57 protein-coding genes and 1 tRNA gene (1 of these 58 running past the window's edge) are annotated in these 57,671 nt (G+C 43.6%); 23 read left to right on the top strand and 35 right to left on the bottom strand.

Annotation, left to right across the window (positions count from 1 at the left end; genetic code table 11):
• From AB1401_09370 to AB1401_09355, 4 genes are all read left to right on the top strand, one after another.
• A protein-coding gene (locus AB1401_09370; protein ID MEW6615660.1) for a DUF4384 domain-containing protein crosses the window boundary here: on the top strand, positions 1-765 show its 3' portion. It extends 102 nt beyond the left edge of the window; the window shows 765 of its 867 coding nt (coding positions 103-867); the start codon falls outside the window, past its left edge; its stop codon occupies positions 763-765.
• Positions 766-804: 39 nt separating this feature from the next.
• Positions 805-3,711 (top strand): caspase family protein, encoded by a 2,907-nt coding sequence (locus AB1401_09365; protein ID MEW6615659.1) that lies wholly within the window; start codon positions 805-807, stop codon positions 3,709-3,711.
• Positions 3,712-3,748: 37 nt separating this feature from the next.
• A complete protein-coding gene (gene lsrF, locus AB1401_09360) occupies positions 3,749-4,543 on the top strand; it encodes a 3-hydroxy-5-phosphonooxypentane-2,4-dione thiolase (protein ID MEW6615658.1) in 795 nt (264 codons plus the stop codon).
• A gap of 174 nt (positions 4,544-4,717) precedes the next feature.
• Positions 4,718-5,743, top strand: a complete 1,026-nt coding sequence (locus tag AB1401_09355) for a zinc-dependent dehydrogenase (protein ID MEW6615657.1) — start codon at positions 4,718-4,720, stop codon at positions 5,741-5,743.
• Between the two features lie 29 nt (positions 5,744-5,772).
• On the opposite strand, the gene AB1401_09350 is transcribed toward AB1401_09355, so the two are convergent.
• The 9 genes from AB1401_09350 to AB1401_09310 all read right to left on the bottom strand — a co-directional run bounded on the left by AB1401_09350 (position 5,773) and on the right by AB1401_09310 (position 13,374).
• Positions 5,773-6,945: an aminotransferase class I/II-fold pyridoxal phosphate-dependent enzyme gene (locus AB1401_09350; protein ID MEW6615656.1), complete on the bottom strand. Its 1,173-nt coding sequence runs from the start codon at positions 6,943-6,945 to the stop codon at positions 5,773-5,775.
• 30 nt (positions 6,946-6,975) lie between these two features.
• Entirely contained in the window at positions 6,976-7,395 is a 420-nt protein-coding gene (locus tag AB1401_09345) for a hypothetical protein (GenBank protein ID MEW6615655.1), read from the bottom strand.
• 347 nt (positions 7,396-7,742) lie between these two features.
• Complete coding sequence (locus tag AB1401_09340) at positions 7,743-9,176, bottom strand: CoA-binding protein (protein MEW6615654.1); 1,434 nt, start codon at positions 9,174-9,176, stop codon at positions 7,743-7,745.
• A 197-nt stretch (positions 9,177-9,373) separates the two neighbouring features.
• A complete protein-coding gene (locus AB1401_09335; GenBank protein MEW6615653.1) occupies positions 9,374-9,712 on the bottom strand; it encodes a type II toxin-antitoxin system PemK/MazF family toxin in 339 nt (112 codons plus the stop codon).
• On the bottom strand, positions 9,697-9,939 hold the full coding sequence (locus AB1401_09330) for a ribbon-helix-helix domain-containing protein (GenBank protein ID MEW6615652.1): 243 nt from the start codon (positions 9,937-9,939) through the stop codon (positions 9,697-9,699). The genes AB1401_09335 and AB1401_09330 overlap by 16 nt, the downstream gene beginning before the upstream one ends.
• A gap of 176 nt (positions 9,940-10,115) precedes the next feature.
• The gene (gene ald / locus AB1401_09325) at positions 10,116-11,213 is read right to left on the bottom strand and encodes an alanine dehydrogenase (protein MEW6615651.1); all 1,098 of its coding nucleotides are present in this window, start codon (positions 11,211-11,213) and stop codon (positions 10,116-10,118) included.
• A gap of 47 nt (positions 11,214-11,260) precedes the next feature.
• Complete coding sequence (locus AB1401_09320; GenBank protein ID MEW6615650.1) at positions 11,261-11,878, bottom strand: cation transporter; 618 nt, start codon at positions 11,876-11,878, stop codon at positions 11,261-11,263.
• 74 nt (positions 11,879-11,952) lie between these two features.
• Entirely contained in the window at positions 11,953-12,366 is a 414-nt protein-coding gene (arfB, locus tag AB1401_09315) for an alternative ribosome rescue aminoacyl-tRNA hydrolase ArfB (GenBank protein ID MEW6615649.1), read from the bottom strand.
• A 444-nt stretch (positions 12,367-12,810) separates the two neighbouring features.
• Positions 12,811-13,374: a hypothetical protein gene (locus AB1401_09310; protein MEW6615648.1), complete on the bottom strand. Its 564-nt coding sequence runs from the start codon at positions 13,372-13,374 to the stop codon at positions 12,811-12,813.
• 393 nt (positions 13,375-13,767) lie between these two features.
• On the opposite strand from AB1401_09310, the gene AB1401_09305 reads away from it, so the two are divergent.
• From AB1401_09305 to AB1401_09260, 10 genes are all read left to right on the top strand, one after another.
• Positions 13,768-14,622, top strand: coding sequence for an NAD(+)/NADH kinase (locus AB1401_09305; protein MEW6615647.1), 855 nt, complete (start codon positions 13,768-13,770; stop codon positions 14,620-14,622).
• Between the two features lie 10 nt (positions 14,623-14,632).
• Positions 14,633-16,375, top strand: a complete 1,743-nt coding sequence (gene recN, locus AB1401_09300; protein ID MEW6615646.1) for a DNA repair protein RecN — start codon at positions 14,633-14,635, stop codon at positions 16,373-16,375.
• Positions 16,372-16,491, top strand: a complete 120-nt coding sequence (locus AB1401_09295; protein MEW6615645.1) for a VOC family protein — start codon at positions 16,372-16,374, stop codon at positions 16,489-16,491. The genes recN and AB1401_09295 overlap by 4 nt, the downstream gene beginning before the upstream one ends.
• Before the next feature lie 69 nt (positions 16,492-16,560).
• On the top strand, positions 16,561-17,712 hold the full coding sequence (locus tag AB1401_09290; protein MEW6615644.1) for an acyl-CoA dehydrogenase family protein: 1,152 nt from the start codon (positions 16,561-16,563) through the stop codon (positions 17,710-17,712).
• A 163-nt stretch (positions 17,713-17,875) separates the two neighbouring features.
• Complete coding sequence (locus tag AB1401_09285) at positions 17,876-18,340, top strand: MaoC/PaaZ C-terminal domain-containing protein (protein ID MEW6615643.1); 465 nt, start codon at positions 17,876-17,878, stop codon at positions 18,338-18,340.
• Between the two features lie 16 nt (positions 18,341-18,356).
• Positions 18,357-19,100: a glucose 1-dehydrogenase gene (locus AB1401_09280; GenBank protein ID MEW6615642.1), complete on the top strand. Its 744-nt coding sequence runs from the start codon at positions 18,357-18,359 to the stop codon at positions 19,098-19,100.
• A 20-nt stretch (positions 19,101-19,120) separates the two neighbouring features.
• On the top strand, positions 19,121-19,573 hold the full coding sequence (locus tag AB1401_09275; protein ID MEW6615641.1) for a Zn-ribbon domain-containing OB-fold protein: 453 nt from the start codon (positions 19,121-19,123) through the stop codon (positions 19,571-19,573).
• 19 nt (positions 19,574-19,592) lie between these two features.
• On the top strand, positions 19,593-20,765 hold the full coding sequence (locus AB1401_09270) for a thiolase family protein (GenBank protein MEW6615640.1): 1,173 nt from the start codon (positions 19,593-19,595) through the stop codon (positions 20,763-20,765).
• 7 nt (positions 20,766-20,772) lie between these two features.
• Positions 20,773-22,557, top strand: coding sequence for a CoA-transferase (locus AB1401_09265; protein ID MEW6615639.1), 1,785 nt, complete (start codon positions 20,773-20,775; stop codon positions 22,555-22,557).
• Between the two features lie 219 nt (positions 22,558-22,776).
• The gene (locus AB1401_09260; GenBank protein MEW6615638.1) at positions 22,777-24,309 is read left to right on the top strand and encodes a long-chain fatty acid--CoA ligase; all 1,533 of its coding nucleotides are present in this window, start codon (positions 22,777-22,779) and stop codon (positions 24,307-24,309) included.
• Positions 24,310-24,403: 94 nt separating this feature from the next.
• Here the strand turns inward: AB1401_09260 and AB1401_09255 are convergent, their stop codons facing one another.
• The 7 genes from AB1401_09255 to AB1401_09225 form a co-directional block, all read right to left on the bottom strand.
• Entirely contained in the window at positions 24,404-24,796 is a 393-nt protein-coding gene (locus AB1401_09255) for a cobalamin B12-binding domain-containing protein (GenBank protein MEW6615637.1), read from the bottom strand.
• A 37-nt stretch (positions 24,797-24,833) separates the two neighbouring features.
• Entirely contained in the window at positions 24,834-26,513 is a 1,680-nt protein-coding gene (locus AB1401_09250) for a methylmalonyl-CoA mutase family protein (GenBank protein MEW6615636.1), read from the bottom strand.
• A gap of 22 nt (positions 26,514-26,535) precedes the next feature.
• Positions 26,536-27,762 carry an MltA domain-containing protein gene (locus AB1401_09245; protein ID MEW6615635.1) on the bottom strand — a complete coding sequence of 409 codons (1,227 nt, stop codon included), beginning with the start codon at positions 27,760-27,762 and terminating at the stop codon, positions 26,536-26,538.
• Positions 27,763-28,296, bottom strand: a complete 534-nt coding sequence (locus tag AB1401_09240) for a YIP1 family protein (protein ID MEW6615634.1) — start codon at positions 28,294-28,296, stop codon at positions 27,763-27,765. It abuts the gene before it with no gap.
• A complete protein-coding gene (locus AB1401_09235) occupies positions 28,293-30,089 on the bottom strand; it encodes a M3 family oligoendopeptidase (GenBank protein MEW6615633.1) in 1,797 nt (598 codons plus the stop codon). Before AB1401_09235 ends, AB1401_09240 begins: the two co-directional genes overlap by 4 nt.
• Positions 30,090-30,154: 65 nt before the next feature.
• The gene (locus AB1401_09230; GenBank protein MEW6615632.1) at positions 30,155-30,865 is read right to left on the bottom strand and encodes a cytidylate kinase-like family protein; all 711 of its coding nucleotides are present in this window, start codon (positions 30,863-30,865) and stop codon (positions 30,155-30,157) included.
• Between the two features lie 65 nt (positions 30,866-30,930).
• Positions 30,931-32,082, bottom strand: a complete 1,152-nt coding sequence (locus AB1401_09225; GenBank protein MEW6615631.1) for an SAM-dependent methyltransferase — start codon at positions 32,080-32,082, stop codon at positions 30,931-30,933.
• 183 nt (positions 32,083-32,265) lie between these two features.
• Here AB1401_09225 and AB1401_09220 point away from each other — a divergent pair, with 183 nt between their 5' ends.
• Positions 32,266-33,423 carry an anhydro-N-acetylmuramic acid kinase gene (locus AB1401_09220; GenBank protein ID MEW6615630.1) on the top strand — a complete coding sequence of 386 codons (1,158 nt, stop codon included), beginning with the start codon at positions 32,266-32,268 and terminating at the stop codon, positions 33,421-33,423.
• Between the two features lie 33 nt (positions 33,424-33,456).
• On the top strand, positions 33,457-34,827 hold the full coding sequence (gene radA, locus AB1401_09215) for a DNA repair protein RadA (GenBank protein ID MEW6615629.1): 1,371 nt from the start codon (positions 33,457-33,459) through the stop codon (positions 34,825-34,827).
• A gap of 22 nt (positions 34,828-34,849) precedes the next feature.
• On the opposite strand, the gene AB1401_09210 is transcribed toward radA, so the two are convergent.
• The 15 genes from AB1401_09210 to AB1401_09140 all read right to left on the bottom strand — a co-directional run bounded on the left by AB1401_09210 (position 34,850) and on the right by AB1401_09140 (position 46,010).
• Positions 34,850-35,275 carry a DUF2784 domain-containing protein gene (locus tag AB1401_09210; GenBank protein ID MEW6615628.1) on the bottom strand — a complete coding sequence of 142 codons (426 nt, stop codon included), beginning with the start codon at positions 35,273-35,275 and terminating at the stop codon, positions 34,850-34,852.
• A gap of 157 nt (positions 35,276-35,432) precedes the next feature.
• Positions 35,433-35,837: a type II toxin-antitoxin system VapC family toxin gene (locus tag AB1401_09205; GenBank protein ID MEW6615627.1), complete on the bottom strand. Its 405-nt coding sequence runs from the start codon at positions 35,835-35,837 to the stop codon at positions 35,433-35,435.
• A complete protein-coding gene (locus tag AB1401_09200) occupies positions 35,834-36,076 on the bottom strand; it encodes a hypothetical protein (GenBank protein ID MEW6615626.1) in 243 nt (80 codons plus the stop codon). The genes AB1401_09205 and AB1401_09200 overlap by 4 nt, the downstream gene beginning before the upstream one ends.
• Positions 36,077-36,310: 234 nt before the next feature.
• Entirely contained in the window at positions 36,311-36,778 is a 468-nt protein-coding gene (locus AB1401_09195; protein MEW6615625.1) for a YaiI/YqxD family protein, read from the bottom strand.
• Positions 36,779-36,888: 110 nt separating this feature from the next.
• Positions 36,889-37,920 (bottom strand): recombinase RecA, encoded by a 1,032-nt coding sequence (gene recA / locus AB1401_09190; GenBank protein ID MEW6615624.1) that lies wholly within the window; start codon positions 37,918-37,920, stop codon positions 36,889-36,891.
• Positions 37,921-38,078: 158 nt separating this feature from the next.
• Positions 38,079-38,654 carry an RNA 2',3'-cyclic phosphodiesterase gene (gene thpR, locus AB1401_09185; protein MEW6615623.1) on the bottom strand — a complete coding sequence of 192 codons (576 nt, stop codon included), beginning with the start codon at positions 38,652-38,654 and terminating at the stop codon, positions 38,079-38,081.
• 151 nt (positions 38,655-38,805) lie between these two features.
• Positions 38,806-40,044 carry a competence/damage-inducible protein A gene (locus AB1401_09180; GenBank protein ID MEW6615622.1) on the bottom strand — a complete coding sequence of 413 codons (1,239 nt, stop codon included), beginning with the start codon at positions 40,042-40,044 and terminating at the stop codon, positions 38,806-38,808.
• 17 nt (positions 40,045-40,061) lie between these two features.
• Complete coding sequence (locus tag AB1401_09175) at positions 40,062-40,526, bottom strand: phosphatidylglycerophosphatase A (GenBank protein ID MEW6615621.1); 465 nt, start codon at positions 40,524-40,526, stop codon at positions 40,062-40,064.
• Between the two features lie 74 nt (positions 40,527-40,600).
• Positions 40,601-41,509: a SpoIID/LytB domain-containing protein gene (locus AB1401_09170; GenBank protein ID MEW6615620.1), complete on the bottom strand. Its 909-nt coding sequence runs from the start codon at positions 41,507-41,509 to the stop codon at positions 40,601-40,603.
• A gap of 159 nt (positions 41,510-41,668) precedes the next feature.
• The gene (locus AB1401_09165; GenBank protein ID MEW6615619.1) at positions 41,669-43,114 is read right to left on the bottom strand and encodes an HD domain-containing protein; all 1,446 of its coding nucleotides are present in this window, start codon (positions 43,112-43,114) and stop codon (positions 41,669-41,671) included.
• A 45-nt stretch (positions 43,115-43,159) separates the two neighbouring features.
• Positions 43,160-44,458 (bottom strand): histidinol dehydrogenase, encoded by a 1,299-nt coding sequence (gene hisD, locus AB1401_09160; protein MEW6615618.1) that lies wholly within the window; start codon positions 44,456-44,458, stop codon positions 43,160-43,162.
• Positions 44,459-44,632: 174 nt separating this feature from the next.
• On the bottom strand, positions 44,633-44,830 hold the full coding sequence (locus AB1401_09155) for a twin-arginine translocase TatA/TatE family subunit (GenBank protein ID MEW6615617.1): 198 nt from the start codon (positions 44,828-44,830) through the stop codon (positions 44,633-44,635).
• 153 nt (positions 44,831-44,983) lie between these two features.
• Positions 44,984-45,080, bottom strand: a tRNA-Sec gene (locus AB1401_09150).
• Positions 45,081-45,231: 151 nt separating this feature from the next.
• Positions 45,232-45,432, bottom strand: a complete 201-nt coding sequence (locus tag AB1401_09145; protein MEW6615616.1) for a cold-shock protein — start codon at positions 45,430-45,432, stop codon at positions 45,232-45,234.
• A 194-nt stretch (positions 45,433-45,626) separates the two neighbouring features.
• Positions 45,627-46,010: a YajD family HNH nuclease gene (locus AB1401_09140; GenBank protein MEW6615615.1), complete on the bottom strand. Its 384-nt coding sequence runs from the start codon at positions 46,008-46,010 to the stop codon at positions 45,627-45,629.
• A gap of 198 nt (positions 46,011-46,208) precedes the next feature.
• On the opposite strand from AB1401_09140, the gene AB1401_09135 reads away from it, so the two are divergent.
• The 5 genes from AB1401_09135 to AB1401_09115 all read left to right on the top strand — a co-directional run bounded on the left by AB1401_09135 (position 46,209) and on the right by AB1401_09115 (position 52,146).
• Positions 46,209-47,399, top strand: coding sequence for an HD domain-containing protein (locus AB1401_09135; protein ID MEW6615614.1), 1,191 nt, complete (start codon positions 46,209-46,211; stop codon positions 47,397-47,399).
• Positions 47,400-47,508: 109 nt separating this feature from the next.
• Positions 47,509-48,711, top strand: coding sequence for an ABC transporter substrate-binding protein (locus tag AB1401_09130; protein MEW6615613.1), 1,203 nt, complete (start codon positions 47,509-47,511; stop codon positions 48,709-48,711).
• Positions 48,712-48,738: 27 nt separating this feature from the next.
• Positions 48,739-49,269, top strand: coding sequence for an O-acetyl-ADP-ribose deacetylase (locus tag AB1401_09125; protein MEW6615612.1), 531 nt, complete (start codon positions 48,739-48,741; stop codon positions 49,267-49,269).
• Positions 49,270-49,302: 33 nt separating this feature from the next.
• Entirely contained in the window at positions 49,303-50,676 is a 1,374-nt protein-coding gene (locus AB1401_09120) for a CoA-binding protein (protein ID MEW6615611.1), read from the top strand.
• A 195-nt stretch (positions 50,677-50,871) separates the two neighbouring features.
• Positions 50,872-52,146 (top strand): hypothetical protein, encoded by a 1,275-nt coding sequence (locus tag AB1401_09115; protein MEW6615610.1) that lies wholly within the window; start codon positions 50,872-50,874, stop codon positions 52,144-52,146.
• On the opposite strand, the gene AB1401_09110 is transcribed toward AB1401_09115, so the two are convergent.
• Entirely contained in the window at positions 52,116-52,736 is a 621-nt protein-coding gene (locus tag AB1401_09110; GenBank protein MEW6615609.1) for a hypothetical protein, read from the bottom strand. The two genes, AB1401_09115 and AB1401_09110, sit on opposite strands and share 31 nt — an antisense overlap.
• A 165-nt stretch (positions 52,737-52,901) precedes the next feature.
• Between AB1401_09110 and AB1401_09105 the strand changes: the two genes are divergently transcribed.
• Both AB1401_09105 and AB1401_09100 read left to right on the top strand, forming a co-directional pair.
• Positions 52,902-53,759, top strand: coding sequence for a MoxR family ATPase (locus tag AB1401_09105; GenBank protein MEW6615608.1), 858 nt, complete (start codon positions 52,902-52,904; stop codon positions 53,757-53,759).
• A complete protein-coding gene (locus AB1401_09100; protein ID MEW6615607.1) occupies positions 53,710-54,936 on the top strand; it encodes a VWA domain-containing protein in 1,227 nt (408 codons plus the stop codon). The genes AB1401_09105 and AB1401_09100 overlap by 50 nt, the downstream gene beginning before the upstream one ends.
• Before the next feature lie 14 nt (positions 54,937-54,950).
• On the opposite strand, the gene AB1401_09095 is transcribed toward AB1401_09100, so the two are convergent.
• From AB1401_09095 to AB1401_09085, 3 genes are all read right to left on the bottom strand, one after another.
• Positions 54,951-55,418, bottom strand: a complete 468-nt coding sequence (locus AB1401_09095; GenBank protein ID MEW6615606.1) for a low molecular weight phosphotyrosine protein phosphatase — start codon at positions 55,416-55,418, stop codon at positions 54,951-54,953.
• The gene (locus AB1401_09090) at positions 55,415-56,203 is read right to left on the bottom strand and encodes an ABC transporter ATP-binding protein (protein MEW6615605.1); all 789 of its coding nucleotides are present in this window, start codon (positions 56,201-56,203) and stop codon (positions 55,415-55,417) included. The genes AB1401_09095 and AB1401_09090 overlap by 4 nt, the downstream gene beginning before the upstream one ends.
• A 233-nt stretch (positions 56,204-56,436) precedes the next feature.
• On the bottom strand, positions 56,437-57,654 hold the full coding sequence (locus tag AB1401_09085) for an ABC transporter substrate-binding protein (protein MEW6615604.1): 1,218 nt from the start codon (positions 57,652-57,654) through the stop codon (positions 56,437-56,439).
• Positions 57,655-57,671 lie beyond the last annotated feature (17 nt).

Genomic DNA, 57,671 nt, shown 5'->3' with positions numbered 1-57,671 from the left:
GCCTGCATGGGTGAGGATAAGTCGAGGAAACAGACAGAGCAGGCTGCAATGACTGATGCAAAGAAAAGGGCAATAGAATTTATATCGTCATACGTAACAACTGAGTCACAGGTTAAGAACTTTCAACTTGAAAAGGATTTAGTGTCAGCCTATTCCAATGCGACTGTAAAGGTTATTCAGGAGATTGAAAAGAACTGGTATAAAGATGCATCAGCAGGGGACTGTTACAAGGTAAAGATTAAGGCAGAGGTAATACCTGATGAAAATGCTATGAAAAAGATTTCGAAATCCAAAGAGCTTGTGGATGATCCGTCTGCTCCGTTGGTTGTTAATATCTGGACAGATAAGAAGGAATACGGTGACGGCGAGAAGATAAAGATTTACATCAAGGGCAATAAGCCTTTTTATGCTGTTGTTTTGCATAAGGATGTCAAAGGAGGGTTGTTACAATTATTGCCAAATCCATACAGGAAAGAAAATTACTTTAATGGTGGTGTAATTTATGAAATTCCTTCCGGCAATGACAGGTTTGAACTGGAGGTAAACCCACCCTTTGGCGAAGAAAGTGTATCTGTTTATGCAAGTACATCTCCGCTGGGCGATATAAATGTCAAAGACATAGGTGGAGTTTATGAGGTAAAGACAAAGCATGATGATATTGGTGCCAGGACAAGAGGGGTTAAATTAGTGGAAAAATCTGATACCCAAAAAACATCTGCATCTGAGTTTTTTGAAGAAAGGGCAACGCTGAAGACGGGGAAGTAAAAGATACAGTGGCCAGTGGTCATTGGAAAGGAGTTAAATATGAGGAAATTAAATTATAAGGTCATTTTTGTGTTTGTCTCTGTATTAAGCCTTCTTGTTTCCATGACAAAGAGCATGGCATCCGAGCCTCCAAAAGACCCGATTCTTAAAATAGATACAGGCATGCATATTTCTGGTATCAGAAGGGTTGGCATTGATGCAGAGAATCGCTATATTGCTACAGGTTCGAATGATAAAACAGTCCATGTATGGGAACTATCAACAGGCAGACTTTTGCGAATACTGAGGCCACCCATTGGCGATGGTAACGAGGGAATGATTTTTACAGTTGCCATGTCACCTGATGGAAGGACTGTTGCCTGTGGCGGATGGACGGGACAAAACTGGGATGATATGTATGCCTCCATCTATTTCTTTGACCGTGAAAGCGGAAGGCTTACAAAAAGGATAAGTGGAATATCTGCCACGGTTTTTAATCTTGCCTATTCTAAAAACGGAATGTTCATTGTTGCATCACTGTGGGGCACACATGGTATCAGAATTTATCGTACATCTGACTATTCCCTTGTGAGAGAGGACAGAGATTACGGCAGCGACGGACATGGTGCTGATTTTGATATATCCGGCAAGCTTGTGACAACATCCTGGGATGGTTATGTCCGCCTCTATGATAACAGCTTCCGACTCATTGCAAAAAAGAGGTCACCTGGTGGTGGTAAGCCTTATGGTGTCAGTTTCTCCCCTGATGGTTCGAAAATAGCTGTAGGATTTGACGACTCTCCAAAAGTAGATATTCTCTCGAGTAATGACCTTTCATATCTTTATTCGCCCGATTCAAGCGGTATTCCAAACGGGGATTCTTTAGTAGCTGTATCATGGTCATCAGACGGCGGTTCTCTTTACGCTGGTGGAAGTTATTGGAACGGGTCTTTAGGCAAACGCCCAATCCGCAAATGGATAAACGGGGGGAAGGGAAAATACGTGGACTTGCCTGCAACAGACAATACCATACTGCACATTCTTCCGCTGAAAAGTGGAGGAGTTGTCTTTAGCTCGCATGATCCTGCCTTTGGAATCTTTGATGCCTACGATAGAAAAGCAATATACAAGAGTCCTGCTATTGCTGACTACAGAAATAATCGAAGCGGATTCCTTACCTCATATGAAGGTTCTACAGTGCAGTTTGCCTATGAAGTGTTTGGAAAATCTCCTGCCCGATTCTCCATACCAGACCGTTTCCTCGAGTTAAACCCTGAATCTCCGAATTCGATTCTAAGGTCTCAAATCTTAAACCCTCCAATCACATCAGTAAGCGGTCTCAATGTTACAGACTGGGAACATGCCTATAGCCCAAAACTAAACGGCACGAATTTAAAACTTGACCTTTATGAGATGTCAAGAAGCCTTGCTGTGCTGCCTGATAACCAGACCTTTTTACTTGGGACAGATTGGTATCTCCGCCTTTTTGACAGATCCGGAAATCAGAAATGGAAAGTTGCTGCCCCTGCTACAGCGTGGGCTCTAAATACATCGGGCAATGGCAAACTGGCAGTGGTGGCTTTTGGAGATGGGACAATCAGGTGGTACAGGGTGAGGGATGGAAAAGAGCTTATGGCGTTGTTTCCCCATAATGACAGAAAGAGGTGGGTTATATGGACTCCGTCAGGCTATTATGATGCATCGGCAGGTGCGGACGATATTATCGGTTGGCATTTAAACAACGGCAAAGAAAACTCGGCAGACTTCTTTCCATTATTGAAGTTCAGAAGTACCTATTATCGCCCTGATGTGATTGCAAAGGTTCTTGCTGCCGTGGATGAAGAAGAGGCAATAAGACTTGCCAATGAAGAGTCAGGCAGAGGAAAGCAAGAGGTTGTTATAGGGAAGATGCTGCCCCCCATAGTGACAATCGTCCATCCTGCGGATGGTTCAGAGGTTTCCACACCGGAGATTACGGTCAAATTCAGTATCCGTACCCCATCGGGAGAGCCTGTAACAGGCATAAAGGCACTGGTGGACGGAAGGCCTGTTGCAACAGAGAGGGGCGTGAAGATAGTTGGCATGGATAAAGACATTAGTGAGGTGAGGATTGCTATTCCTGAAAAGGATTCTGAAGTCTCCATTATCGCTGAAAATAGGTTCTCTGTGAGTGAGCCTGCAAGGGTGAAGGTGAAGTGGCGCGGCGCAAAAAAGGAGGAGTTTGTTATCAAGCCAAAGCTGTATGTTCTTGCCATTGGTGTTAGCAGATATGAAGACAAGAATCTAACCCTATCTTTTGCAGCAAAGGATGCAAGGGACTTTGGAAACGTAATGCAGGGGCAAAAAAGCAGGCTGTATCGGGAAGTGGTGGTAAAAGTCATGACAGATGAGAAGGCAACAAAAGACGATATACTGGACGGCCTTGAGTGGCTTACAACGGAGACGACGAGCAAGGATGTGGCAATGGTCTTTTTAGCAGGGCATGGCGTAAATGACCAGAGCGGTATTTATTACTTCCTTCCGGCAAATGCCAATACAGAAAGGTTAAAAAGGACAGGAGTGGCTTTTTCAGACATAAAAAACACAGTAGCATCTCTTGCAGGGAAGACTGTGCTCTTTGTTGATACATGCCATTCAGGCAATGTGATGGGTACAAGAAGGGGGGTAGCTGATATTACAGGCGTAGTAAATGAGCTTGCCAGTGCAGAAAACGGTGCAGTTGTATTTGCTTCGTCCGCAGGCAAACAGTATTCCCTTGAAGACCGAGCATGGAACAATGGAGCGTTCACAAAGGCTCTGGTAGAAGGGATAAGCGGTAAGGCGGATTACACAGGTAAGGGCAAGATAACCATAAACATGCTTGACCTGTATCTTTCGGAGAGGGTAAAGGAACTGACAAAAGGGAGGCAGACCCCTACAACAACAAAGCCGAATACAATATCCGATTTTCCGGTGGCGGTTAGGTAATAAAACAAGTGAATAGGACTAAAAGGAGGTAGTATAGGTGGATTGGGGATTAAAGAACCGTCTGGCACGTTTGATTCAACCTGATGGCCATTGTCTGTTTTTACCGATAGATCATGGATATTTTCAGGGTCCCACGAGAAAATTAGAAAAACCAGGTGAGACTATTAAACCTCTTCTTCCTTATTGTGATGCCCTCTTTGTCACCAGAGGGGTATTGCGGTCATCAATAGACCCAACCCAGATCAAACCTATAATACTCAGAGTGTCCGGAGGCACCAGTGTAATTGGGAAGGACCTGGCTAATGAAGGGATTACCACCTCTATGAAAGAGGCCATCCGCCTTAATGCAGCTGCTGTGGGTATTTCTGTCTTTGTTGGCAGCAATTATGAAAAAGAATCGCTGCTGAATCTATCAAGGCTTGTTGATGATGGCGAAGAACATGGCATTCCGGTAATGGCGGTAACTGCGGTCGGTAAAGAATTAGAGAAACGAGATGCCCGCTATCTTGCTCTGTGCTGTCGTATTGCTGCTGAATTGGGGGCGCGTGTAGTAAAAACCTACTGGTGTGAAGATTTCGAAAAGGTTACAAATGGTTGTCCGGTTCCCGTGGTTATGGCAGGTGGACCCAGAGTAGACACAGAGCTGGAGGTGTTCGAGTTTGTTCACGATGGTATTCAGAAAGGAGCTGTGGGTGTGAATCTGGGAAGGAATATATGGCAGCATGATTACCCTGTAGCAATGATTAAGGCATTGCGTGCTATTATTCATGAAAATGCTACTGTTAAGGAGGCTAACGAGTTATTCAATACGATTAAGAATGAGTCAAGATAAGATTGATGAGGCCGTAAGAAGTCAAAAATCAGACGGCACAGTAAAAAGCTCTAGATGCAAGGCGCGCAAATCATAAGGAGTGAAGCGTACTTATAGTTACGCTGTAACGACGAAGGATGCAGCGCAACGCCGCAGATGGACTTTTTACGAAACCGTCAAAATTGGTAAGGCACTATGCGTGTCGCAATGTACTACAACAATAGGGACATTCGGCTGGAAGAGATTCCAATCCCGCAGATCGGCGCTGATGAGCTATTAGTTAAAGTTTTTGCCAGCGGTATCTGTGGCAGTGACGTAATGGAATGGTATCGGATTAAAAAGGCCCCCCTGGTTCTTGGCCACGAAATCGCTGGAGAGATCGTTGCGGTTGGAAAGGATGTGAAGAGGTACAAAACCGGTGACAGGGTTTTTGTCTCCCATCATGTCCCTTGTAATACATGCCGCTATTGCCTGAGAGGTTACCATACTGTATGTGAGACCTTACATAACACGAATTTTGATCCCGGAGGTCTTGCCGAGTATGTACGTGTCCCGGCAATCAATGTAGACCGTGGTGTGTTTTTGCTCCCGGATGAGGTTTCCTTTGAGGAAGGGACGTTTATCGAACCACTGGCATGCATTCTGCGTGGGCAGAGATTGGCGCACATACAACCGGGGCATAGTGTGCTCGTTATCGGCAGTGGTATTTCCGGGCTGCTTCATGTGGCGCTGGCACGCGCAATCGGGGCTTCACGGGTGATTGCTACGGATGTTAATGAGTATCGTTTAAAGGCAGCACAACAATTCGGTGCAGACATCACAATAGATGCCAGGAAAGATGTACCTGTCTGTCTCCAGCAGGTCAATGAAGGGAGATTAGCCGATATTGTAATTGTTTGTACCGGGGCATTTCCTGCCTTTACCCAGGCATTACAGTGTGTAGACAGAGGGGGGACTATTTTGTTCTTCGCTCCTACAGAATCGGGTGCTGATCTTCCTCTACCGGTTAATGATTTTTGGCGCAAAGGGATAACCCTGATGCATTCATACGGGGGCAGCCCTTCGGACATCGAAATAGCAATAGAGATGATCCGTGCTCGTCGTCTCTCCGTCCGTGAGCTGATTACCCACCGGTTAAGTCTGGAAGAGACAGGTTTGGGCTTTCAACTTGTCGCCGATGCTAAAGAGTCTATCAAGGTGATTGTCGAGCCGAATAGATGATCTGAATCTAAAACAAGACAGGGAGAATCTTAGAGAGACAGAGCATTCCTTATACCCCTGACAGCCTGCCTTGTCCTGTGTTCGTTTTCCACCAATGCAAATCTAATATGGTCATCTCCGTATTCCCCGAACCCCACGCCTGGAGAGACGGCTACCCTGGCCTCTTTCAGTAAGAGCTTTGAAAATTCCAGCGAATTCATCTTCTTAAACTCGTCGGGAATCCTGGCCCACACAAACATTGTCCCTTTTGGTTTTTCTATGTTCCATCCTATCCTGCACAGGCCGTCTATTAAGACATCCCTGCGGCTTCTATACGTCTCGGTTATTTCTTTTACATAATCCTGGCAATTATTCAGGGCTATTATAGATGCAATCTGGATGGGTTGAAAGACCCCGTAGTCAAGATAGCTTTTAATTCTGGCTAAAGCCCCTATCATTTTCCTGTTACCTACTGCAAAACCCACTCGCCAGCCAGGCATATTGTAACTCTTAGAAAGACTGAAGAATTCTACGCCGACGTCCTTAGCTCCGGGTATTTCCAGGAAACTGGGGGCCTTATAACCATCAAATACAAGATCAGCATAAGCCAGATCGTGGATTACCATAATGCGGTGTTCTCTGGCGAAGTCTACTATCTTTTTAAAAAACTCTATGTCCACTACGGCTGTTGTAGGGTTGTGGGGAAAGGAGATTATCAGCATTGTTGGCTGTGGCCATGTTTGTTTAGTGGCAATTAGCAGATCTTCGAAAAAATCCCTGTTTTCGTTGACTGGTATACTTCGTAAGTCACCGCCGGCTATGACTACCGAATAGGAATGAATAGGATAGGTCGGATTCGGCACAAAAACGACATCCCCGGGTCCGATTGTAGCCAGCACCATATGAGAAAGCCCCTCTTTTGCCCCTATAGTGACTATAGCTTCGCTTTCAGGGTCAATATCAATATTGTAATTCCTTTTGTACCAGTCAGTAATAGCCAGTCTCAATTTGTAGATACCTCTGGAAGCTGAGTAACGATGATTCCTCGGATTGGAGACGGCCTCTGTCAGCTTATCAATAATGGGCTTTGGGGTTGCCAGATCAGGGTTTCCCATCCCCAAATCGATGATATCTTCCCCCCTTCTTCTGGCTTCCAGCTTCAGGTCATCAACTATCTTAAAGACATAGGGGGGCAGCCTCTTAATCCTTTGAAACTCTTCCATTTTTAGCATACCTTCTGTTGGTTTTTGTGCTTAAATCTCTTTTACTATATCAGCTATCTTATACTGTATGATCCTTATATGAGCATAGCCAGCAAAATCTCTTTTGCTCCTCGGGTCAGCATTTACCGTCTCCTCATCTATTATTAAAATTGGAACAACCTGTTCCATGCCTAACTTGTTAATCTCAGCCCACCTCTTCTGCCATATATTTGGGTGCCTCACAGCCGAAAGGGGCCTTTCTTTAAAGGCTACTTTAACCACATAGTGTTTTCCTTCAGTATCCTGGAAGCAAAAGTCCAGTTTTTGGCGACCGGGATGGACATCTATCCAGTGTTCATTTTTTAGTGTATCCCTATCTATGGTTATACCAATGAGCCTCTCCAGTATTTCCGGCTTCTTCATCATAATATCCCGCACATCATTACCAGTAACCTTCTCAACATCTACCATTACATTTACCTCCTTTTGCTATTAATTTTGTGTTTAAACTATCCTTCTTCCCCTTTCTATTTAAACATCTCTTCCAGTCTTCTCCTGGCTTCCTCAACCTCCTTATCCTTTATATGCTCACCATTTAAGTCCTTAAAAAGGAAATACTCACAAAAATTCGCCTTTTCCCGGTCAGAGACATATTCACTCTGAGGTTCTATGCATTTGTTATGGGCATACTCATCGTAGAACCTGCAATTTAAGCAGCAATGAAGGTCACTTCTGCAATTATGGCAAAAATCCTCTCTCCCTATAGAGTCAATTATTTTTAATTGACTTTTGCAAAAATGGCATAGAATCATAGGAAATCAGAAGACGGATTTTTGGTAGTATTCCACAAGGTGTCTCATTGCTTTGGCAGCCCGGCCAAAGGAAGAAAAAACCGGGAGCCGGGCGTCAATAAGACGTCCCCGTTGTTCAGCAACGAACTTCCAGCGCCAGTCCTCAAAATGATTTATGGCTAAATCACCGGTACGCAAAACTGCTACCAGCGGTTTCCCCCCCTTTTTGCCTATCTCGATAAAATCGCTGATCTCCTCTCTGAGGGTAGCAGTCCATCTCTCTTTTTCAAAAGGGGCATCGTCGGTCACATTGGCGATGAGAAAATCGAAATCAATTTCTTTTAGCATCATTTTTAATATATTTCCGGTAGAGATTTGACTGCCCTCCATCATCGATCGATCGGCGGGATTTCCTATCCAATCCCATATATCCGGCGCCCTGTCTTTTAGTTTATTCCTGATTCCATCAGGCAAAGGCACAACATTGAATCCTTCTTCCTCCCATTCATCAGCAGAAAGCACACTTTTTCCGCCCCCTCCTCCTGCTATCCCGACCCTTCTTCCGGAAATCGGGGGAAGGAACGAAAAGGAGATTGCCAGATCAATCATTTCATCAAGGGATTCCGCCTGTATGGAACCTGCCTGCTTTATAGCTGTTTCCCAAAGATTTAAGGAACCAGCCAGAGCTGCCGTATGAGAAGCAGCTGCCCTGTTCCCGGCATTGCTCCGTCCTCCCTTAAGAATAATAACAGGTTTTAGTCGGCTTGCATGGCACAAAGTATCGAGGAATCTCCTGCCGTCTTTTATCCCTTCAATATAGCTCACGATTATTTTAGTTTCCTGATCTTCTGAAAAATACCCCAGGAAATCAGTCTCGTTCAGGTCCAGGGCGTTTCCATAACTAATGACTTTGCTGAATCGTATCCCCCTGAGAGAAGCGTAACGAACAAACTCAGTAGCGGAGCCCCCACTTTGAAAAAATGCACCTACGGGACCAGGCTCTTTAGGAAAGTCATACCCAAAAGAGATTCCCTCTTTTGGATAGTATATTCCAACGCAATTAGGACCTAAGAGACGAATGTTGAACTCTTTTGCCTGTTTTAGGATCTGCTGCTCAATTTTAAGTGCCTCCGGACGACCTGTTTCACTCAACCGTCCGGTAAAAAGGTGAACAACCTTAACGCCATGATTGGGGCATTCCAAAAGAAGGTCTACTACCTTCGAAGCAGAGATACAGCATATTACGTAGTCGACTGAACCAGGGACATATTTGAGATCAGGATAGGTTTCAAGGTTAAAAACTTTCTCCAGTTTGGGGTTTACCGGATATATCTTGCCACGATAACTGTAATCCAGGAGATGTCGTACGAAATGGTACCCCAAAGAGCGGGGATCTTCAGAAGCTCCTATTACAGCGATAGAACATGGATGAAAGATGTGTTCAAGGGGATGTTGGGACATATATGATATTTAATACCATGGAATCAGAAAATGTCAATAATTATGTTCAGTTGTTTCTGGTTCTGTTTAATATCTCAATCCAGAACGGACTATGTTAAGAAAGAAGAGGAGGGGGAGATTCTCTTCCTTGAACGATATGTCAATGGTTTTTTATCCCGTGTCCCTCTTGACTCTTTTTGCCTGAAGGTATTGCGTTGTTATCCACCAATTATTTCATTAAGACCCTCAATAACGATATCAATTTCTTCTGGTGTAATTTTAGTGATTCTTTTTCCCAGACGTTCCTGGGATAAGGTTCTAATTTGACTTATTTTCACCCAGGAGCGCTTAGGCAAGGCAGAGTGGGAAAGCGCAAGCGTAAGGGGAAAGCCAGCCTTCTGCGGCTGACTTGTCAGGGCAACAGCGATAACCACGCCGGAACGTTCATTGAAAACATCCTGACTAAGAATCAATACAGGGCGCTCGCCCGCTTGTTCGCGCCCCTTGACGGGGTCAAGATTGGCCCAATAAATCTCACCTCTCAGTATTTTGGCCATTCTTCAATTTCCTGCGAGAATCCCTCTTCTGCAAGTGCTTTTTCAAACCCAGGGTCCAATTTCGCGCACTCTCTTGCTAGACGAGAACGGTTTATCCGTGACAATTTCTCCTCTACAGCCTCTTGGATTGCCTTGCTACGATTCGGAAATATTTTTGAATTTACCATACGATCGAGTTTGTCTAACAGCTCTTCCTTGATGGTAATGGCTATCTTTGCTGTGCTCATATTTTCTCACCCCCGGTATTACATTATGTCATACCAATAGAATTTTTCAAGTAAATTTTTTGGTGGGCAACAAGTTATTACATAGTTTTCTGTGCTTTACCACATGAGTGACGTTGTCTATCACACTTGGTGAGGTTGTGACGAGCCTGTGTATACTGGTTTGGTGCAAGTCGTATCTATAGACAGGACATATCAGGGAATGCATTGGCAACCGCAGTACACAGAATCTTTCCATTACGCATGTTAAGTGCGGCAGCCCGTCCTTTGCTCTTTGCGATGAATGAATCAAGACCGAGATCTGCAAGTTCCATGCAGTATGGGATAGTAGCATTGCAGAGAGCCTGACTACTGGTACGGCCGACTGCGCTGGGCATGTTTGTTACACAGTAATGAACTACACCGTCAAGAACGAAAATGGGTGAGGAATGCGTAGTGGGATGACTTGTCTCGCAGCATCCGCCCTGGTCAATAGATACGTCAACCAGAACAGAGCCCTTCTTCATTCTTTTCACAATCTTTCGGTTGATAATACAGGGTGTTTTCCCTCCGGGAATGAGCACAGCTCCGATAACGAGGTCGGCTTCGCTTGCGTGGTGCTCAACAGCGTGAGGGTCACAGTAAATTGTTGTGACATTTTGAGGCATGACATCATCCAGATGGCGAAGCCGGATGAGATTAATATCCATGATTACTACGTTTGCACCCAGTCCGGCAGCGACACGTGCTGCATTCGAGCCGACCACACCACCTCCTATGATCAGCACCTTTGCCGGTTCTACACCAGTTACACCGCCCAGCAGTATTCCCCTGCCCATCATGGGTTTCTCCAGGCATTTGGCGCCCTCCTGGATTGACATCTTGCCCGCAACTTCACTCATGGGCGTAAGCAGTGCCAGATACCCCTGGTCGTCCGCCAGCGTCTCATACGCCACAGCGGCAATTCCTTGCTTCAGACATCCTTCAGTGAGTTTGCGGGAACTGGCAAAATGGAAAAAGCAGAATACAATTTGTCCTTTCCTGAGCTTTTCAATTTCTTCCGGCTGCGGTTCCTTTACCTTCACTATCATCTCCGCCCGGGAAAAGATGTCGTCAGCAGTGTCTATCAGTCTGGCTCCGGCCGCAGAATAAGCAGTATCATCATAACCGCTGCCCAGTCCGGCTTCCTTCTGAAACAGTACCGTATGACCGTTCTGAACCAGCAATTGAACTCCTACCGGCAGCATCGCCACTCTGTATTCGTCCTGTTTGATTTCACGCGGAATGCCTATTATCATAGTGACCCCCCTTTGTTAATTATTGGGTTTCTTGCTGTTGGTTTAATCTATTCACAACAAGTGCAGACTTTTCCCTTTGATTTTTCCAATGATTCTCTTCCTTCTTTAAAAGCATAATAGGCTATTCCCAATGCACCAATCGAATCTATATATCCGATTCTGAATATTTCATATAATACACTGGACAGTAATAGAACTATTGAAAGATAGACACATGTTTTTGTACAGTTGGCATCAGCAATAATTGCATTTGAATTTAGCTTTTTGCCTATGCTCAATTTTGCCCTCGTCAAAAAAATCATTGTTAGAACAGATAATAATGAAATTATAATACCCCAAACAGTTGTTATTGGCTTACTATTACTGTAGATATTGTAAATGGCTGTCACAAATAATCCGAAAGTTAAAGTGTAAAATGAAACTCCGGTGATTCTTAACGCTGTTTTCTCAAATGAATCCTTTTGATTATTGTTATTTCTAACCCGAATAATCATATGCCATACACCAACTCCAGAAATTAACTCGACAAACGAATCCAGACCAAATCCAAACAAAGACAATGTCTCATCAGTATACCCGAAATAAACGGATACCAACCCTTCTAAAATGTTATAACAGACAGATATTGCTGCTAGCAGTAATGCTCTATTCCATAATCTATTCATATTCAGTATGATTTCTTTTTTTGGCAGGTGCTCTGTTAAGTGATGATTTTGGACAACGTCCCCATGTATTTCCCTTACTCCGAAACCCTGTCTCGCAGTGCCTTTGTCTTACTTCTTCGAGACTTACTGTCAAGCCGCCTTTCCTGGGAGCCTATAGTTGCTCTGGTCGGCTTTCTGACTTTCTGTGTAACTGCCACACCTTTGATTAATTTCTGCAAACGCTCAAGGGCATCTTCCCGATTTTTTTCCTGAGTACGAAATTTCTGGGCCTTGATAACAATTACACCGTCTTTGCTGATACGCTGGTCTCGAAGGTTTAACAGACGTTGCTTATAGAAATCGGATAGAGAGGACGCATTGATATCAAAGCGCAGATGAATTGCCGAAGATACTTTATTAACATTCTGTCCTCCGGTCCCCTGTGCCCGTATTGCCGAAAGTTCAATCTCATCATCAGGGATGGAAGCATTCTGGGAGATTTTTAGCACTGCCATGTCATCCTTAATTTAACAAATATAATTATGCTAGAGATGGTAGATGCAGCATCCAAAGGTATAACGAGTCTGCATAAAAACCCCTTTGTCAGAGAATTAGTTTTCCGAGCAAGGTCCTTTTTTCTCTTGACAAGGGGAGACCTTATAAGGGTTAGGCAACATTATAAGGGACAATGCCCCTATTTTTTAAAACCAAAACGCAAAAGAGTCAAACGGAGACTTGGCCCCCTATCGTTTTATTGACTCAGTTTCTTTGCACGCAATGACTCCCTCATTAACGCTAGCTCGTTTTTCCACACGTGGAAGTAACTAATGTATCCTTTACTGTAGCGATCTGGCACAGGTGGATTAGGGTTAATTCCTAGCATTTCGGCTAAAAATAGTTTTTGATAGTGCGTGATCTCATCTCGTTTAATCTCACCTGAAAGGACCATCCGCTCATAACTTTAATAGCTCCTCTATGCATGCCAACCTAACGCAGAAGGTCTCGATGTTCTTAATCGTTTTCTTAAAAGTTTTGCCTCCGCGGAGATTGTTCTGCTGAATTTTGTCGTAGAGCCTCTTAAGTGTGTGTAGTTCGCTCTTCAGATAGGAAAAACCTTGGTCTGAGATCTGCTTCATAAATCCCTGATCGTTCATTGTCGCAAAAATAAATTGGGGCAAAGCAATAAAGTCTTCAACTTTCATCTTTCTATCGGCATAGGCTTGACTCGAACCGAGATATTCTAACGTGGCGAGCAACAACGTTGCCTTTTTTCTAACATCTCTAGCTTCTCGTTCGCCGGACAGAACGACTTGTTCTACCCGTTTCCGTTCATACGCGTTTTTTTGTAAGTCGGCGAAATAGATTGCAAAAAAAACACCCACAAGCGTGGCGGACAGAGTTAAGAAATAGCTCACAAACTCCGCCTTTTGCCTCCGACATGCGGAAAACTGAGGTAACACGGTGATCAGGACAGAAATGAAAGCTAAAGCGATCACTATAACCAAATAAATCGACATCAAGTCCTCCAGCAGATCATGCTCAGATTACTTAGAACTGCATAATAAGTTAGTATATTACGTTCTTTTTGTACTTTACCACATAAACACTATAATTTGCAAGTTGAAGCTAAAATTTTGCCGGTGTGTTATTGTAATTCATAGCAAAGAGTCTATCTGACAATTTTATTAGATTCTTCACTTCGTTCAGAATGACAAAAAACGTTTTCTTGAGGTTATTGGGTAGGCTCCAAATTAGCCGGATAACTGCATTCATGAATATTGCCCCAGAAAAAACCCATAACCCCATATAACCGTTTGTTAAATTTTTTAAATGGACAACTTCCTCCTTTTTGTGTTAAAAAAAGATACTTGAGGTATGATAAATACGTAAGAGCATGAGAGTATAATTTTATGAAGAAGATCGGGATTATTGCAAAGCCGAATAAGCCGGAGGCAATAGAGGTTACAAAAAGGCTTGTTGGATGGTTAGTTGAGCGTTCTATTGAGGTCTTTTTAGACAGTGCACTGGCTTCCTTAATTAAGCACCCATCTGGCTATGATATAACCAGGATCCCTTCATTGGTGGATATGATTATCGTACTGGGCGGGGATGGAACCCTGCTCAGTGTTGCCAGGGTTATAGGCAACAGGAAGGTGCCGATTCTGGGGGTAAACCTGGGTGGGCTTGGGTTCCTCACCGCCATAACCATGGATGAGTTATACCCTGTTTTAGAAAGTGTTATCAGGGGTGACTACAAACTCAGCAATCGAACAGCGCTAAAAGTCAGTCTTCACCGTGAAGGGAAAAAGGTCGATGAATACAGAGTACTGAATGATGCAGTTATTAACAAAGGGGCTCTTGCCAGAATTATTGATTTAGAAATCAGTATAAATGGCAAGTATCTGACAACTTTTAAAGCCGATGGATTAATAATATGTACGCCCACAGGTTCAACGGCATATTCACTTTCTGCAGGAGGACCTATTGTTTATCCCCCTTTGCACTCTGTAATAATCACCCCTATCTGCCCCCATACCCTTACTAACAGGCCCCTTATTTTACCAGATAATGTAACTGTTGAAGTAACTCTTATCTCCATGAATGAGGATGTGTTCTTAACCCTGGATGGTCAGGTAGGTTTTGCCTTCGATGCCGGCAGTATGCTGGAGATAAAAAAGGCAAAAAGTCATGTTTACCTTATAGAGCCTCTCCATAAAAACTATTTCGAGGTTTTAAGAGCGAAGTTAAAATGGGGAGAAAGATAAGCTAAAAGTAATGCTGAGTGAGCTTACTATTAAGAATTTTGCCATCATTGATGAATTAACCCTCTCTTTTTCTGCTGGCTTAAATGTGCTTTCTGGCGAGACAGGAGCCGGAAAATCCATAATAATCAATGCCATTAACCTGCTTCAGGGCAGAAGGACATCTACGGACATAATAAGAAGCGATGAAGAGGAGGCAATAGTAGAGGCACTTTTTGATATTTCTGATAACAACGTAATTTTAAATAAAATAGATGGGTTAGGAATTGAAAAAGAGGAAAACCTGGTTGTCAAACGAGTGATTTCTCACTCTGGCAAGAACAAGGTTTTTATAAATGGAGGGCTGGCTACCCTGGGTATGCTTGCCGGAATAGGAGAGGACCTGATTGCTATCTCAGGGCAGCATGAAAGCCAGTTGCTGCTCAATCCTGAAAGGCATATTGACATCCTTGACGACTTTGGCAGCCTCCATTCTCTCAGAGAGAGGGTAGGCACCCTTTTCAAGCGACTACTTAAACTGTCCAGTGAGTTGGCTGAACTTAGTCATGCTGCCGATAAGAGGGCAGAAAGGGAATCCCTTCTGGATTTTCAATGGAATGAAATAGAAAGGGCAAATCTCAGGGCTGGAGAAGATGATGACCTGAAGAGAGAGAAGGATATCCTTATAAATTCAGAGAAACTCCTGGAGTATTCTAACCATGCCTATAATACTATTTATGGAGCAAAAGAATCTGTATTGGAGAATCTAAAGGGGGCAAAAAACAATATCAAAGACATCTCCAGGATCGACAGTTCATTAGTAAAACTGCATGATGCCATGGAATCCTCTATCATTGAACTGGAAGATATAGCCTTATATCTTAGGGACTATGCACAGAAGATAGAATTCGATCCTGCCAAATTGGAGGAAGTGGAACAGAGGCTTCTGGAGATCAATAAACTGAAGAAGAAGTATGGTTCCACAATAGGTGAAATTATTCAACATAAGGAGAGAATACAGAGAGAACTGGGAGATATTTCAAATAGTGAAGACACTATAGCCCGACTTAAGAATGATCTCCATGATACTGAGATGGAAATACTGAAGATGGCAGAGGACCTCTCAGATAAGAGGAGAACCGCAGCAGAAAAACTGAAAGACAGCATTGAGAAAGAACTGTGGTCGGTGGGGATGGAGAAAACTGTATTTGAGGCGGGCATTAATAACCACCGTTTTAACACCAGGGGTAGTCTGTATGAAAATATAGATATAGGCGACATCAGGGTTACCGGTAAGGGGATAGATAATGTTGAATTTCTGTTATCACCCAATCCGGGTGAACCTCCAAAAGCCCTTTCCAGAATTGCATCAGGAGGGGAGTTGTCAAGGGTTATCCTTGCCTTAAAGAGCATATTGGCACAAAGGGGTGGGGTGGAGACATTGATCTTTGACGAGGTAGATGCTGGTATTGGCGGAAAGGTAGCTGATATAGTAGGTCAAAAACTCAAATCTCTCTCAAGGTTCCATCAGGTTATCTGTATTACCCATCTGCCTCAGATTGCTCGCTTTGCAGATACCCATTACAACATAAACAAGGGGGTCAAAGATGGTCGTGCTGCTACATCGGTTATGAGATTGGATAAGGAGGAAAGGATAGGCGAGATTGCACGAATGCTTGCCGGAGCGGAGATTACTGAGGCGGTTAAAGAGCATGCCAGAGAGATGATAGAGACCGTGAACATAGATAGTTCACTTACCGGAAAGAAGCAGAGATGATGATAAAAAAGATAAACCATGTAGGGATAGCCGTTAAAGACCTTGACAAAGCGGTTTCTTTGTTTGAGAATGTCTTTGGTGCAAAAGTGATATTTCGAAAGGTCTTTGGGGACTAAAAAATTACGGTATGTTGCCCAAATTCCGAATTTTCGTTTGGGCAACAGCCTATTTAAAGGAGGTTATTAATGGATTTTGAGTTAACCGAGGAGCAGAAGATTCTTCAAGACACTGTTAGAAAATTTATGGATAACGAGGTTGCCCCTATTGTGGAGGAGTGTGAGAAAAAGAAGGAGATGCCCAGAGACCTTATTAAGAAGCTCATCCCTATGGGATATGTTGGCGCCCTTGTACCGCCGGAATATGGTGGCTTAGGGCTAGACTATCTCTCTCTTGGAATACTTATGGAGGAGGCCGGCAGAACATGGGGAGCCCTTAGAATAATGGCAAATGGACCATTAAATCTGATTCCCTATACCATTTATGTAAACGGCACAGAGGAACAAAAAAAGAAATATCTTCCTTCTCTGCTTTCTGCCGACAAGACAGGATTCATAGCCATAACCGAGCCCAATGTGGGATCTGATGCATCAGGTATAGAGACGAGGGCTGACCTGCAGGATGGTCATTTTATTGTGAACGGGACTAAGATGTGGGTTACCAATGGAAGTACCGCTGATGTAGGGATTATATTTGCTTCTACAGACAGGAGCAAAGGCCCTGGCGGAATATCTGCTTTTATCGTAGATAAGAAAGAGACCCCTTATTCAGCTAAGGATATAGAGAAGATGTTCGGGCATGCCATGGTTGCATCTGAGCTTGTATTTGAAGATGCCAAAGTTCCCAAAGAAAATATGTTTGGCCCAGAAGGGAAAGGTCTTAAGATTGCCCTTACAACATTGAATGAAGGGAGGCATAATGTTGCTATGGGTTCCGTAGGAATTGCGCAAGCCTGTATTAATGCCTCAGTAAAGTATGCGAAAGAGAGGAAACAGTTTGGAAAACCCATCGGTAGCTTCCAGCTGGTTCAGAAACTCATAGTGGAAATGGTAGCCGATACCATGGCATCCCGTCTTTTGGGCTATCAGGCAGCCAAATGTCTGGAAACAGGCGGCAGGTGTGACAGATTTTGTTCTGTTGCAAAGCTTTTCGCCTGTGAAGCGGCCTTCAAAACAGCATCCAATGCCCTGCAGGTTCATGGAGGGTACGGTTACTCCAAGGAGTTTCCTATTGAACGGTATTTCAGGGATGCCAGAGGGGCGATGATTCCCGAGGGTACCACGGAGATTCAGACATTGATAATAGGGAGAGATGTCCTGGGTATGTCTGCCATTAGATGATAGCAGAGGGCAGGAGACAGAGGTCAGAGGACGGGGGTCAGCAAATGGCTATCAGCAGGATATGTTATAGTAAACAAGGCGAAGGGCAAAAGGATTTGTTTTTTTACTGAAAGCTGAGGGCTGATAGCTAAACGCTTACAAAAAATAAAGAAAGGAGTTTAATATGGCGAAAAAATCTGCACTAAAATACTGGGAAGACCTGGAGATTGGGGAAGAGTACACATCTCCCTCCCGAACCGTTACAGAGGCGGATGTTGTTAACTTTGCAGGACTTTCCGGGGATTACAATGAGCTTCACACCAGTGAAGAGTTTTGTAAGGGTAATATGTATGGAACCAGAATAGCCCACGGGCTTCTGGGGCTGTCTATAGCTTCGGGGCTGTTTACACGTACAGAACTGTGCCAGCAAACAGCAAGAAATCTTATTGCCTTTCTCGGATTAGAATGGAAGTTCAAAGGACCTATCAAGATAGGTGACACTGTTACTGTAAAGGTCAGGATAATAGACAAGAAAGAGACGAAGAACCCCGAGAGAGGAGTCTTTGTATTAAAGAGAGAGCTGTATAACCAGAGGGGAGAACTTGTGCAGGAAGGTGAAACCCCACTAATGATAAAGAGGAAAAAATAGAAGGAGGGTAAGTACAATGAGAGTTAAGGACAGAGTGGCAGTTGTTACTGGTTCAGGAAGGGGCATAGGTGAGGCAACAGTACGCAGGCTTTCTGAAGAGGGTGCCAAGGTTGTAATTACTGACATAAATGAGGAGAATGCCATAAAGGTAGCAAATGACATAAAGGCTAAGGGAGGGAGTGCTATAGCCGTAAGAACAGACGTGACCAGAATAGATGAGGTAGAGGCATTAATGGCGAAGGCGGTAGAAGCGTTTGGGAAGCTGGACATTCTGGTCAACAATGCAGGATTCAACAGGGATATGCTTATAAAGGACATGACAGAAAAGGATTGGGATGATGTCCTTGATACAGACCTTAAGGGGGCATTTCTATGCGCCAAATTTGCTACTAAATATATGGTAGAGCAAAAATACGGCAAGGTAGTAAATATTTCTTCCAGGGCATGGCACGGGAACCCCGGGCAGGCAAACTATTCATCCGCAAAGGCAGGGATAATAGGTCTTACTAAATCCATGGCATGGGAATTCGGTCGGTACAACATAAATGTGAATGCCATTGCTCCTGGTATAATTGCTACCGAGCTGATGAAGGGGCACCCAAAGTTTGAGATGATAAAGGAAAGACAACTGGCAAATATGCCCATTAAGAGGCTTGGAGAGCCGATAGATGTTGCCAACACAATCCTATTTCTGGTGTCGGATGAGGCGAGTTTTATCTCAGGAGAGGTTATTCATGTGAGCGGAGGAAGGTTTGGTTAATTAGCAGAGGAGTATACTGGATGACAAGAGACAATAGCGTTTCGAGAGTTGATACGATAGGGGACTTCATAGATCCGAAGCTAAGACCCTTTATCAAATTGCCGGAGTCTCCCTCTGAAAAGCCCCATCTGATAGGAAGTAAGTGTAGCTCCTGTGGGGAGTATTTCTTCCCCAGGAGGGCTATCTGCCCAAACTGCCTGAAGGATGAGATGCCGGAGGACGTACTCTTGGGCAATAAGGGGAAATTATATACCTACTGCATAGTGAAGGCGGCACCGTTAGGTTTTAATGCCCCTTATGCCATAGGATATGTAGATCTCCCGGAAGGGCTGCGGATATTCTCGCCTCTTGCAGAGTGTGATAAAGAGAAGTTAAAGATCAATATGGACTTAGAGCTTATTGTTGACAAAATTCGTGAAGATGAGGCGGGTCAGGCGGTATATGGATACAAGTTCAAGCCTGTTTCCCTTTAACTTTTAAAGGAGTTGGATTATGAGAACCGTGTATATCATTGGTGTAGGGATGACCATGTTCGGTAGATTTCCTGAGTCCAATGTTATAGAACTGGGAAGGACGGCAGCCTTGAATGCCTTACGGGATGCCTGTATCAATAAGAAGGATATACAGGTTGCATATGCCGGACATGCCAGAACAGGGCAGCTTTACAATAGAGAATGCGGGGTTGGGCAATCTATTCTATGGGAATTGGGTATTTCAGGAATCCCCATAAGCAGTGTAGGGAACTTTTGCTCCAGTGGTTCTACTGCCCTGAGAGAAGCCTGGATGGCGGTGGGTACAGGCATGTACGATGTAGCCCTTGCCATTGGTGTAGAAAAACTAACGGGGAGAACAGGAAAGGGACGTCCTCTGACCTCAGACGGGGTAGAATTGCTCACGTTGATGGGTTTCAGTCCCCCCATCTATTTTGGGAATGTTGCAACCCGTCATATGGCTGACTACGGCACGACCCCTGAGCATCTCGCCATGGTTGCTGTAAAAAATCGTAAGAATGCAGGTCCTAACCCTCGCTGCCAGTATAAAGACCCTATAACGATAGAGGAGGTCTTGAATTCTCCTGTTATAGTAGAACCCCTGACCCTTTTAAACTGTTGTCCCACTACCGATGGATCTGCTGCAGCAATCCTTTGCAGCAAAGAGGTTGTTAATAAATATACCAGAAAACCTGTTGAAATAGCAGCCTCTGCTCTTAGGTCAGGTCCGTATGAGAAATGCAAGGACATCACTACCTTTGGGTCAGATCGTCTGGCGGCATTAGATGCCTATGAAACTGCCGGTATTGGACCCGAAGACCTTGATTTTGCGGAGGTCCATGATTGTTTTACTATAGCTGAGATTATTCACTATGAAGACTTCGGGTTTTGCAAGAAAGGTGGGGGGGGTAGATTCATCGAAGAAGGGATATCCGATATGGGGGGGAAATTGCCGGTAAGTCCCAGCGGTGGGCTGATGTCCAGAGGGCATCCTATAGGAGCCACTGGTCTGGCTCAGGTAGCCGAAGCGGTATGGCAGCTCCGGGGAGTTGCAGAAAATCAGGTAAAAGGGGCAAAAGTTGCCTTTACCCACTGTGCCGGAGGGTTTCAGGATACTATAGAACTGGGTGATGTCCAGTCCAGTGCGGTCACTATACTCAAGAGGGGTTGGTAGAAGAAGAATGAAGGGTAAGGTTAAAGAGATATTGGAAAACAGGTTTAAGATAAGGGAGTACGAAGGGACAGACAAGGTATGTGATTTGGCCGGGGTAGTAAGAAACAATATAAACCCTGGTATGCTGCTGCATACCTGTCAGACAGGAGTGAGGTGGTGCAGTGCAATTATCTATGAGATTGCGAGACAGTTTTGGGGGAAAATGCCAGATTTTACAATAACTGGTATATCATTAAATCACCCCATAGCTGTTCTCGTTCATGGTGGTCTGGTAAAGAAGCTCATTACCACTTACTGTGGAGACCCTTATTATACAATAGGTCCTAATGCTGTCTTTCAAAGGGCATACAAAGAAAAGACCACACAGATAGAGATATGGTCCATACTTTCGTTACCTCTCAGGTTAAAGGCTGCTGCCATGGGTGTAGAATTCATGCCGACAAAATCCCTCATCGGCAGTGATATGGAGAAGGAGAACAAAGAAGACTTTATTGTAATAGATGATCCCTTCCAGGGCGGAGAGAAAATTGGTCTGGCAAGGGCGCTTTATCCTGATATATCCCTGACCCATGGTTGGGCTGCTGATAGGTATGGGAATACCCTGCTGCTTCCTCCATATGCAGAGAACCTCTACGGTTGTATGGGAAGTAAAAAAGGGACTATAGTAACGGTAGAGAAGATAGTCTCTACCGATTTTATAAGGCAGTATTCACATCTTATGAAGCTTCCGGGAGACTATGTCACCGCAGTGTGTGAGGTACCATTAGGCTCCCATCCCAGTGGCCTTGCCAAGGGGGGCATGAGTGATTTTCCAGTTTATGCTGAGGATTACGATTTTGTGGACGAGGCATGTGAAGCGGCAAAGAACCCGGAGGAGTTCGACAGGTGGATAGACAAATGGGTTCTGGGATGTAAAGATCACAAAGATTATTTGAACAAATTGGGCTACAATCGTATCCTTGCACTGAAAGGGAAGACCCATGCCGATTCATGGCGGTATGATGTAGAGGCAATCACCAGAGAATACGATTCTCCTGAATATACTCCACTTGAGATGGCAATTGTTATTGCGGGGAGAAAAACGAAAGAGAAAATAAAGAAAAATGATTACAGGACAATACTTGCTGGTGCAGGAATTGCCAACCTTGGGGCATGGCTTGCCTATTTTGACCTGAAGGAAGAGGGATTCGACATAGAGCTTATGGCAGAAATAGGTCTATATGGTTACACCCCTACACCTTTTGATCCCGCCGTATTTAACAACCGTAATTTCCCTACCTGCAAGGCAATAGTTGACACCCATGACATCATGGGTATATTTATGGGCGGCTCCAGGAATAGATGTGTTGGCACCCTGGGGATAGGCCAGATAGACAAATATGGGAATATCAATACAACAAAGATTCCGGAGAGGCTCTTATATATTGCCGGGTCGGGAGGTGCAAATGATATTGCTACATGTGCTCAGGAGGTAGTTGCAATTGCCGTCCATTCCAGAAGGCGGTTTTTGGATAGGGTAAGCTACATAACCTCCCCGGGGAGAAAGGTTACCACACTGGTATCCACCCTGGGTGTCTTTGAAAAGATAGGGAATGATGAGGAATTTACCCTTACAGGTTATTTTCCAGACAAGGGGGTAACCACGAAGGAAGATCATATCCGACAAATAAAGGAGAACTGCGGATGGGATTTAAAGGTCTCTTCTGACCCGGAAGAGATACCTCCTCCTGAGCTGGAAGAGCTTATAATGCTGCGGATGTTTGATCCCAGGAAGTACTATCTTGGAGAATAGCTTTTAGAAGATGTTAACTACCATCGTCTAAAGCCGATGGCTTAAGGGTTCAAGTCCGCCAGAGGCGGAAAGGGGTCAAGGGAGAATCTTTTCTTCATTACTCTCGAATCCTGGAATCCTCGACCCCTCGAATCCTTGCGGCGCAAAAGATCGAACTGAAGTCTTTCCGCCTCAGGCGGAAGGGTTTTTCTCCCATTTCCCAAAGGGGACAATAATGAGATGAATGTTGGTGATTGGATCAGGAAGAGGGCAATCCTCTCTTCTGGAAAGACGGCTGTAATATTCGAAGAAAAAGAATTTTCCTACCGGCAGGTCAATGAAAGGACCAATCAACTGGCACATGCAATGGTCGATAGTGGAATTAAAAAGGGCGATAGAGTGGCAGTCCTGTTTTACAACTGCCATCAGTTTTTAGAGGTCTACTTTGCTGCAGCTAAATTGGGTGCAATATTTGTTCCCCTGAACTTCAGGCTTGCAGGGCCTGAGCTGGAGTTTATGTTGAACAACTGTGGGGCGGAGATGCTGATATATAACTCTGATCTTGCTGATGCTGTAGATTCCATTCGTTCAGCTATACCTGTTAAGAAAGGAAACTTTATCCAGGTAGATGGTGATACACCTTCCTGGGCGTTTGACTATGAAGGACTGCTCCTCCGGCATCCGATGAGTGAACCTGAAATTAAGGAAGAGGTTGAACTGGAAGACCCTCAGATGATCATGTATACGTCAGGGACTACCGGCCAGCCTAAAGGGGCACTTTTATCTCACAGGAAGACATTCTACAATACCTTCAATGCAGATATTTACTTTGATATATCTTCAACCGACAGGATGCTGGTAGTAATGCCCCTTTTTCATTCCGGCGGGCTCAACATAACCGCAGTACCCATCCTTTATAAAGGAGGGACGGCTATTATTCAGAAACACTTTGATCCTGAAGAGGTATTACGGCTCATCGAAAGGTATAAGATCACCCTGATGATGGCGGTTCCCACCATGCTCAACTTTATACTGAAGAAGACCGATATGGAAAGGTATGTTCTTAACTCCCTGAGGACATGTATGACAGCAGGTGAAGTATGCCCCCTTTCCCTCATTAAAGAATACCAAAAAAGGAATATACCCATAAGACAGGTATTCGGTCAGACGGAGACCTCTATTGTCCTGTGGCTTCCTGAGGTTGATTCTATCAGAAAAGCAGGTTCTGTGGGGTTGCCTGTCTTCCATAGTGATGTCAAAGTGGTAAACAGGAAAGGTGCGGATGTAGTGCCAGGGGAGATCGGAGAGATCATTGTAAAAGGCCCTATTCAGATGACAGACTATTGGAATCTTCCAGAGGAGACAGCCCGGACCATAAGAGGTGGTTGGTTGCATACCGGAGACCTTGCCAGGGTAGATGATGAGGGATACGTTTACATAGTAGACAGAGAGAAGGATATGTTTATAAGCGGCGGTGAGAATGTCTATCCGGCAGAGATTGAAAAGGTCTATGCTATTCACCCGAAGATTCTGGAGTCGGCAGTAATTGGGGTTGCTGATGATGAATGGGGAGAGGTGGGTAAGGCCATAATTGCCTTAAAAGAGGGAGAAACCATGACGGAGAAAGAGGCACTGGATTTCTGTAAAGGGAAATTAGCAGGATACAAGACACCAAAATCAGTGATTTTTGTTGACGAACTTCCAAAGACAGCCAGTGGAAAGATAAAGAAGGTACCTCTCAGAAAAAAGTATGGCAAACCTTGCCTCGCTTGAACATGTCTCCCCGTTTTTATATGGTCTTACGTTTGCCACGTCCCCTTCACTTCGTTCAGGGCTTCGGCTCACCTGCTCCTCGCAATGACAGTTTCTATCTGTTCCAGCTTTCGGCGAGGGTCTCGACAATCTTGTTAATCTGGCTCCCTATCGGGAAGACCTCGATAACCCCCATCTCCTTGAGCTGAGAGATATCCTCCTTCGGGATGACACCACCTACGACAACTTTTTTGTCTTCGATGCCAAGAGCCCTAAGACATATTATCAACCTCTCCGTTAACCCCAGGTGTGCCCCAGATAAGAAGCTCAGTCCAACGACATCCGCATCTTCCTGAAGTGCCGTAGATGCTACCTGTTCGGGAGTCTTTTGTCTGCCGGTATAGATTACTTCCATCCCTGCATCCCGAAGCCCCCTTGCCACCCATTTCGCACCAAGGTCATGCCCGTCTAACCCCAGCTTTGCAATCAGCACACGCATTTTTTGCATTACAAACCGCTCCTCTTTTAATCTGTCAATTTGCCAATCAGAAAATACAGGGATCGGTGTACTCCCCAAAGATCTCCTTAAGCACCCGGGCCATCTCGCCGATTGTGGCGTATTCCCTCGCTGCATCGAGAAGATATGGCATCAGATTCTCTTTTCCTTTAGCTGCAAACCGCAGTCGCTCCAGACATCGGCTAACCTCCAGGTTGTCCCGTTCTTTTCTGACTCTCTCCAACCGCTCGATTTGTTTTTTCGTCGATTTGGGATCGGTTTTGTGAACCTTCAGCCTGTCCCATACCTGATAGACGTTCTCGCCGGGGACCACATACTTGTTTTTCCTCACAATGACCTTTTCCCCGCTCTCTATAGCCTTTCTCTCCTTGACAAAGGTCTCCATAATATCCCCGAGGATATATCCTGTCTCCATGGCTTTAACTGCTCCCCCAATGTCCTCGACTTTCTCCATTTTCCGTAGAGCCTCCTCCTCGATACGATTGGTCAGGTATTCTACGAAGTAGGAGCCTCCCAGGGGATCTACTGTCTTTGTGACGTTTGTTTCCTCGGCCAGGATCTGAAGGGTTCCGAGTGCAAGACTCTGGCTTTTCTGAGTAGGAATAGCATATGCCTCATCATAGCAGGGATGTGGAGTACCCGATGCTCCGCCGAGGGCACTTGCGAGGGCTCCATAAGCTGCCCGGACCAGGTTAAGCTCGGGCTCTTCAGCCTGGAGCATGTTAGGATTGGCCATGGCCGTGAACTTGAGGGATAGGGAAGCCGGTTTTGTGGCTCTGAACCTTTCCTTCATCATCCGTGCCCACATTCTCCTAGCGGCACGATACTTAGCCGCCTCTTCGATTATATGGATCCCTGAGGCGAAAAATATTGAGAGCTTGGGGGCGAATGCATCGATTTCAAGTCCTCTTTTAAGAAGCTCCTCGATGTAGCAGATTGCATTTGACAGGGTAAAGGCAAGCTCCTGGACGCAATTTGCTCCCCCCTCGCTCAGGTTTACTGCCTTCAGGTTAATGGGATAATAAAGCGGGAGTTCCCTGGAGCAGTACTCGATCAAATCGCAGGCTAGCCGTACACCATGCTTCAGGGGAAAGACTGTGGTTCCCTTGTGGACTGCTGCAAGGGGGTCGTTGGAAATAGCACCCGTTAGTCGGGAGCGATCAATACCCCGCTTTTCCGCCGTAGCGATGAAAAAGGCAATGATAATGGCAGCCAGTGTCTCCTCGTTGCAACTGAAAAGGGCCTTGTCCATGGGAAGCCCCTCAAACAGGATCTCAAAATCCCTGAGGGAATCTATGGCGAGGCCAACGCGGCCCACTTCCTCCAATGCCAGAGGGTCATCTGAATCGAGTCCCATATGGGTTGGCAGGTCGGGAAGGACGCTGAAATTTCTCTGCCCGCTCTCATAGAGAAACTTCCACCGTTCGTGTGTGTCCTCGGCGCTTCCAAAGCCGGTAAAGACACTGTAACGCCAGGGCCGATGTCTCCACATCTCCGTATAGGGTCCTCGTGTATAAGGATAGTCTCCCGGGAAGCCAATGTCTCTTATGTAATCAAAGTCGGGAAGATCGGAGGGAGTGTAAACAGCTTTAACCTCGATATTAGCGTCAGTCATGAGTTTTGGAGACCTTTCAAGACCGGCTGCATCGGTCCATGATGCCTCCTCATTGCATATACGGTCAAGGTCTTCTTTGTTAAAAATGGACATCTTCTCTTTTCCTCCTCTCAGATCATTTCTTGGGAGGTTTCTTCACCAGAAAGTACATCTCCCCGTAATGCTGCATAGCACCTGCTGCAATCTCTGCATCCTTTCCACTGCCCCAGAACAGGTCTACCCTGTCAGGACCCCTGATTGCCCCGCCTGTGTCCTGGTTAACAACAAATCTTGAAAAACATTTCCACTCACTTATTCTGCCAGACTGGTCTATCTCAGGCTTCTGAGTCGTAATGAAGGCAAGCCCTGCTTTGGGGAACAATCTATTGTCAGTAGCTATGGATCTTCCCGGAGTAAGAATAACTCCTGTGTTTCCAAGAGGTCCATTTTCGCCCTTTTCAAAAAATACATAGCTCTCATTGTAATTAAGGATTCTGCCCCTTTCTTCAGGATGGTCTTTAAAATAGGCTTTTATGCTTTGTAAGGATATCTTCTTTCCTGGGATTATGTTTTCATCTACTAATTTCCTTCCTATGCTTCGATAGGGTCTTCCGTTGGATGCCGCATAATGTATCCTCTGGATTTTTGTATCTCCCAAATCAATAATTCCTGAGCCCTGAACATGCAAAAAGAAGAGTTGTACAGGGTCAGATACCCAAAACAATTCTAACCCCTTGCCTTCAAGGGCTTTTTCTACATCAATCTCTTCCCTGCTGTAATAAGGAACAACCTTATTACCATTGTATCTTGCTACTATCTTCTCCGTTTCAAACTTTGGATTGAATTGCCCCAGATCAATCACCATTAAATCACCGGGTTTTGTGTATATAGGGTACTTGTATTCATCAGACCTGGTTAAGCTGCCTTTAAGCACTGGTTCATAGTATCCTGTAAAGAGCACAGAACCTCCTCCATCAGTTCCAGCTGATTTGTAAATGTAAAAGTGCCCTTTAATCTTTTTGTTTAAGTCTTTTGGACTGGCGGAGTTTGTAAGGATGTCTAAGAATGTATTCATGGACTCTGCTAGATATCCGGCAGTGTAAGCATGGGGACCATAGACAAATTCCCTGTCTGGAGGGAGTCTTTTGAGGTAATCAATGCTTCTCCCGATGGCTGCTTTCAGAGAATCCCTGTCCATATCATCTGTAAAATCAGGTATCCTCCAGCTTTTAAACAATACAAGGGCATTCTCAGGCTCTTTTACTTTTACAGCTGCCCTCTGGAGGCATGCACTGAGGAAAAGGGCAAGCAGGAACGGGATAAAAATCTTTTTAGTTATTTTTATATTATCGGTTTGCTTCAATTATACTGCCTTTCCGAAATCACCCATGATAGAAAACAATAACCACATTACCAGTAGTTGAATAATCCAGCCAATGGTACATACACCTACAGCACGTAATGTACTGCTATAATCAAGGGCTTGTCTAACTGCTATAACCATTGCCACCAGCATCCAGATTCCGGCAACAAAAAAGATAATTCCTGTTAGCCCCGGGATTATACCAAGCACCCGGATCAACCCTGGAGAGCTTGAGAAGCCTATAGTTCTCAACAACTCGCCAGGGTCAGCTCTGGTTTGTGGCTCTGGAAGGAGCTTTGTCCCAATAAGGTAAGTTAGCCATGCCCAGAGATACCACCCGGCAAGGGCCGCGAGGGTGCCTATGAAAATCCCGCCAAATCCTGCCCTTTGAAAGCTTCCTATCCCGGCCGCTAAACTTGAAATAATAACTACAATCATAGCCTGTCCCAATGCTCCATTATCAGCCTCGACTTCTTCATAGAGATTAACATCCAGCTTAGCTGCACGAATAAGACGGTCATTAAAAGTACTCATTGTTTCCTCCTGATTTGGTTTGTTGTAATATCTTCTAATATTGCAAGCATTTCATCCATGATTGTCAAACCCTCTAACCAGAAGTCAGGGTCGTCCAGTTTTACCCCAAAGGGTTTCACCAGATTTGCAGGAGAGTCTTTCCCCCCGGATGAGAGAAGACCGATGTATTTGGGTATAAACTCGTTTCCCTCTCTTTCGTAGCTCTTATAAAGGGACAGGGTCAGAAGCTCGCCAAAGGCATATGCATAGACATATCCTCTGGAATGCAGGAAATGGGGGATATAACTCCACCAGATAGAATAGTTTTCTGTGAGGGTGATCGAGTCACCGAACATATCTTTTTGGGTTTTTGTCCATAATTCGTTAAATTTCTCATTTGACAGTTCCCCTGTACCCCTTCTTTCCTTATGTACCGCATCCTCAAAGAGATACATGGATATTTGCCTGAAAACGGTTGCAAACATAGCCTCCAGTTTACTGCAGATAAGGCTTATTTCATCTTCTCTTTTGGGGGCTGTTTTTAACTGTTTTTTGAAAACCAGCATTTCACCAAAGACAGATGCGGTTTCTGCCATGGTGAGGGGTGTCTGACTATTGAAATATCCTTGCTCTTTGCCTGCCAGATACTGGTGAATTCCATGACCCAGTTCGTGGGCGACGGTCTGTACGTCACGGATGTTGCCTGTGTAATTAACCATTACATAAGGATGGACATCGGGAATGCAGGGGTGAGAAAAGGCGCCACCTCTCTTCCCCAGCATTACAGGGGCATGTATCCAGTGTTTATTGAAGAACATCAGAGCAATATCCTTCATCTCTTTGGAAAAATCCCCGAAAGCGTCAAGGAGTGTTTCTCTGCATTCGTCCCATGACACGACCCTTTCAGGAGAGAAGGGCAGGGGGGCATAACGGTCATAATCGAAAAGTTCATTGTACCCTAACATCTCCTTTTTTAATTTATAGTATCGCATAGGTATGTCATAACGGCTCCTGACTGCATCGGTCAGAGCATTGACCGTTTTTTCATCCACCTCGTTTGACAGATTTCTGGAGCTTATCCATTCAGGATACTTCCTAAGCCTGTCTGTAATCATGTGATCGGTCAGGATAGTATTAAAAATATGTGTTAATATATGTGAATATTCTGAAAGACCAGCGGTTAATTCTTGAGATGCCCTTTTCCTGACCTCGCGATTGCTGTTATACATGTCTGCCAGAATCTCTTCTTCTACCCTTCCCCTTTCTCCGAACTTTTTCTGGGAGATGATCTTATCAAAGAGCCTGGTCCAGCTGCTCAGTCCCGCAGGCTCTTTTTCTGCCAGGACCCTTTCTTCGGTCTCGCTTAGTTGGTGATGCCTGTATTTTTTCAGGACGTTCAGGAAGTGACGGTATTTTTCTATTTCAGGGGCATATAACAGCTTTTCTGAGGTTTCGTTGTCCAGGTTTGCCCACTCCAGGTTAAAAAAGACAATGTCTCTTTGGAACTCGCTCTCCAGTTCAAAAGCCTGCTGTAGAAATGCACCGGCTTTTGCATCCTGGGACCTGGTCGAATAATTTAAGAACGCAAAACTCTCTATTTTGCCAAGTAATTGGTTGAGTCCCTCAAGTTTATAAAGAGCCGTAAAGAGACCTTTGGGATCAAGGTCTCTGACCTTTCCCCTGTATTCTTTTGAAAAATTGGATATCCCACACCGTAGCCTTTCTATATCTTCTTCTATACGGGAGTCTTCTATCCCCTGATAGAGGTCGGCTAGATTCCATATGATATCTTCTGTTTTTAATCTTTCATCCATTTAGAGAGCTTACCTGATTCAGTTTGGTTAAGAGGGAAGGGGGATTTATCCGGTCAGGAATCTGCTTAAATGTAGCCCTTGGTCTTGAGATTATGTATGATTATCTCTGCTATTTCATCCAGTGAAGAGAGGGCGCTATTGATTAGTATGTGAAAGTTGTAAGGGTCCTTTATGGACTTAAACGTATACTTTTCAACGAAAGCCTCTCTTTCATTTTCAGTCCTTGTAACTAACTTTATTGCTTCATCTTCCGAAATCCCCATTTCATCCATGATCTTTTTTTTACGGAATTCAAAAGGAGCAATGAGACGTACATGAAGCCCTCTTTCGACATCCTTTGTAATGATGCAGCTGCCTCTTCCTATCAAGATTGCATTCCCTGTCTCTGCCAGGCCTATGAGTACCCGGGTAAGGTATTGGAAAATTTTGTACTCGTTGGGCCTGCCGAGAAATATATGATCCATGTACTGTTGCATCTGTGAACGCTGGTTTTCATCCAGAGAATTCGCAAGGGCTTCAGAGAGGTTGTGCTCATCGGCTATTTTATGGATAACCTCTTTATCAAAAACGGCCCAGGGGTATTCTTCACCTGTAAGCCTATCAAGCTTGTTCTGCAGGGTTTCCACTATTGGATAAACACGGCAGCCGAATTCCCTTGAAATTGTTATAAAAGGCAGCTTCTTTTTCCCCCTGCGCATCTTCCAGAGTTCTTGAGTTCTCAACTTCAACTGATGTGCTAATTGTGCTTCAATTCTAGCTTTGAATAAAGCAACCATAGAATCCTCCTTGTGGTTTTAATAACATTCCTAGTATAAAAAAATCTAGCACAGAATTAATTGACTTACAACTTTAATTTTAGCTTAGCATCCTCAAGCCCTTTCTGTTGTATTAAGACCTTGAACAGGACTCCCATACCCCCGGGCATAAGAAAGTTTTTCATGGCTAGTTTTTCTTTATAGTATTCCAGTGTTGACATATTGTGCTTGTTTTTCTCCAAGTCCTCCATGATATCGAGGAGACCCAGAGCTATGAGAAACCTGTGCTGTTCTAAATAGATGGTCTTCTTCAAATCCATCTTTTCGCCCGTTTCCATCAGGGTTGTAAAGTCAACATGTGCTGTAATATCCTGAAAGCCTGGTCTTATATAGGGATTGTGATTGATAGTATGTCTGTAGTAGCAGGAAATAGTGCCATCTGTTCTATGCGGGGCGAAAAGCTCATCTGCTGTGTACCCGTAATCAATGGTTATGACGAATCCTTTGCCCATGGCTCTGTGGATTTCTTTCAGCCAGTCGAAAATTCCCAGGTTTACCTCAGCCTTTTGCCCTTCCTCCAGTTTTATATTCAGGTTTGTAAAGTACTGTTCTAATGCAGGGGTGGACAGCTCGCCAAGCCCTTCCACGAAACCACTTTTGTTGAAAGTTACATACACCTCTTTTAGGTTCCCCCCTTCCATTTTGACCACATTGAAAGGAAAGGAATCAAGGAGTTCATTGGAGAGATAACACCCGTCAAATCGGAGGTCTCCTTTCTTTAAATCTGTATGGGAATGCCATATAACCCTGCCTTCATGAGAGTGATTTTTAAGCAGTTCTTTCTGAAAAGCAGGGAAATAGCTGCTTATCTCTATGATCTTATAGGTCAATGATTCATAAAAATCTGGCAACTGTTTTCTGGCGTAGTCCAGTATATCACAACACAAAAACCCTTTTCCAGCCCCTGCCTCCACTATAGTGAAATCAGATATTTTCCCCAGGATATTCCACATTTGATAGATCAATCTTGCTATAAGATACCCGAATACCGGGTGGATATGAGAACTTGTGTAATAGTCACCGTCTTTTCCGATCTTTTCCCTGGAGGAATTGTAGTACCCGTGGACAGGATGGTATAATGCCATATCCATATACTCTGCAAAGGTTATTTTCCCCTTTTTGCGGATTGTGTCGATGACAAACGATTTCAGTTCTCTGTTTTCCGGTTCAGTGACCATATTATTGATTCCCCTCAAATCCTTGACTCCTTGACCCGTTGAATCCTTTGGGAGATAATCCCCATTATATTTTTAACTAGAGAACTTTGTCAATTTATTCATAAAAAACCTCTTGATTGTTGACACGATGAATGAGGTGAATTAGAATGGAAAAAAGATATGGGTTGGAGACTGGAGGAGTAATTGAAGAGACTTTTGAAGATAGCCAGGAAAAAAGAGAGGTTGATTATTGGTCTTATGTCCGGGACATCCCATGACGGGGTTGATGCTGCTCTGGTTAGCATCAGGGGAAATGGCATTAAAACAAAGGTTAATTTTTTATGTCACCTCCACTATCCTTATCCGGTTGAAATAAAGAGAAGGATTGAACAGACATTTGAGGGAGTTACAGCTGATATCTGCATGCTCAATTTTGAATTGGGAGAGTTATTTGCCGGTGCGGCATTGGAATGTGTCGCTAAGAGCGAGATTTCTAAGAATGATTTAGACATCATTGCATCTCATGGACAGACTATTTACCACATTCCACCGCAGGGTGATATGACGGGGGCTACACTACAGATTGGCGAGGCAGATATAATTGCTGAGCGGACAGGAATTGTTACGGTATCCGATTTCCGGAAAAGGGATATGGCGGCAGGCGGTCATGGTGCGCCTTTAGTTTCATACGCGGATTTTCTCCTTTTCAGGGAGAAAGGTAAAACAAAGGCAGTTCAGAACATTGGAGGGATTGCCAATGTAACGGTAGTTACTGAAAAGGCAAGAGATACAATCGCCTTTGATACAGGGCCAGGAAATGCGCTGATTGACGAAACAGTGAGAATATTTTCTTGTGGAGAAAAGGACTTCGATGCAGACGGCGGGTGGGCAGAAAGGGGTAGTGTAAACCATGCCCTGCTGGATAAACTGATGACTCATAGTTATCTTCGGCTTGCTCCTCCCAAGTCTACCGGGGTAGAGACCTTTGGTAAAAGCCTGGTAAAAGAGTTAATTGCAGAGAATCCAGACATGGCATCAGAAGACCTGTTGGCGACATTGACATGTTTTACAGCCAGGAGCATTCATCGGGCATATCAGGACTTTATCCTCCCAAACTACTCAATAGACAAGGTGATTTTATGCGGCGGCGGGAGCCGAAATACATACCTCTTTAGCTTGCTGAGAAGTTTATTTAAGGATATACAGATTGTTCCTATAGATGAATTCGGGATTCCATCAAACGCCAAGGAGGCGGTCTCTTTTGCCATCCTGGCAAATGAGACGATCATGGGAATGCCAGGCAACCTTCCATCGGCAACCGGGGCTAAAAGGTCTGTGGTGCTAGGAAAAATAAGTCTGTAGGAGTCAAGAATCACTGAAGGGACTTTTATCAGAATGACAAAAATCAAGACGTACTATTCATGTCAAACCTGTGGATACCATGCGCCCAAGTGGCTGGGCAGGTGCCCGGATTGCGGTGAATGGAACACCCTTATAGAAGAGAAAACCAGCGAAGAATCTCCTTCCCGAATGGACCTATTGGGGGTGGAGATTACCGAAACACCCAAACCCATAACTGAGATAAGCATAGATGAAGAGGACAGGCTAAGCACAAACATAGTAGAATTTGACCGGGTTTTAGGCGGGGGAGTAATTTGGGGGTCTGTTGTTCTGGTTGGAGGCGATCCCGGGATTGGAAAGTCAACCCTGCTGCTCCAGGCCCTGAATAATCTGGGTTTATCTGAAAGGAAAGTCCTCTATGTTTCCGGGGAAGAATCAGCCAAGCAAACTAGGATGAGAGGGGATAGGCTGGGGGTGTCTTCAAAAAACCTGTACATTGTTTCAGAGACATCCCTTGAGAAGATCATTGAGGTGATAAAGGAGCTCAAACCCCATGTCCTGGTGATCGATTCTATCCAGACAATCTATACATCCCTTTTACAATCTGCTCCAGGCAGTATCTCTCAGGTTAGAGAGACAGCGGCAAGGCTCATGTACATGGCAAAGAAGACCGGAGTATCTACATTTCTTATAGGACATGTAACCAAAGAAGGGGCTATAGCAGGACCAAGGGTCCTGGAGCACATGGTAGATACTGTACTGTACTTTGAAGGAGACCGGGGACATCCTTACAGGATTCTGCGGGCGGTAAAAAACCGATATGGTTCAACAAACGAGATTGGGGTTTTTGAGATGAAGGACTCAGGTCTGGAGGAAGTCCTGAACCCATCTGAGCTTTTCCTGTCGGAGAGGCCCATAAATGTTTCTGGCTCAGTGGTGGTCTCCAGCGTAGAAGGGTCCAGGCCAATCCTCGTTGAGCTTCAGGCACTGGTCAGCCCAACCGGTTTCGCTGTACCCCGCAGGACAACCATTGGCGTGGATCATAACCGGGTCTCTCTATTGGTAGCTGTTTTGGAGAAAAAGGTGGGTATGAGCCTGATAAATCAGGACGTTTTTCTGAACGTTGCCGGCGGTGTGAGGATAGATGAGCCGGCTGTTGACCTGGGAATTGTAGTAGCAGTGGCATCCAGTTACATGGACAGGCCGGTTGATCCTAAAACCGTCGTATTTGGTGAGGTGGGTTTGGGGGGAGAGATCAGGGGGATAAGTCAGGGAGGTATCAGGATAAAAGAATCTGCCAAGCTGGGATTTACAAGATGTATATTGCCCCATAGTAATAAGAAGACCTTTCAAGGCAAAGAGGATATAGAATTGGTAGGGGTCAGGTCCGTCGAGGAAGCTCTGGAGGTAGTATTTAGTCACTGAATCTATTAATAGAAACGAGTTGTCAGGTGGCACTATCACTAAAAGACTTATTAAATGAGCGCGGACGGACATAAAACCAGCTGGCAACGACCACAGCCCCGAGTGCCGTATAACAAACAACAAAAATCCATGCCGGCGCTTGATAATACAAAATAGTTTCCAACCAGTGTGATATGAAAGTACCGGAGTAGACGGCGTCTCCGGCCCGTGAGCGCAACGCCATTTCCCAGGTAGTGAAAGGACATATAACCCCGAACCACGACTGAATAACCACTACGCCGATAGTTGAAAGATGCGCGATACGAAACCAAGGATTTCGAACCCAAGACCAGGCAAGAACATTCCCCACGAAAATGAGGGTAAGACCAACTAGAATGAAAGCGACTAATAGTACATGCAGCAAAAGGATTGCATCGGCGATTAGCAGAAAGAAGAATGGTGAATCCATTTTTGTCACCTAAAAGATATTATACAAACTATTTCCCTTAATATATCGCGAAAATTTAAAGTAGAAGCAGAACAAGCAATTCTCTAGTTCTGCTCAATAGTCTATAATTACCAGAATACCATGAAAATTCTGAAACTCCTCCTTTTTAGATGATTATTCAAATCAATATTATATTGCCCTTGTCCTTCGCTTTTTCAAAGTAAGCTTTGTCAGCCGTGACCATAACGCCATTTTCAAGTAAAGCCACGGCATGATATATGGCATCATAAAATGTAACCCCTTTAAATTCTCTCATTAAACCAAATGTTGAATTTACAAGTTCTCCTGTAATTTTGCATTCTCTAAACTCATATTCAAGAAGAAGTCCCAAAATCTTTTCAGCATCTTTTTCCCTTTTCAAACCCAGAACATTTCCAACCTCGTAAAGCCAGAGAGGCGGCAGTATAAATTCGTACTCCTGATTAAGCCAGCCTTCCAGAAGTTCGATTGCCTTATCCTGATTTTCAGTTTCTCCGAGTACCCATTTCAAAATTACTGAGGCATCAGGCACAAAGACCTTCATGCGTGCCGCCCCCTGTCCCTTTTCAATGCCTCAACTATCTCTTCCACTGGCACCTTTTCGCCTTCGGACTTTAATGCTATAAGCTTTTCTGTTACCTTTTCCCTCTTGATCATTAATAGTTTCTTTCGCAATGCCTCGTTTATAATTCTGCTCTTCTGTCCGGCAGGTACCAATTTATCGAGTTCCTTGCGCACATCCTCATCCACAAAAAAATTTAGTTTTTTCAATGCACCGCCCATTTGTTACCCCTCCAATAGGTATATCATTTATACATACAATTTATACCTATAAGCTATTGTTGTCAAGGAATATTTGATAAACTCGTAAAAAGTCCCCAAAGCTGTCATTCCGGCGAAAGCCGGAACTATAAGTGCTTGAAATTACTGGATTCCGATGCCTGCCCCGTACTTGATACTGGGTCCGCTGGAATGACAAGAAAGAGGATTTCCTGACCGTTATTCTTATTTATTTTGTCAGGTGTAAATGAACAGATGCTTACGACGGATTGATTGAATTACGTTGTCGAGTTGATGAAGAAAACGGGATCGGTCACGCTTTTTTAGTGGTGGAGGCCTGCTCGTTATCTCTCCTGCGCTACGAAGTTCTGATAACAGGTTCCGAATCGCGACGGCCTCACCGATGTTGTTTTCCGTGAATGGTTTTCCGGTTGTGCCAATTACGCGTGCACCTTCCTCCAGGCAGCGGCTCGCAAGCAGAATATCAGCAGTGACCACGATGTCGTTAGTTTGCACGTGGTCGACAATCCAATCATCGGCCGCATCCAATCCATCTTCTACAACTTCGAGTGCAATCCATCGTTCATTCGGAACTTGCATCCAAGAGTTGGTCACCAATGTGACATCAAGGCGATATCGGCTTGCAACGCGATACACCTCCTGTTTGACCGGGCACGCATCAGCATCTACAAAGATATGCAGCAAATGAATATCCTCACAATCACCCCTGATATGGTCCGGGAGTTACCTAACATTATAATGTCCATTTCCTTTAATATATTGCAGAAGAATAATAGTCATATTGAAAAATAGCCTTACTTATTATTACTCTCCACCTTTTCCTGTTTTGGTTTTAGACCAAAGCGATCCAGGATTTTCATCTTAATCTCTTCGGCAACCTCGGGATGCTCTTTTAAGAACAGTTTGGAATTCTCTCTTCCCTGCCCGATACGTTCTTCTCCATATGAATACCATGACCCGCTTTTTTCTATTAAATTATACGAAGTAGCTACATCCAGAAGGTCGCCCTCCCTGGATATACCTTCTCCATACATTATATCAAATTCAACCTCTTTAAAAGGCGGAGCCACCTTGTTCTTTACAACCCTTACCCTGGTTCTGCTTCCTACTACATCCTGTCCTTCTTTTATGGATGCAATGCGGCGAATATCGAGCCGCACAGAGGAATAGAACTTCAGAGCGTTGCCGCCTGTGGTGGTCTCAGGATTTCCAAACATAACACCGATCTTCATCCTGATCTGGTTAATGAATATTACAATGGTCATGGATTTGCTGATGGTTGCAGTTAACTTCCTGAGTGCCTGAGACATAAGCCTTGCCTGAAGTCCCATATGAGCGTCTCCCATCTCCCCTTCGATTTCTGCCCTTGGTGTTAAAGCTGCCACAGAATCTATTACTACCACGTCTATTGCTCCGCTCCTGACCAGCATTTCTGCGATCTCCAGTGCCTGTTCTCCGGTATCGGGCTGTGATATCAACAAATCCTCTGTCTTTACTCCCAATTTTCGGGCATAACTCACATCCAGGGCGTGTTCCGCATCTATAAATGCTGCAATACCGCCTCCTTTCTGTGCTTCAGAAATGGCATGCAGGGCAAGGGTTGTTTTTCCTGATGACTCAGGTCCAAAAATCTCAACAACCCTTCCTCTGGGGATACCTCCTATTCCTAAAGCAATGTCTAAGCCCAATGAGCCTGTTGAGATGGTTGGTATGTCCGGTATTATTGCATCCATTCCCAACCTCATAATGGAACCTTTACCGAATTGTTTCTCAATTTGAATCAGAGCCAGATCAATGACCTTTTCTTTATTTGGGTCAGTTCCCATAAAAACCTCCCTATAGATTTTTCAAGTTAAGTGCATAAAGTTATTTGAAATGAAACCAACATGCCCGCCTCAGGCGGGCACAAAGGACAAGGAAAGTTCGCCATAAGCAAGCGACCCGTACAACAGCACACTTAAGTGTGCTGTTGAAAAGGATGGGGTTACTTTGCCCCTCCTAAATTAAATGTCTCTAGTTTTGTATAAACCGCTCCTGTAGGTCGCAGGTCGCTTTTGAATAAAAACAGATTTTCCACTCTGAAAGAACCTGCCTCGCATCCCTTAAGTTTTTCAATCTGTTCTGCTAATTTTGTCTTGTTTTTCAAAGACTTAATCCTGCCCAGAGTTAAATGAGCGCTAAACTCTCTTCCTTCGGGTTCAAAACCTATCTTCTTAAGGCTATCCTCCGTTTCTTTATGCAGGACGTCCAGGGTCCTTCCACTGGATTCGACCCCGACCCATATTACCCTAGGACGTGACATATTGGGGAAGACGCCTATATCCTTTACATTTATAACAAAAGCACTGATCTTTGCGGTTACTTTTTTTAACACCTGAGAGATGTCATCTACGGTCTTCTCCTCAATATTTCCAAAAAACTTTAATGTTAGATGAATGCTTTCAGGTCTTACCCATTTTACATGGGGTTCAGATGACTTTAAAATATTCTGAATCTCCGAGAGTCTGCTGATTATCTCTTTCGGAAGCTCAATAGCCAGAAAGCTGCGTATTTTTGCCATTTTTGACGAACTCAAAATTGGGATGGCAAATTAAAAAGCTCCAGATGCAAGGCGCGCAAATCCTGAGGAGTGAGGCGTACTAAGGGGTACGCTGCAATGACGAAGGATGCAGCGCAACGCCGCAGATGGACTTTTTACGAAGCCATCATTTTTATTTTAGATAATACCGTCTTACCAAATCCAGAGCTGTCTGGGATGTTGCAAGCCTGATTCTGGATCGATCCCCTGTGAAGTTGTAACTCTTAACTAATGTTCCCTTTTTATCGGCAAGGGAGATAAATACGAGACCGAGAGGTTTATCAGGGGTTCCACCCCCTGGCCCGGCAATACCGGTTACTGCCAGACCCAATGTGGTTTTACCAAGCTCCCTTACCCCCTGAGCCATCTTTTCAGCAACCTTTGCACTGACCGCTCCAGACTCATCTATCAGGGAAGCAGGGACATTGAGAAGATCGGTCTTAGCCTGATTGCTATAAGCTACTATCCCTCTCATCATATAGTCTGAGCTGCCAGGAATGTTTGTCAGCCGATGGCTGATCAACCCCCCGGTACAGGATTCAGCCACGGCAATAGTATCCCCATTTTCTCTTAAAAGGTCTCCTACTACTCCTTCAAGGGTTTGGTCGTCTCTGCCAAAGATATAATCCCCCAATCGGTTGGTTATTTCTTCCCCTATTTTAGAGGCTATCGTACTTGTTTCCTCATAATTAAGACCCTTTGCCGTAATCTTTATGTAGTTTTCAGGATAATTCGGCAGAAAACCTATCCTGGCGGCTTCATATTTCTTAACAAGATCTTTTATCAATTCAGCTATCTTAGACTCGCCCAGCCCGAATACCTTCAGAGTTGTTGTCTTAAACTGAAAGCCTTCTACTTTTTCTCTTTGAAGAATGGGGAGGATACTTTCATCTGTCATCCTTACCAGTTCTCTGGGAACACCCGGGAGGAAAAAGATGAGTTTGTCCTTTTCACGGGCTAAAAAGCCACAGGCAGTCCCTGTAGGATTCATTATTAACTCTGCTCTCTCAGGTATTAGTGCCTGTTTTTCATTGTTGAGAGGCATCTCTAACCCTAGCTTTCTGAAGAATCCCTTTACCCAATCCAGTGCCTCTTTGTTAAAGATAAGCTTTCTTCCAAGGATTTTAGCTGCGACCTCAGTTGTAATGTCATCCGGGGTAGGACCCAGTCCACCCGTCACAATAATTACATCCGACCTTTGAAGCGCACACTCTAAAGAATCGGCAATATCCAAATCATTATCACCCACAGAGGTTATCCTGGTAACCTCTATGCCGATGGAGAGTAACCTCTCAGCAAGAAAAGAGGAGTTTGTATCTATAACACTGCCTGAAATAAGTTCGTTACCAATGGTTATAATTTCGGCATTCACAGCGTCACTCCAATTATTCAAGTCCTGAAAAACCGGATACCCTGCAAAAGTAGATTGGCATAAATTCCGGCAAACAAGTCATCCAGCACAATTCCGTATCCACCTTTAACCTTCTTATCGAAGAAATTAACAGGAAAAATTTTAATTATATCGAATACCCTGAAGAAGAAAAACCCGAGAACAACATACAGGAAACTTTTTGGAACAAAGGCCATTGTCACTATGAATCCAAATATCTCGTCAATAACTATATGTCTGCTGTCATTTTCATGTAGTATCTTCTCTGCCTTATTCGAAATCAGGACAGCCAGAAAGAACATGACCATAACTGTAGTGGTGTAGATGAGAGGATTGGGATTATAGATTATAAAGTATATCCCGATACCAACCAGCGTTCCGGCAGTTCCTGGGGCAACAGGTGAATAACCGCTATAGGCTCCAGTTGCAACAAAAAAAATAACCTTTTCAAAAAAAGACGGCATAGTTTTAAGTTACAATTTTATCTCTACTTTGTCAATCGGTTTCAATTCCAGTATCGAAACGTGGAAAGTTAGGATCAGTGTCCTTTATATAACTGTATTTCTGTTCCGGGATAAAAAAAAGAAAGGATCTCTCTGTAATTTTTGCCTTTTTTTGCCATTTCAAGGGTACTCCACTGGCAGAGACCAACGCCGTGCCCGTGCCCCTTCCCCCTAAAGATTATCAAATCACCATCTCTTGTCATGCTGAAATTGGTACTCGGAACTCTCTGCCAGCCAAGCAGTCTTCTTAAGTCATTGGACCCAAGGGTGATTTGCTCTGATTCAGTATTGATATCTAATTCCTTTACCCTGCCGGTTGATGTATAGGATTTTATTACTATCTCTTCTATGCCTGATGTATTCAATCCCTTTTCTATTTCGGACAGCGGGATATTCCTCTCCCATACCCAGTATGGAGAAGACTCACAGTTTGATTCTACTGACTTAAGATAGGGATAGCTTTTCCCAAATACATCCTCAGGAACCTCTGTCTTACCACCGCATGTTGAATGGTAAAGAGCTTCTATTGGTTTACCGTTAAATGTGATTATCTCACCAGAGGTTTCTTCTACTGCATAAGCCATTCTGACATCAGGGGAGTTTCCTTTGTATGCCTGGTGCAGCACAGATGAGGTAATATGATAACAAGAATTCTCTCTAGCCTCTTTATGATATACAGCATATGTCCTGGCAACAACAGCCTGTGCCTTAATTGCCTCTATTTCCCAGCTCTTTCCAACCTCAGCTATAACAACATCCCTGACATAATCCTCAAGTGGCAATTCATTTATAAGATACAGCCCGTTCTTCCCTTTCCAAACCTCAATATTACCTGCATAATAAACTCCGTTTGCAAGGTAGGTATCCTTTGTTTTGTCGCCGATTTTTTTTAACTTTTCATCTTTCTCAGGGATACTCTTATGGTTCTCGTCTATTATCAACACCCTTATTTTACCGGCAACAGCAGTATAAGGGCAAAAAACCTGACTAAAACACAGAATGCATAGGGAAATGAAAATAGGAAATATTGACCTTGTTATTTGTAAAAGACAGGTTTGCATATAATAAAATCGCACGGTTGATTAGGTAAAGGAGACGCATCCCTACTTAACAGGGTTTAATGATTTGAGCAGATCCTTTGCCTCTTCTTTAGTTGATATTAGCCCCTCTATCTCTGCCTCTCTAATCATAGACAGCAATCTTCCCACCTTTTTTCCCTCGAGAATTCCCAGCATCTCCATTATCTCTTTTCCATTCAATAACGGCTTTTCAGGTGTTTTGAGCCAATCCTCGAAATAGTATCTTAAAAAGTCTTGTATTATAGCCAAAAGAGGAACGGTTTGTGTTTTGTCAGCATTTGTTCTTGTTGCTAAACCGTCGGCAAGGGATAAGAGAAGGCAGTCTATACCGTCTTTACCCATGTCCCGGAAAAAACGGGATTTAGCACGCTGACTAATATTGGTCGACTTGGATAGATTTAGAACCCGCATGTGGTTCCCGGTTATATTTGTAATAACCCTCCTTACCTTATGACCAAGTTTAAGCCTTTTGGCAATGTTTTTGTTGATCTCTTCACCAACCCTGTCGTGTCCTAAGAATCGGACCTTTTCACCGTCATAACTTTTGGTTTCAACCTTTCCTGAATCGTGCAGGAAGGCAATGAATTTTATAAGGTTGCTCCTGTAAATATTCTTTTCTAACTCTTCATCAAAGTGTACTTTGAGAACGGAGGCATAATCGGGAAAATACTCAGAGAAGTTTGCTAAAATCACTTCTGTGAATTCTATGGCTTTTACAGTATGGTCGAACAGATTATAGTCATGGTGTTCACCCTGATTTATACCCTTCCATGGATTTGTCTCCGGTAATATGATACTAAGTAACCCTAAACTGTTCAGCTTCTCGATAGACCGGGATGCGTAAGGGGCATCTAACATCAGGAATAGTTCATCTCTGATCCTTTCCCATGAAGAGTTGATTAAAAGTTCCTTTTTTTGTCTGATAAGCCTTTCCGTTTTATCCTCTATCGTAAAGTTAGTTACGGCAGAGATCCTTACTGCCCGAAGCAGACGAAGAGGGTCATCATCGAATACCCTGGAAGAGCAAGCCCTGATTGCCCCCTTTTCCATATCGTCCAATCCATTCAGGGGGTCTATAATCTCAATCTCGTCTTTTTCAAAGAGGTCTTGTATATTAATTGCCATGGAATTTATAGTGAAATCCCTCTTTATCAAATCTTTCCCAATATCATGTCCTCTGAATCTGGAGAAGTCTATATCTATAAACCGGCTATTCTTCTTAACGGTTACACGATAATGCCCCCGCTGCGGGTCTAGAGAGAAAAAGCTGCCCTTTACTTTATCGGCAAAACCCCTGGCAGTACTCTGTACATCACCCTTCATGGCAAAGTCAAAATCCTTTTCAAAACCAGATGATAAAAGTAAATTTCGTATGGTACCACCAACTAAGAATATGGGGATGCCCATCTCTTTGGATATACTATAGGCACTTTTAAGGATATGAGATTGGGTTAATTCCTTGGTATCCATCTTGTCTGATAAGAGAGATAATTGCCGCCCGCTTTGGTTTCCCTTTCAGGGTTTGTCCTCTTTTAGCCTTTTTTCCACTGATTTGGCATGTGCCTCAAGCCCTTCCATACGTGCGATATGGATGACACCCTGACCAACCCTTTGTAAGGCTTCCCGGGAAAAGGATACTATGCTGGACTTCTTTATAAAATCATCTACGCTGAGGGGGGAATTGAAACGGGCTGTTCCGCCGGTAGGGAGTGTATGATTAGGACCTGCTAAATAGTCTCCTACTGCCTCTGGAGAGGTATGACCAAGAAAGATTGCTCCTGCATTCCTTATCTGGCTCAGGATTTCAAAGGGGTTTTCTATAGCCAATTCCAGGTGCTCAGGGGCTATCCTATTGGCGAGTTCGATGGATTCGTTGATATCTTTTGTTATGATTATGGTACCGTTGTTTTCAATAGATGATCTGGCGATTATCTTTCTTTCAAGGCTCTCTAGCTGTTTATAAAGTTCGGTTTTCACCTTCTTTGCAAAATCATAAGAGTCTGTAATAAGAAGGGAGGCTGACATCTCATCATGTTCTGCCTGGGACAGTAGATCAGCAGCAACGAATGCTGGTGGTCCGCTTCCATCAGATATAATCAGAACTTCACTTGGTCCTGCAATCATATCAATATCAACCTTGCCAAAGACCAATCTTTTAGCACAGGAGACGTATACGTTTCCTGGCCCTACTATTTTATCGACCCTAGGTATAGTCTTGGTTCCATAGGCCAGGGCAGCTATAGCCTGAGCGCCACCAATCTTGAAGACACTGTTCACACCGGCAATACTTGCAGCAATTAATACATAAGGGCTGATCTTACCGTTGGAGGTGGGGGTAACCATCACTATCTCCTGCACACCGGCTACCCTGGCGGGAATGGCATTCATCAGGACAGATGAAGGGTATGATGCCTTGCCCCCTGGTATATAGATACCGACTTTTTCTATGGGGTTAATCACCTGCCCCAGGATTATCCCCTCTTCCTCAGTTGTGATCCACGAGTTTTGGCTCTGTTTTTTATGAAACCTTTCAATCCTGCCGGCAGCAAATTTAAGCACCTCAATATCACTGTTATTGACACTGTTAAAGGCTTCTTCTATCTCTTTTTCACTAACCTTCAGAATTGAGGGTGTTAATCTCGATTTGTCATACTTCTCTGTATAGTCAATAACCGCTTTGTCGCCTTTATCCTTCACATCTCTGAGGATAGCCTGAACCGTTACCTCCACTGTTCCGTTAATGGATTTTTCCCTTTTTAATATCCGTTCCAGGTTAGTTAAAAAATCGGTATCCTTGGTACTCAATATCTTCATATTGTTGGTTCTTTCTTAAAAATATCTTTTTAGGATTGGGAGACATAGAAAAGACAATACTGACAATCGTATGATCTTTCAGGGTATAATAAAAGCACAGGGTAGAGAGATGAACCTCAGGTGATGATAGAGTAAGAGGAGGAAATAGAAAAAAGGATTTTTATAAAGTCGTATTTAATTATCCTTGATCTCCTTATTTCCCTCTCTGTTATTGGGGGTAACATCTATTTCATCTTTCCCAGAAGTTGCTTTTTTGAAGTTTCTTATCGCTTTTCCGATACCGCTTCCAATCTCGGGCAATTTACCCGCCCCAAAGATGATCATTATAATGACCAGGATAACAATTAGCTCTGGCATGCCAATTCCAAACATTGCTGCCTCCCTTCAAAGTTTGGTTTCTGTTTGGAAACCAAACTAGGGGCTTAATAGGATACCCTAAGACTTGGTTTGCTTTTATTACATGTCTTGCTCTAAATTCTTCGTCTTATCTCTATTTTCTCGGACTCAAAGCCGATTGTTTACTTTTGGCGGAAGTGAATGGGAATCGAACCCACCGCGGGCAGTCCTATACCCGCCACTGGATTTGAAGTCCAGGAGGCCCACCAGTAGCCTAGTCACTTCCGCTTTTGATTCTATCAATTATCAGCCTATTGTCAACTTAAATTTTTCCTGAGACTACTAAGTTCTCCTTTGAAACCAGAGGGATTATTCATAAAAAAGGGCACTCTATCATAATTCGATAGAATGCCCTTTTTCTTGGTTAAAACGGTGAGTTACACTCTAGTAACATTTACCGCAGCGGGTCCTTTTTTACCTTGCTCTATATCAAAGGTAACCCGGTCGCCTTCAGAGAGAGATTTGAACCCAGTTGCATTGATTCCTGAATGATGAATAAATACATCTGTTCCATCTTCTCGCTCAATAAAGCCATAACCTTTGCGGTCATCAAACCACTTCACGGTTCCATTAGCCATAGTGACATCCTCCTTTCACTAAAATTTACATCGTTCTAAACTTTAGGTGCCACTTTTGACAAATGGATCTTCCCTTCAGAACGAAACCAGCTTGCCAAATAAAAGGCAAACCTTCATACTTTTTGTAATAATAACGGTTTTTTAATTAAAGTCAAGCTTTATTTTAAGCTTTTGGCGGTCCCGAAATTGCTCAGCTACTTTTTGTCCTTAAACAATACATCAAGACCGGCAAAGGGCCTGTACGTAGAAGTTGGCTTTTGCTCGTTGCCCGGCGTAGTCTCGTTATACCATTCCTCATCCACAAGTCGCGAGTGCTCGTTATCATGACAGTAGAGACACAACAGCTCCCAGTTGCTGCCGTCAGACGGATTATTGTCGTGGTTGTTATCCTTGTGATGAACTGTGAGTTCACGGAGTCTCTTGCCGGTGAATTCGCGCCCGCACCGTGCACAGATCCATGGGTAAATCTTAAGCGCTCGTTCCCTGTAGGTCTTCTCCCTACGCTCCCGGTCGCGCCGAAGCTCGGCAATGGTTTGATCCAGACTGTCAACCTCTGTTCCCGTCTTCTTCGTCGACATGTACTCGCCCTTTCTTAATCCGGTTTAGAATTATCAAGATGTGGATTCTATGGGTTAATTATTGATTAAACCCCTTGTATTGTCAAGGGATTTTCTTATACATACACTTTAATTTCTTGCTTTTTCCTGGCTAATTATGTTATATTTTTATAAAGGTAAATCTCACATTAATACAGCTTAAGGCATGAAGGTTTAATTATGAGGAAAGCATTACTCTTGAGGTTTCTGGATGCCGCAAATATGCAGAGATGGAACGATAAGATACGGCCTGTGGAACTAACAGAGTTGGATAAACAGGCACATAAAATGACAATCGCCTACTTACTTGGTAAATTTGAAGAGAGTAATGATAAATTTGACTGGTTAGAGATCATCGAGGGGGGTCTTTTCGAGTTTCTACAGCGCCTCGTTGTTACAGACATAAAACCGCAGATATTTCATAAGATTAAACAGGATCGTGCAAGTTATAGGGAATTAAATCAGTGGGTATTTAAGGAATTAGAATCCATTATCTCACCCCTGGGTACGGAATTTTGCAAAAAATTTAAGGAGTACTTTTCACCTGAAAGAACCGACAACATCAACAGAAAGATCCTCAATGCTGCCCATTTGTATGCTACAAAATGGGAATTTAATATTATAGAGCATGCAAACCCCAAAGGTTACGAGATAGATGACATAAAAAAAAATTTACAGATGGAACAAGAAAAAAACTATGGTCTGGAAGGGATGGTACAATTGGTAATGTATAACAAACTCAGAAACTTTGTAGACCTCTGTGGACAACTGAGGTTTCAGATAAGATGGGGGCATGTATACAGGACACCGAAGACCTCTGTCCTGGGACATATGTTAATAGTTGCCATACTGTCGTATCTGTTTACCCTTGAAATAAAAGGCTGCAAGAGAAGATGTATAAACAACTATTTCACTGGATTATTTCATGACCTGCCTGAAGTCCTTACACGGGACATAATCTCGCCGGTAAAGAGGTCTGTTAAGGGCTTAAGTCGTCTAATAAAACAATATGAAATGGAGCAGATGAAAGAGGTATACAACATGGTTCCGGCAGAATGGCATGATGAAATCAGAATGTTTACCGCAGATGAATTCACCAGTATCGTCAGGATCAACAATAAGACAGAAAAGGTAAACAGCACTGATATTAGTGACCGGTTTAACAAAGATGAATTCAACCCAAGGGATGGAGAGTTAATAAAGATAGCAGATGATCTGGCAGCGTTCATAGAGGCGTATTCAGCCATGAAAAATGGGATTAAGAATCTAGACCTTGATGATGCTGCGAGTTCCTTAAAGGGGAAATATAAGAAGCAACGGTCAAACATTGGAGGGTTAAATATCGGGGAGATATTCGCTGATTTTGATTAAAAAAGGCAGGGCTTAAAGGAGGTGATAAGTATTTTAGTTAAGCAGTAAATACTATCTGGATAGAAAGAGGTTAATAGAAAACATTTTGTTTCCTGGAGGGAAAAAAACTATGAGAAAAGTTGTTTTTGTACTGGTTGTGACTCTGGTTGTATCTTTGACTTTGTTCTATGCTCATACTGTTAACGCAGAAGTACGAGGTGTGACAGATAAAGAGATAAAGGTAGGCACAATTGCTCCTATAACTGGTCCTGCGGGGAGTCTTGGCGCTCTCTGGATTGACGCAACGAGAACCTATGTCAACTATATTAACGATAGTGGTGGTGTCAATGGAAGGCGGTTGAATTTAATTATAGAAGACGACCGTTATTCGATTCCACCTGCCCTTGCCGCCTTTAAGAAGATAGTTTACAGAGACAAGGTTTTTGTCATGATAGGACCAGGTTCTGCCAGTCTCGTTAATGTTTTGTGGAAGAACATCGAGAAAGAGAAGTTGCCGACCATGTCTGTTGCAGTTCCTGATATTCTTTTTAACCCTTTTAAGATGTATATATTTAGTATTATTGACACCTATTCAAATCAAACGAGGGTTCTTGTTGATTATATGATTAAAGACTTCAATCTGAAGGAACCGAAGGTTGCCATAGTTTATCCTGATACTGATAACGGGAAGACGGAGCTTGCATCTACAGTAGAGAGGCTTGGTAAATACAATATAACACCTGTAACAAAGGAGGTCCTGGCTCCTGGCGCTATTGATGCCGCCACCCAGGTGATGAGTATAAAAAGGTGCAAAGCAAATGTCGTAGTCCATGCCGGAACTATTACCCCGACAACTATAGTGCTGCTTAAAGAGCTAAAGAAGATGGGGTTAAAGGTGCCTGTTTTTGGCAGCTGGTCTGCAATGCTTGGGGAGGAAATAAACGCGATTGGTGAGGCAGCGAACCAATTCTACTCTGTTCATCCTACGTCACCCTGGTATGGTAAGGGTCCAAGAATGGAAAAGATGAGAAAAATCACACTGAAATATCACCCGGGGACGGAAAAACCCTACCGCGGCACCCTATATACCAATCTGTGGGTTTTAAACACTGTGCTGGTAGAGGGTTTGAAAAGGGCTGGGAAGGACCTCAATGAAAAAGCTCTGATAAGTGCTCTTGAGGGTATTAAGAATTATAATACTGGTGGGGCTTCTGGTCCTATCTCTTATAGTTCGGAAAGCCATAAGGGTGGTGACTCATGCCAGATATACAGGGCTGACCCCGCCAGCGGAAAATATGTCGCCTTAACAGACTGGAGGAAGGCTGAGCAATAGTGCGGGGTAAACGTACAGGAGGGTCTCATGGAAGTTAAAGTAAACCAATCCACCATCTCCCTGATTGAAGGTGATATAACTGAGGAAGAAACCGACGCCATTGTCAATGCAGCCAATTCCAGGTTGGCGGGTGGTGGGGGTGTTGATGGTGCAATTCACCGTGCTGGTGGCCCAGCTATTATGGAAGAATGCAGGAAAATCGGAGGATGCCCTACAGGAAAAGCGGTAATCACTACCGGAGGAAACCTGAAGGCTAAATATGTAATCCACACCGTAGGTCCAATATACAGAGGTGGGGTGGGAAATGAAGCGAAACTTTTGGAGAGTGCCTACAGGGAAAGCCTGAAACTTGCCTCATCAAAGGGATTGATAAGTATAGCCTTTCCCTCTATCAGTACCGGTGCCTATGGGTATCCTCTGGCTGAGGCTGCAAATATCGCCTTAAAAACCGTAATAGACTATCTTAAGGTAAACCTTGATATTCAGCTCGTTCGCTTTGCCCTCTTCGGACGGCAGGCATATAAAGAATATGAGAAGGCATTGAAAGGTTTGGTTTAAAAATGCGACAAAGATAATGAGGAACTTAGCGGAATGATGAATGACTTAATGAGAACTGTTTTTTATCCTCGAAAAGTTGCAGTAATTGGTGTCTCTGAATCTAGAGATAACATGGGTAAAAACATTGTCCAGAATCTTCTGGACAATCACTTTCAGGGTGAAGTATTCCCTGTTGGTCCAAAAGGGGGCAATATATCCGGGTTGAAGATATATCCTTCTGTTATGGATATAGCAGATGAGATAGACTTTGCAGCTATAATTACCCCTGCTACAACTGTACCAAAACTGGTTGACCAATGTGGCAAGAAGGGTGCCCGGGCTATATATATAGCTACCGGCGGGTTCAGAGAATTTAAAATAGAGAATATTGACCTGGAGGCAGATATCCTTAATTATGCCAGAAAACACAATGTCAGATTGATTGGACCCAACTGTGTAGGTGTAATAAACACTGAAATAGGGCTTTGTTTGCCTTTCCAGCCTGTACCTCCATTAAAGATTGGTCCAGTATCGGTTCTATCCCAAAGCGGGGGTGTGGCAAATGGCTATCTTATGCTTCTCTTCGGAGAAAACATCGGGGTTAACAAATGGGTAAGTATGGGAAACAAGCTGGACCTGGAAGAAACAGACTTTTTGTCTTACCTGATAGAAGACCCATGGACACAGGTCATTTGCGTTCATTCAGAGGGTTTAAATAACGGGAGGAGGCTATTAGAACTGGCACAATCATCTTCCAAACCTATCATATTACATAAGGTTAACAAGTTTGAGACCTCTGTTGAAGTTGCCAAATCTCATACGGCAGCAATAGCAAATGATAACCGGATTATTGATGCTATATGCTTGCAGGGCCGGATTATCAGGGCTGAAACCATAGAAAACGCAATAAATTATGCAAAGGTATTCTTATTACCAAAGCTTACAGGAAATCGACTAGCAGTAATGACCCGTTCAGGGGGGCACGGTGTGATAGCTGCCGACTTCTGTGCTAAATATGGCTTTGAGATGTCCCCTTATGAAGATGATTATCTGAAAAAAATTCAGGAGTTCTTCCGTGCCAAGGTAATAAAAACTGCCAATCCCTTGGATTTGGGTGACCTGTGGAACTTTGAGTCCTACAGATACATACTGGAAAATGCCATAAAACAGGAACAGTTCGATGGTATGCTCTTTGTGTTTACGGACAATCTACGTCTTCACTATAACATCCTTTTAGATATAACGACTTTTTTATCAGAATTGATGAGACGCTACAGCAAACCCATTGCCTTTGTCTTTCAGGGGTGGAAAGAAAGAGTGGATAGGTTAAAAGAGAGCGTATCCTTTCCTGTGTTTTATGAGATAGATGAAACAGTTGAGTCTCTCGCAATTTCTCGAGATTTCTACCAGAAGAAGAACAATTCTTAATATCATCATATCAAGTTGCAATCATAAAGTTGCCATGTCATTGCGAGGAGCGGAGTGACCTGCCTACCGCAGGCAGGCGTGGTAATCTTAGCATGAAATTGCTTTACTTTTGGATACCACGCAGCTTGCTGCGGGGAGGTTCATTGCAACTCCAGTTTCATAGTGTTGGTAGGTTGATATGCATGGAGTATAGGTTTGTTGAAGAATTACGAAGGCAATAAATACGGAACGATAACCCTCATGGGGTCAGGTGAGATGACCAGTTCCATGGTGAGGGTACATAAGGAAATCCTGGATAGAATCGAGGAAAAGCCCGTAAGGGCAGTATTTCTCGATACCCCTGCAGGGTTTCAACTCAATGCAGATATCCTATCAGAGAAAGCAAAAGAGTACTTTAACAGGCACTTTCGGGTAAAGATGGAGCCAGTTTTATTCAAGGATTTTTCCAGAGCGACTCCCCTCATGATGAAAGAGGTGGCTCATACGATAATGAACGCCCACTTTATTTTTTCAGGTCCTGGCAGCCCTACGTATGCCCTTAAAAACTGGTTGGGAAACCCTGTGGGAGATGCTATCAAAAAAAGTCTTTATAGAGGCAGCCATCTCGTTTTTGCCAGCGCTGCATCCCTTTGTGTGGGGAAATATTCTATGCCTGTATACGAAATTTATAAGGTGGGTGAAGACCCCTTTTGGGTGAACGGGCTTAATTTACTCGGGGATATGGGATTGAATCTTGCCGTCATCCCTCATTGGAACAATGCTGAGGGAGAAAATCACGATACCAGGTTTTGTTATATGGGTGCTCCCAGACTCAAGATACTGGAGAATCAGTTGTCTGATTTAACCATTATAATAGGCATAGATGAACATACGGCAGGTATCTTTGACTTGAGTCAAGAGAGATGCTATGTGAAAGGGGTGGGGCAGGTCGTTTTACGAAAAAAGGGGTGTGACAAAACTTTTTCGAATGGTTCGACTTTTGGATTCGATGAATTAGCCCTGTCAGGAGAAAGAAACACATATACAAAGAATATATATCCCCCAGTATCGCCCCGTGAGCCTTTATTGACGAAAATTTCAGAATTAGAAGAGAAATTCCTCCAAACCTTGAACGACAGAGAAGACATTGCTTCTGCCATGCTGATACCTGAGGAGATCCTGAAGCACATTCATAAAGCGAAAGAGAAGGGAGAGACATCTGATACGCTTTTAAATGCCTATGAAAGATTGGCAGATATGCAAATGAAGATGGCAAATCAGGTTACAAGGGCATCAAAAAAAGACAGACATCTATTATCTTCTTTGATGGAATTGCTTATAACAGTTAGAAGTGAATTGAGAGAAAAAGAAGAGTGGGAACTGGCAGATGAGATAAGGGGAAAAATGGCCCGAGTTGGCATAATGTTAGAGGACGTCAAAAAAAAGACCAGATGGAAAATTCATGGGGCTACCCAATCCTCTCCGAAGTAGAGGGGAAGTTCTCCGCAACAAACAGGCCCGATATTAACGTTCCATCCTGTAAGCCGTTCTATTTCCCTATTTATTGGTTTTGCAAATCCGGGTATGATCATCTCCTTATGGTTGAGCCTTTCACTCATGCTGCTATCCACAATCATCTCCTTAATGCGCTCTGCAGTAAATGTCTTATAAATCATTGACATATCCACCGTATCTCCTTTAGTATCTATAAACAATACATAAAAAGGCTTGATCGTTGTGGCAAGGATGGCAGAAAGGGCCAATTGAGTAAGCTCTGAATTGCCCGATACTAGCAGAGAAGAGTTTTTGTCTGGCATATTGAATTCAACCAAGCCAGGTTCTGCAGGGACGGGAAGCTGCATAAGCTCAATTTCTGGAATGATCTGTTCAGCATTCAAAGCGGTACTGAATGCATGGGCCATATTCTTAGAGATATGAGGATAGACCTCGGGTTTGGGCCCGTCTGTTTTAAGCTTCTCCAATAAACCTCTGCAGTTGTTAAACCCACATTCTCTACAGTCGGTTAGAGATAAGTATTTTTTAAAGTCGATTTGGTCAAAGTATAGGTTAGCTTTTAACAATATTCTGACTCCTGAGTTCTGGCTACTGGCTTCTGAATAGATACAACCATTATAACAAACCTGTATAGAATTCAACGAAAAAGTGTTTATTTTGTTGGCTTGGGCTATTTTTTATGTTATTTAATTAATTATACTGAAAAAGATTCTGAACCTAGGAGGATTCTGATGAACAAAAAGAAGTTTGATCAATTCATGGGCACTCACAAGTACATAGTATCGGAACCGTTACGCAATGCCGTCAATGTAGCAATTGCCCTTCAAAGACCAATGCTTGTGAAAGGAGAACCGGGAACCGGCAAGACCCTGCTGGCGCATAATATAGCCTTAGCCCTTGATAAGGAACTGATAGTGTGGAATATCAAGTCCACCTCAAAGGCTCAGGAAGGATTATATATTTACGATACTGTACAAAGGTTAAATGATAGCCGCTTTGGTGGCAAAGATATATCGGATATAAAACAGTATATTAAGCTTGGCAAATTGGGGATGGCTTTTACATCACCTGAACAGGTGGTTATCCTTATAGATGAAATCGATAAAGCAGATGTGGAATTTCCCAATGACCTTTTGAATGAGCTGGATGAGATGTCATTTCATATTCATGAAATAAATGAAACGATTAAGACCAAACACAGACCCATCGTGGTTATAACAAGTAATTCTGAAAAGGAACTCCCTGACGCATTCTTACGCAGGTGTATATTCCATTATATTGAGTTTCCTGATGAAGGGTTGATGGAGGAGATAGTAATGGTGCACTTCCCGGATATTAAAACCCAGCTGCTAAGGGAAGTCCTCAAGAAATTCTACTGGCTGAGGAGTATCAATGAATTCAGAAAGAAGCCTTCAACCAGTGAACTTCTGGATTGGATTCAGGCGCTGATCTCCAGTGGAATCTCTCATGAAATGCTTTCAGATAATATCCCTTTCCTTGGTGTCCTCCTGAAAAAAGAGGCAGATTATGACTACCTGAGTGGTAAGAAGACAGGGGTATCGGGAAGCCAAAACAGGTATAACTGGTAGTAAAATGTTCACAGATTTCTTCTATACCCTCCGCAAAAAAAAGGTGCCAGTCTCTATAACTGAGTGGATGACTCTCATGGATGCCCTTTCCCAGGGCTTTGCATCATCCAGCCTGAATGTATTCTACTATCTGGCGAGATCAATCCTGGTAAAGAGTGAGGCTTACTTTGACCAGTATGATTTGGCATTTCAGGAGTATTTTCAGGGTATCGAAACCCCACCAGAGCTAAGGGATGAGATACTGGAATGGCTGAATAACCCTATTAACAAAATTCAACTTACAGAGGAGGAAATTGCTCAGATAGAGAGGATGAACTTCGATGAACTCATGGAAACCTTTAAGCAGAGGTTGAGGGAACAGAAAGAGCGCCATGATGGTGGGGATCGGTGGATAGGCACAGGAGGAACTTCCCCTTTTGGCAATTCCGGGATAAACCCGGCAGGCATTAGGGTGGGGGGGCAATCCATGAACAGGTCTGCTATCCAGGTGGCAAAGGAGAGAAGATTCCGCAATTACAGGAATGATGTGGTTCTGGATGTCAGACACTTTCAGATAGCCCTTAAGAGATTGAGGAGGTTAAGCAGAATAGGGCCAGAGGATGAATTGGATATAGATGTCACTATAGATCATACCTGCAAAAACGGAGGGGAGATAGAATTGATATGGAGAAGGCAGAGAAAGAACGCAGTAAAACTGCTTTTATTGATGGATGTGGGTGGTTCTATGAGTCCCTATGCAAAGCTTTGCAGCAGACTCTTCAGCGCTGCCCATTCAGCAACCCATTTCAAAGATTTCCAGCACTTTTATTTTCACAACTGTATATATGACAACCTGTATATAGATATAGAAAGGAGGGAGCCCACAAGCACAACCCAGTTGCTCAATACCCTGGAATCTGGCTATAAAGTGATTATTCTTGGAGATGCCTGCATGGCCCGCGAGGAGCTGGTAATGAAATATGGGGCAATATACTATTATGAAAGGAATGATTTGCCGGGGATAGCTTGGCTTCAACGCATCTCCGATCATTTTACCCATGCCATATGGTTAAATCCTGAAGACCTTTCGGAGTGGAATCATCCTACAATAAGTATGATTAGCAAAATATTCCCCATGTTTGAGCTTACCCTAGAGGGATTAGATGCTGCTATCAGCAAGCTGATATGTAGGGTTTAATAACTATGTACCTACTAATCGCTAATTAATTTCTTATATAGATTATATATACAATCCCTTATAATATTAAAGGAAGACCTGTAGTGAAATGAAGTAAGCCCGTAAGGGTCAGGTATTTCTGTCTCTTCTCCGTCTCCATAGAATGTACTAAAATTCCCTAAAAGTTTAAGCTTATTTTCTGATTCTGGATTCATTCCCAGGATTACCTCTATGTGAAAGAGGCTCATTACAAGTATAATGTCCGCTTCTTCAATCATCGGAGTGGAAATGGGTCTTGAGAGGTGTTCGGAGATATCCACACCGAGATTACCAGCAACCCGGATCGCGTCTGGAGGAGAAGGACGCCCGGAGGTAGCACTAACCCCTGCTGAATGCACTTTAATCCCTGTCACTTTTTTTTCTCTGAGGAGCTTTTTTAATGCCCTTTCTGCAAAAGGGCTGCGGCATATATTGGCTGTGCATACGAAGAGTATGTTTTTCATATCTGCGGTTCTATGTTTTGTGCAACTATGTTGCCATTATTTGACGTCAAATGTTCTAAAATCTCTCTTCTAATTTTCACGAAATCCATGCTCGTTCTGTCCCTGGGAAACTCCAGATTTATACTGACCTCCAACACCACCTCTCCAGGTCTGGAAGAAAGACAGACCACTCTTTGGGATAAGAATACAGCTTCATCCACATTATGGGTTACAAAGATTATAGTGTCTCCCCGCTTTCTCCATATGTCTATCAGAAATTCCTGGAGAGAATTTCTGGTCTGGGCATCTACCGAACCAAAGGGCTCATCCATCAATACTACCTTGGGTTCATTGATTAGTGTCCTGGCAATAGCCACCCTCTGTTTCATTCCACCGGACAGCTCCTTAGGATATTTATTCTCAAAACTCTTCAATCCGACCATCTCGATGTACATTAATGCTTTTTCTCTTCTCTCCTTTCGGGAAGTGTGTTTCAATTCTAAACCGAACTCTACATTCTCAATAACCGTACGCCAGGGAAATAAGGCATACTCCTGGAAGACTATTCCTACCTCAGGACCCGGGATTTCGATCTCTTCACCGTTTAAAAGTGCCTTTCCACAGGATGCCTTTTCAAAACCGGCAATAATACGAAGCATAGTAGTCTTGCCGCAACCACTGGGCCCCACCACCGATACAAACTCGCCATCATTCACCAGAAGATTGATATTCTTCAGAGCTTCCACATTCACCCTGTCGGTAGTATTAACAAAAGTCTTACTCAAATTGAACAGTTCTAGCCCCAATTGGCTACACCTCTATACAAAAAAACGTCTTCCTCTTTGCTCCCTATAATCTCGGAAAGACGTCCTTATGTTTATCCATAAATAATTAAGGTTAAAAACTTATAGCTATCATTTAACCATTTAGCTTATACCTCAATTATGAGACAAAATCCAGTCTTTTTTGAGCTATTTTATAACGCTGTATAAAAGGTGCCAAATTATGACAAACCATAATGCAGGAAAATCAAAAAACTCTAGCGCGGAAGGGCTTCTCTCCAGCCACTAATGGGGACCACTATGCCATTATCAACATCAGCTTTGAGGAGTATGCCACTGACGCTCCCTTCCCGATCATTAGTACCCCATGTAACAGGTCCGGAAAGACCCCATGCATCAAAATTCTTTATGCTCTCCATGGCATTCACCAGATTCTCATTGGTTAAGTCTTTCCCCGCTTTCTTCATACCTTCTGTGAAAAGCATAGCGTTTACCCACCCCAAGGTATAATATTCACTGCGCCAGGGTTTTTCCGTACCAGGGCAAAGTTTCAAAGTTATATGCCTCATTTTCTTAACCCCCGGCGCATCGTTATACCATGACCTGAAGGGATGTACCCCTACGAACCCTCTTGCTGCCTCTTTGGACAGAGCAATAGTATCCGAATTTGTTGATATTAGGGTTCCTAAAAAATTGGTTTTAAATCCAAGCTTTCTGGCTTCTCTTAAGAGGAGAGACGCCTGTGCAATAAGGTTATGTACTATTACGAAATCGGGTTTATACCTTTTCATAGAAAGAACCTGGGAGCTAGCATCCAACGAATTGAGGTTCAGTACTTCTTCCTGGAGTTCAACCCCGAATATCTTTGCCTGATTACGCGCTTCTCTTGCCCCTGATTTACCAGCTTCCACATCAGGATACACAATTGCTATCTTAGGATTTTTGGCTTTCATATCGCTTAAAATATAGTCAAACAATATCTTAACCTGATTCTCGTAAGTTAAAACATAATGAAAAACATATCGTTTGAAAGGGTCAAACATGTGTCCGCCAGGGCTGATCTGTAAAGTGCAGATCTTTTCCTTTTGAATTTGGGAGAACAAAGCGGTTGCTTCGCCGGTAGAAGTGGGTCCAAAAAGGGTAAATACCATGTCCTTGGAAAGGAGTTTCTTGAAAGCTGTCAATGCCCTGGGTATTGAGTAACCGCTATCCTCAGAGATAATCTTTATTTTTCTACCGTAGATACCCCCCTGTTCATTCAGATGGCTAACATAATTTCGGATTCCCTCTGAAATAGCCTGAGCATCTTTCGCAACGGGGCCTGTGTCGGCGGTTATATGGCCCATTATGATTGTATCCTTCGTCACCCCTCTTGTTTCACCCAAAACCGCAGTGTAGCAAAACAACAAAAGCGGTACTGTTAATATGATACTAATCCTTTTCATCCTTTCTCTTCTACACTGTAGATTATTCATGGGGTCCTCCTTTTTTG

The sequence above is a fragment of the Thermodesulfobacteriota bacterium genome (assembly GCA_040757775.1).
Lineage (GTDB): Bacteria > Desulfobacterota > UBA8473 > UBA8473 > UBA8473 > UBA8473.
This window is presented reverse-complemented; position numbering and strand designations above follow the sequence as displayed.

What these genes read in the sequence shown, in the direction of transcription:
- AB1401_09235 (MEW6615633.1), bottom strand. Translation starts at nt 30,089, where the DNA reads ATGGATGAAAGATTAAAAACAGAAGATATCATATGGAATCTAGCCGAC.
- AB1401_09210 (MEW6615628.1), bottom strand. Translation starts at nt 35,275, where the DNA reads ATGGATTCACCATTCTTCTTTCTGCTAATCGCCGATGCAATCCTTTTG.
- AB1401_09130 (MEW6615613.1), top strand. Translation starts at nt 47,509, where the DNA reads ATGAGAAAAGTTGTTTTTGTACTGGTTGTGACTCTGGTTGTATCTTTG.
- AB1401_09155 (MEW6615617.1), bottom strand. Translation starts at nt 44,830, where the DNA reads ATGTTTGGAATTGGCATGCCAGAGCTAATTGTTATCCTGGTCATTATA.
- AB1401_09290 (MEW6615644.1), top strand. Translation starts at nt 16,561, where the DNA reads ATGGATTTTGAGTTAACCGAGGAGCAGAAGATTCTTCAAGACACTGTT.
- AB1401_09260 (MEW6615638.1), top strand. Translation starts at nt 22,777, where the DNA reads ATGAATGTTGGTGATTGGATCAGGAAGAGGGCAATCCTCTCTTCTGGA.
- AB1401_09225 (MEW6615631.1), bottom strand. Translation starts at nt 32,082, where the DNA reads ATGGTCACTGAACCGGAAAACAGAGAACTGAAATCGTTTGTCATCGAC.
- AB1401_09355 (MEW6615657.1), top strand. Translation starts at nt 4,718, where the DNA reads ATGCGTGTCGCAATGTACTACAACAATAGGGACATTCGGCTGGAAGAG.
- recN (MEW6615646.1), top strand. Translation starts at nt 14,633, where the DNA reads ATGCTGAGTGAGCTTACTATTAAGAATTTTGCCATCATTGATGAATTA.
- AB1401_09165 (MEW6615619.1), bottom strand. Translation starts at nt 43,114, where the DNA reads ATGGATACCAAGGAATTAACCCAATCTCATATCCTTAAAAGTGCCTAT.
- AB1401_09250 (MEW6615636.1), bottom strand. Translation starts at nt 26,513, where the DNA reads ATGTCCATTTTTAACAAAGAAGACCTTGACCGTATATGCAATGAGGAG.
- AB1401_09280 (MEW6615642.1), top strand. Translation starts at nt 18,357, where the DNA reads ATGAGAGTTAAGGACAGAGTGGCAGTTGTTACTGGTTCAGGAAGGGGC.
- AB1401_09365 (MEW6615659.1), top strand. Translation starts at nt 805, where the DNA reads ATGAGGAAATTAAATTATAAGGTCATTTTTGTGTTTGTCTCTGTATTA.
- AB1401_09175 (MEW6615621.1), bottom strand. Translation starts at nt 40,526, where the DNA reads ATGCCGTCTTTTTTTGAAAAGGTTATTTTTTTTGTTGCAACTGGAGCC.
- AB1401_09350 (MEW6615656.1), bottom strand. Translation starts at nt 6,945, where the DNA reads ATGGAAGAGTTTCAAAGGATTAAGAGGCTGCCCCCCTATGTCTTTAAG.
- AB1401_09285 (MEW6615643.1), top strand. Translation starts at nt 17,876, where the DNA reads ATGGCGAAAAAATCTGCACTAAAATACTGGGAAGACCTGGAGATTGGG.
- AB1401_09240 (MEW6615634.1), bottom strand. Translation starts at nt 28,296, where the DNA reads ATGAGTACTTTTAATGACCGTCTTATTCGTGCAGCTAAGCTGGATGTT.
- AB1401_09330 (MEW6615652.1), bottom strand. Translation starts at nt 9,939, where the DNA reads ATGAGCACAGCAAAGATAGCCATTACCATCAAGGAAGAGCTGTTAGAC.
- recA (MEW6615624.1), bottom strand. Translation starts at nt 37,920, where the DNA reads ATGGGAACTGACCCAAATAAAGAAAAGGTCATTGATCTGGCTCTGATT.
- AB1401_09305 (MEW6615647.1), top strand. Translation starts at nt 13,768, where the DNA reads ATGAAGAAGATCGGGATTATTGCAAAGCCGAATAAGCCGGAGGCAATA.
- AB1401_09265 (MEW6615639.1), top strand. Translation starts at nt 20,773, where the DNA reads ATGAAGGGTAAGGTTAAAGAGATATTGGAAAACAGGTTTAAGATAAGG.
- thpR (MEW6615623.1), bottom strand. Translation starts at nt 38,654, where the DNA reads ATGGCAAAAATACGCAGCTTTCTGGCTATTGAGCTTCCGAAAGAGATA.
- AB1401_09140 (MEW6615615.1), bottom strand. Translation starts at nt 46,010, where the DNA reads ATGTCGACGAAGAAGACGGGAACAGAGGTTGACAGTCTGGATCAAACC.
- AB1401_09255 (MEW6615637.1), bottom strand. Translation starts at nt 24,796, where the DNA reads ATGCAAAAAATGCGTGTGCTGATTGCAAAGCTGGGGTTAGACGGGCAT.
- AB1401_09205 (MEW6615627.1), bottom strand. Translation starts at nt 35,837, where the DNA reads ATGAAGGTCTTTGTGCCTGATGCCTCAGTAATTTTGAAATGGGTACTC.
- AB1401_09135 (MEW6615614.1), top strand. Translation starts at nt 46,209, where the DNA reads ATGAGGAAAGCATTACTCTTGAGGTTTCTGGATGCCGCAAATATGCAG.
- AB1401_09295 (MEW6615645.1), top strand. Translation starts at nt 16,372, where the DNA reads ATGATGATAAAAAAGATAAACCATGTAGGGATAGCCGTTAAAGACCTT.
- hisD (MEW6615618.1), bottom strand. Translation starts at nt 44,458, where the DNA reads ATGAAGATATTGAGTACCAAGGATACCGATTTTTTAACTAACCTGGAA.
- AB1401_09270 (MEW6615640.1), top strand. Translation starts at nt 19,593, where the DNA reads ATGAGAACCGTGTATATCATTGGTGTAGGGATGACCATGTTCGGTAGA.
- AB1401_09345 (MEW6615655.1), bottom strand. Translation starts at nt 7,395, where the DNA reads ATGGTAGATGTTGAGAAGGTTACTGGTAATGATGTGCGGGATATTATG.
- AB1401_09120 (MEW6615611.1), top strand. Translation starts at nt 49,303, where the DNA reads ATGATGAATGACTTAATGAGAACTGTTTTTTATCCTCGAAAAGTTGCA.
- AB1401_09105 (MEW6615608.1), top strand. Translation starts at nt 52,902, where the DNA reads ATGAACAAAAAGAAGTTTGATCAATTCATGGGCACTCACAAGTACATA.
- AB1401_09145 (MEW6615616.1), bottom strand. Translation starts at nt 45,432, where the DNA reads ATGGCTAATGGAACCGTGAAGTGGTTTGATGACCGCAAAGGTTATGGC.
- AB1401_09310 (MEW6615648.1), bottom strand. Translation starts at nt 13,374, where the DNA reads ATGTCGATTTATTTGGTTATAGTGATCGCTTTAGCTTTCATTTCTGTC.
- radA (MEW6615629.1), top strand. Translation starts at nt 33,457, where the DNA reads ATGACAAAAATCAAGACGTACTATTCATGTCAAACCTGTGGATACCAT.
- AB1401_09095 (MEW6615606.1), bottom strand. Translation starts at nt 55,418, where the DNA reads ATGAAAAACATACTCTTCGTATGCACAGCCAATATATGCCGCAGCCCT.
- AB1401_09230 (MEW6615632.1), bottom strand. Translation starts at nt 30,865, where the DNA reads ATGGTTGCTTTATTCAAAGCTAGAATTGAAGCACAATTAGCACATCAG.
- AB1401_09340 (MEW6615654.1), bottom strand. Translation starts at nt 9,176, where the DNA reads ATGTCCCAACATCCCCTTGAACACATCTTTCATCCATGTTCTATCGCT.
- AB1401_09275 (MEW6615641.1), top strand. Translation starts at nt 19,121, where the DNA reads ATGACAAGAGACAATAGCGTTTCGAGAGTTGATACGATAGGGGACTTC.
- AB1401_09125 (MEW6615612.1), top strand. Translation starts at nt 48,739, where the DNA reads ATGGAAGTTAAAGTAAACCAATCCACCATCTCCCTGATTGAAGGTGAT.
- AB1401_09085 (MEW6615604.1), bottom strand. Translation starts at nt 57,654, where the DNA reads ATGAATAATCTACAGTGTAGAAGAGAAAGGATGAAAAGGATTAGTATC.
- AB1401_09335 (MEW6615653.1), bottom strand. Translation starts at nt 9,712, where the DNA reads ATGGCCAAAATACTGAGAGGTGAGATTTATTGGGCCAATCTTGACCCC.
- AB1401_09320 (MEW6615650.1), bottom strand. Translation starts at nt 11,878, where the DNA reads ATGAATAGATTATGGAATAGAGCATTACTGCTAGCAGCAATATCTGTC.
- AB1401_09200 (MEW6615626.1), bottom strand. Translation starts at nt 36,076, where the DNA reads ATGGGCGGTGCATTGAAAAAACTAAATTTTTTTGTGGATGAGGATGTG.
- ald (MEW6615651.1), bottom strand. Translation starts at nt 11,213, where the DNA reads ATGATAATAGGCATTCCGCGTGAAATCAAACAGGACGAATACAGAGTG.